Origin of the sequence: Xanthomonas sp. CFBP 8445, assembly GCF_025666235.1 — a bacterium.
Lineage (GTDB): Bacteria > Pseudomonadota > Gammaproteobacteria > Xanthomonadales > Xanthomonadaceae > Xanthomonas_A > Xanthomonas_A indica.
This window is the reverse complement of record NZ_CP102594.1, coordinates 829,759-885,138: the sequence shown is the minus strand read 5'-3', so window position 1 is coordinate 885,138 and position 55,380 is coordinate 829,759. Positions and strand designations below refer to the sequence as shown.

The 55,380-nt window shown below is 67.7% G+C and carries 53 protein-coding genes, 1 tRNA gene and 1 pseudogene (2 of these 55 cut by a window edge); 31 read left to right on the top strand and 24 right to left on the bottom strand.

Annotated features, from left to right (window positions below; all coding sequences use genetic code 11):
- Window positions 1-108: the 3' end of a manganese catalase family protein gene (locus tag NUG21_RS03870; RefSeq protein ID WP_019795901.1), read on the top strand. It extends 795 nt beyond the left edge of the window; 108 of the gene's 903 nt are visible here — the last part of the coding sequence; its start codon lies off the left edge, out of view; its stop codon occupies window positions 106-108.
- 443 nt (window positions 109-551) lie between these two features.
- Here the strand turns inward: NUG21_RS03870 and NUG21_RS03865 are convergent, their stop codons facing one another.
- From NUG21_RS03865 to NUG21_RS03855, 3 genes and pseudogenes are all read right to left on the bottom strand, one after another.
- Window positions 552-1,193, bottom strand: a complete 642-nt coding sequence (locus NUG21_RS03865) for a DUF6766 family protein (RefSeq protein WP_160945514.1) — start codon at window positions 1,191-1,193, stop codon at window positions 552-554.
- Between the two features lie 567 nt (window positions 1,194-1,760).
- Window positions 1,761-3,857: pseudogene (locus NUG21_RS03860) on the bottom strand (methyl-accepting chemotaxis protein); the annotation flags it as partial.
- 120 nt (window positions 3,858-3,977) lie between these two features.
- Window positions 3,978-4,781: a YiiX/YebB-like N1pC/P60 family cysteine hydrolase gene (locus NUG21_RS03855; protein ID WP_263392336.1), complete on the bottom strand. Its 804-nt coding sequence runs from the start codon at window positions 4,779-4,781 to the stop codon at window positions 3,978-3,980.
- A gap of 210 nt (window positions 4,782-4,991) precedes the next feature.
- Here NUG21_RS03855 and NUG21_RS03850 point away from each other — a divergent pair, with 210 nt between their 5' ends.
- Window positions 4,992-5,267 carry a hypothetical protein gene (locus NUG21_RS03850; protein ID WP_242081943.1) on the top strand — a complete coding sequence of 92 codons (276 nt, stop codon included), beginning with the start codon at window positions 4,992-4,994 and terminating at the stop codon, window positions 5,265-5,267.
- 67 nt (window positions 5,268-5,334) lie between these two features.
- On the opposite strand, the gene NUG21_RS03845 is transcribed toward NUG21_RS03850, so the two are convergent.
- Window positions 5,335-5,805, bottom strand: a complete 471-nt coding sequence (locus NUG21_RS03845) for a hypothetical protein (RefSeq protein WP_160945518.1) — start codon at window positions 5,803-5,805, stop codon at window positions 5,335-5,337.
- 398 nt (window positions 5,806-6,203) lie between these two features.
- Here NUG21_RS03845 and NUG21_RS03840 point away from each other — a divergent pair, with 398 nt between their 5' ends.
- The 8 genes from NUG21_RS03840 to NUG21_RS03805 all read left to right on the top strand — a co-directional run bounded on the left by NUG21_RS03840 (window position 6,204) and on the right by NUG21_RS03805 (window position 16,956).
- On the top strand, window positions 6,204-7,055 hold the full coding sequence (locus NUG21_RS03840) for an IclR family transcriptional regulator (protein ID WP_242081942.1): 852 nt from the start codon (window positions 6,204-6,206) through the stop codon (window positions 7,053-7,055).
- A gap of 104 nt (window positions 7,056-7,159) precedes the next feature.
- Window positions 7,160-8,566 (top strand): MFS transporter, encoded by a 1,407-nt coding sequence (locus NUG21_RS03835; protein WP_263392335.1) that lies wholly within the window; start codon window positions 7,160-7,162, stop codon window positions 8,564-8,566.
- A 108-nt stretch (window positions 8,567-8,674) separates the two neighbouring features.
- Window positions 8,675-9,604, top strand: coding sequence for a dihydrodipicolinate synthase family protein (locus NUG21_RS03830; protein ID WP_242081940.1), 930 nt, complete (start codon window positions 8,675-8,677; stop codon window positions 9,602-9,604).
- Window positions 9,605-9,876: 272 nt separating this feature from the next.
- Window positions 9,877-11,178, top strand: a complete 1,302-nt coding sequence (locus tag NUG21_RS03825) for a carbohydrate porin (RefSeq protein WP_263392334.1) — start codon at window positions 9,877-9,879, stop codon at window positions 11,176-11,178.
- 217 nt (window positions 11,179-11,395) lie between these two features.
- Window positions 11,396-12,106, top strand: coding sequence for a TetR/AcrR family transcriptional regulator (locus NUG21_RS03820; protein ID WP_263392333.1), 711 nt, complete (start codon window positions 11,396-11,398; stop codon window positions 12,104-12,106).
- Window positions 12,103-15,276, top strand: coding sequence for a bifunctional cytochrome P450/NADPH--P450 reductase (locus NUG21_RS03815; RefSeq protein ID WP_263392332.1), 3,174 nt, complete (start codon window positions 12,103-12,105; stop codon window positions 15,274-15,276). The genes NUG21_RS03820 and NUG21_RS03815 overlap by 4 nt, the downstream gene beginning before the upstream one ends.
- A 195-nt stretch (window positions 15,277-15,471) precedes the next feature.
- Window positions 15,472-16,461, top strand: a complete 990-nt coding sequence (locus NUG21_RS03810; RefSeq protein WP_263392331.1) for an MBL fold metallo-hydrolase — start codon at window positions 15,472-15,474, stop codon at window positions 16,459-16,461.
- 255 nt (window positions 16,462-16,716) lie between these two features.
- The gene (locus NUG21_RS03805; RefSeq protein WP_263392330.1) at window positions 16,717-16,956 is read left to right on the top strand and encodes a DUF1653 domain-containing protein; all 240 of its coding nucleotides are present in this window, start codon (window positions 16,717-16,719) and stop codon (window positions 16,954-16,956) included.
- 41 nt (window positions 16,957-16,997) lie between these two features.
- Here the strand turns inward: NUG21_RS03805 and NUG21_RS03800 are convergent, their stop codons facing one another.
- The gene (locus NUG21_RS03800; RefSeq protein WP_019796750.1) at window positions 16,998-17,153 is read right to left on the bottom strand and encodes a hypothetical protein; all 156 of its coding nucleotides are present in this window, start codon (window positions 17,151-17,153) and stop codon (window positions 16,998-17,000) included.
- Between the two features lie 422 nt (window positions 17,154-17,575).
- Between NUG21_RS03800 and NUG21_RS03795 the strand changes: the two genes are divergently transcribed.
- Window positions 17,576-18,169 carry a TetR/AcrR family transcriptional regulator gene (locus NUG21_RS03795; RefSeq protein ID WP_263392329.1) on the top strand — a complete coding sequence of 198 codons (594 nt, stop codon included), beginning with the start codon at window positions 17,576-17,578 and terminating at the stop codon, window positions 18,167-18,169.
- A gap of 44 nt (window positions 18,170-18,213) precedes the next feature.
- Entirely contained in the window at window positions 18,214-18,840 is a 627-nt protein-coding gene (locus NUG21_RS03790) for a cytochrome b (protein WP_160945528.1), read from the top strand.
- Here the strand turns inward: NUG21_RS03790 and NUG21_RS03785 are convergent.
- A complete protein-coding gene (locus NUG21_RS03785) occupies window positions 18,837-19,940 on the bottom strand; it encodes an ATP-binding protein (protein ID WP_263392328.1) in 1,104 nt (367 codons plus the stop codon). The genes NUG21_RS03790 and NUG21_RS03785 overlap by 4 nt on opposite strands.
- Window positions 19,937-20,665: a response regulator gene (locus tag NUG21_RS03780; protein WP_263392327.1), complete on the bottom strand. Its 729-nt coding sequence runs from the start codon at window positions 20,663-20,665 to the stop codon at window positions 19,937-19,939. The genes NUG21_RS03785 and NUG21_RS03780 overlap by 4 nt, the downstream gene beginning before the upstream one ends.
- A 152-nt stretch (window positions 20,666-20,817) precedes the next feature.
- Here NUG21_RS03780 and NUG21_RS03775 point away from each other — a divergent pair, with 152 nt between their 5' ends.
- Window positions 20,818-21,966 (top strand): efflux RND transporter periplasmic adaptor subunit, encoded by a 1,149-nt coding sequence (locus NUG21_RS03775; protein ID WP_263392326.1) that lies wholly within the window; start codon window positions 20,818-20,820, stop codon window positions 21,964-21,966.
- A gap of 15 nt (window positions 21,967-21,981) precedes the next feature.
- Window positions 21,982-25,113 carry a multidrug efflux RND transporter permease subunit gene (locus NUG21_RS03770; protein WP_263392325.1) on the top strand — a complete coding sequence of 1,044 codons (3,132 nt, stop codon included), beginning with the start codon at window positions 21,982-21,984 and terminating at the stop codon, window positions 25,111-25,113.
- A 158-nt stretch (window positions 25,114-25,271) separates the two neighbouring features.
- Here NUG21_RS03770 and map read toward each other — a convergent pair whose 3' ends face one another.
- Both map and NUG21_RS03760 read right to left on the bottom strand, forming a co-directional pair.
- Window positions 25,272-26,048, bottom strand: coding sequence for a type I methionyl aminopeptidase (gene map, locus NUG21_RS03765; protein WP_263392323.1), 777 nt, complete (start codon window positions 26,046-26,048; stop codon window positions 25,272-25,274).
- On the bottom strand, window positions 26,045-26,257 hold the full coding sequence (locus tag NUG21_RS03760; protein WP_010340731.1) for a ParD-like family protein: 213 nt from the start codon (window positions 26,255-26,257) through the stop codon (window positions 26,045-26,047). Before NUG21_RS03760 ends, map begins: the two co-directional genes overlap by 4 nt.
- Before the next feature lie 455 nt (window positions 26,258-26,712).
- On the opposite strand from NUG21_RS03760, the gene NUG21_RS03755 reads away from it, so the two are divergent.
- On the top strand, window positions 26,713-27,795 hold the full coding sequence (locus NUG21_RS03755) for a macro domain-containing protein (RefSeq protein WP_019797250.1): 1,083 nt from the start codon (window positions 26,713-26,715) through the stop codon (window positions 27,793-27,795).
- A gap of 158 nt (window positions 27,796-27,953) precedes the next feature.
- On the opposite strand, the gene NUG21_RS03750 is transcribed toward NUG21_RS03755, so the two are convergent.
- From NUG21_RS03750 to NUG21_RS03725, 6 genes are all read right to left on the bottom strand, one after another.
- Entirely contained in the window at window positions 27,954-29,258 is a 1,305-nt protein-coding gene (locus NUG21_RS03750; protein WP_263392322.1) for a PQQ-dependent sugar dehydrogenase, read from the bottom strand.
- On the bottom strand, window positions 29,251-29,694 hold the full coding sequence (locus NUG21_RS03745; RefSeq protein ID WP_019798479.1) for a DUF2231 domain-containing protein: 444 nt from the start codon (window positions 29,692-29,694) through the stop codon (window positions 29,251-29,253). The genes NUG21_RS03750 and NUG21_RS03745 overlap by 8 nt, the downstream gene beginning before the upstream one ends.
- 185 nt (window positions 29,695-29,879) lie before the next feature.
- Window positions 29,880-31,049: a LacI family DNA-binding transcriptional regulator gene (locus NUG21_RS03740; protein WP_263392321.1), complete on the bottom strand. Its 1,170-nt coding sequence runs from the start codon at window positions 31,047-31,049 to the stop codon at window positions 29,880-29,882.
- A gap of 75 nt (window positions 31,050-31,124) precedes the next feature.
- The gene (locus tag NUG21_RS03735) at window positions 31,125-33,569 is read right to left on the bottom strand and encodes a GH92 family glycosyl hydrolase (protein ID WP_263392320.1); all 2,445 of its coding nucleotides are present in this window, start codon (window positions 33,567-33,569) and stop codon (window positions 31,125-31,127) included.
- Window positions 33,570-33,709: 140 nt separating this feature from the next.
- Window positions 33,710-36,811: a TonB-dependent receptor gene (locus NUG21_RS03730; protein ID WP_263392319.1), complete on the bottom strand. Its 3,102-nt coding sequence runs from the start codon at window positions 36,809-36,811 to the stop codon at window positions 33,710-33,712.
- 294 nt (window positions 36,812-37,105) lie between these two features.
- Window positions 37,106-40,258, bottom strand: a complete 3,153-nt coding sequence (locus tag NUG21_RS03725; RefSeq protein ID WP_263393026.1) for a GH92 family glycosyl hydrolase — start codon at window positions 40,256-40,258, stop codon at window positions 37,106-37,108.
- Between the two features lie 731 nt (window positions 40,259-40,989).
- Here NUG21_RS03725 and NUG21_RS03720 point away from each other — a divergent pair.
- Complete coding sequence (locus NUG21_RS03720) at window positions 40,990-41,397, top strand: hypothetical protein (protein WP_263392318.1); 408 nt, start codon at window positions 40,990-40,992, stop codon at window positions 41,395-41,397.
- 63 nt (window positions 41,398-41,460) lie between these two features.
- Window positions 41,461-41,874, top strand: coding sequence for a hypothetical protein (locus NUG21_RS03715; protein ID WP_263392317.1), 414 nt, complete (start codon window positions 41,461-41,463; stop codon window positions 41,872-41,874).
- Window positions 41,875-42,331: 457 nt separating this feature from the next.
- Here the strand turns inward: NUG21_RS03715 and NUG21_RS03710 are convergent, their stop codons facing one another.
- From NUG21_RS03710 to NUG21_RS03690, 5 genes are all read right to left on the bottom strand, one after another.
- The gene (locus NUG21_RS03710) at window positions 42,332-42,718 is read right to left on the bottom strand and encodes a zinc-binding dehydrogenase (protein ID WP_263392316.1); all 387 of its coding nucleotides are present in this window, start codon (window positions 42,716-42,718) and stop codon (window positions 42,332-42,334) included.
- Between the two features lie 282 nt (window positions 42,719-43,000).
- Window positions 43,001-44,335, bottom strand: coding sequence for a P-loop NTPase family protein (locus tag NUG21_RS03705; RefSeq protein WP_263392315.1), 1,335 nt, complete (start codon window positions 44,333-44,335; stop codon window positions 43,001-43,003).
- Window positions 44,336-44,605: 270 nt separating this feature from the next.
- A tRNA-Ile gene (locus tag NUG21_RS03700) sits at window positions 44,606-44,681 on the bottom strand.
- Between the two features lie 10 nt (window positions 44,682-44,691).
- Window positions 44,692-45,855, bottom strand: a complete 1,164-nt coding sequence (locus tag NUG21_RS03695; protein ID WP_019796844.1) for a tyrosine-type recombinase/integrase — start codon at window positions 45,853-45,855, stop codon at window positions 44,692-44,694.
- Window positions 45,852-46,100 carry an Arc family DNA-binding protein gene (locus NUG21_RS03690; protein ID WP_263392314.1) on the bottom strand — a complete coding sequence of 83 codons (249 nt, stop codon included), beginning with the start codon at window positions 46,098-46,100 and terminating at the stop codon, window positions 45,852-45,854. Before NUG21_RS03690 ends, NUG21_RS03695 begins: the two co-directional genes overlap by 4 nt.
- A 102-nt stretch (window positions 46,101-46,202) precedes the next feature.
- On the opposite strand from NUG21_RS03690, the gene NUG21_RS03685 reads away from it, so the two are divergent.
- The 5 genes from NUG21_RS03685 to NUG21_RS03665 all read left to right on the top strand — a co-directional run bounded on the left by NUG21_RS03685 (window position 46,203) and on the right by NUG21_RS03665 (window position 47,936).
- A complete protein-coding gene (locus tag NUG21_RS03685; protein WP_263392313.1) occupies window positions 46,203-46,421 on the top strand; it encodes a helix-turn-helix transcriptional regulator in 219 nt (72 codons plus the stop codon).
- Window positions 46,422-46,498: 77 nt separating this feature from the next.
- Window positions 46,499-46,717, top strand: a complete 219-nt coding sequence (locus NUG21_RS03680) for a hypothetical protein (RefSeq protein WP_019796846.1) — start codon at window positions 46,499-46,501, stop codon at window positions 46,715-46,717.
- A gap of 74 nt (window positions 46,718-46,791) precedes the next feature.
- Window positions 46,792-47,313, top strand: a complete 522-nt coding sequence (locus tag NUG21_RS03675; RefSeq protein WP_263392312.1) for a hypothetical protein — start codon at window positions 46,792-46,794, stop codon at window positions 47,311-47,313.
- 49 nt (window positions 47,314-47,362) lie between these two features.
- On the top strand, window positions 47,363-47,581 hold the full coding sequence (locus tag NUG21_RS03670) for a hypothetical protein (RefSeq protein ID WP_019796132.1): 219 nt from the start codon (window positions 47,363-47,365) through the stop codon (window positions 47,579-47,581).
- A 13-nt stretch (window positions 47,582-47,594) separates the two neighbouring features.
- Window positions 47,595-47,936: a helix-turn-helix domain-containing protein gene (locus NUG21_RS03665; RefSeq protein WP_019796131.1), complete on the top strand. Its 342-nt coding sequence runs from the start codon at window positions 47,595-47,597 to the stop codon at window positions 47,934-47,936.
- Window positions 47,937-48,153: 217 nt separating this feature from the next.
- Here the strand turns inward: NUG21_RS03665 and NUG21_RS03660 are convergent, their stop codons facing one another.
- Window positions 48,154-48,468, bottom strand: coding sequence for a hypothetical protein (locus NUG21_RS03660; RefSeq protein ID WP_263392311.1), 315 nt, complete (start codon window positions 48,466-48,468; stop codon window positions 48,154-48,156).
- Window positions 48,469-48,626: 158 nt separating this feature from the next.
- Between NUG21_RS03660 and NUG21_RS03655 the strand changes: the two genes are divergently transcribed.
- The 8 genes from NUG21_RS03655 to NUG21_RS03620 all read left to right on the top strand — a co-directional run bounded on the left by NUG21_RS03655 (window position 48,627) and on the right by NUG21_RS03620 (window position 53,273).
- A complete protein-coding gene (locus NUG21_RS03655) occupies window positions 48,627-49,184 on the top strand; it encodes a hypothetical protein (RefSeq protein ID WP_019796129.1) in 558 nt (185 codons plus the stop codon).
- Between the two features lie 33 nt (window positions 49,185-49,217).
- Window positions 49,218-49,682: a hypothetical protein gene (locus NUG21_RS03650; RefSeq protein ID WP_263392310.1), complete on the top strand. Its 465-nt coding sequence runs from the start codon at window positions 49,218-49,220 to the stop codon at window positions 49,680-49,682.
- Window positions 49,672-49,992: a hypothetical protein gene (locus NUG21_RS03645; protein WP_263392309.1), complete on the top strand. Its 321-nt coding sequence runs from the start codon at window positions 49,672-49,674 to the stop codon at window positions 49,990-49,992. The genes NUG21_RS03650 and NUG21_RS03645 overlap by 11 nt, the downstream gene beginning before the upstream one ends.
- Before the next feature lie 14 nt (window positions 49,993-50,006).
- Window positions 50,007-50,447, top strand: a complete 441-nt coding sequence (locus NUG21_RS03640; RefSeq protein ID WP_019796126.1) for a hypothetical protein — start codon at window positions 50,007-50,009, stop codon at window positions 50,445-50,447.
- Window positions 50,448-50,450: 3 nt separating this feature from the next.
- Window positions 50,451-51,275, top strand: coding sequence for a DUF2213 domain-containing protein (locus NUG21_RS03635; RefSeq protein WP_019796125.1), 825 nt, complete (start codon window positions 50,451-50,453; stop codon window positions 51,273-51,275).
- Between the two features lie 27 nt (window positions 51,276-51,302).
- Window positions 51,303-51,962: a hypothetical protein gene (locus NUG21_RS03630; RefSeq protein WP_019796124.1), complete on the top strand. Its 660-nt coding sequence runs from the start codon at window positions 51,303-51,305 to the stop codon at window positions 51,960-51,962.
- Window positions 51,959-52,201 (top strand): hypothetical protein, encoded by a 243-nt coding sequence (locus NUG21_RS03625; RefSeq protein WP_019796123.1) that lies wholly within the window; start codon window positions 51,959-51,961, stop codon window positions 52,199-52,201. Before NUG21_RS03630 ends, NUG21_RS03625 begins: the two co-directional genes overlap by 4 nt.
- 466 nt (window positions 52,202-52,667) lie before the next feature.
- Window positions 52,668-53,273 (top strand): tail assembly protein, encoded by a 606-nt coding sequence (locus NUG21_RS03620; RefSeq protein WP_263392308.1) that lies wholly within the window; start codon window positions 52,668-52,670, stop codon window positions 53,271-53,273.
- Window positions 53,274-53,309: 36 nt separating this feature from the next.
- Here the strand turns inward: NUG21_RS03620 and NUG21_RS03615 are convergent, their stop codons facing one another.
- Window positions 53,310-53,930 carry a hypothetical protein gene (locus tag NUG21_RS03615; protein WP_019796121.1) on the bottom strand — a complete coding sequence of 207 codons (621 nt, stop codon included), beginning with the start codon at window positions 53,928-53,930 and terminating at the stop codon, window positions 53,310-53,312.
- Between the two features lie 68 nt (window positions 53,931-53,998).
- Complete coding sequence (locus NUG21_RS03610) at window positions 53,999-54,211, bottom strand: DUF4224 domain-containing protein (protein WP_019796120.1); 213 nt, start codon at window positions 54,209-54,211, stop codon at window positions 53,999-54,001.
- Window positions 54,212-54,850: 639 nt separating this feature from the next.
- Between NUG21_RS03610 and NUG21_RS03605 the strand changes: the two genes are divergently transcribed.
- Window positions 54,851-55,081: a helix-turn-helix transcriptional regulator gene (locus NUG21_RS03605; RefSeq protein ID WP_019796118.1), complete on the top strand. Its 231-nt coding sequence runs from the start codon at window positions 54,851-54,853 to the stop codon at window positions 55,079-55,081.
- Between the two features lie 179 nt (window positions 55,082-55,260).
- Here the strand turns inward: NUG21_RS03605 and NUG21_RS03600 are convergent, their stop codons facing one another.
- Window positions 55,261-55,380: the 3' portion of a DUF3800 domain-containing protein gene (locus tag NUG21_RS03600; RefSeq protein WP_263392307.1), read on the bottom strand. The gene runs 663 nt beyond the window's last position; only the last 120 of its 783 coding nucleotides appear in the window; its start codon lies beyond the right edge, outside the window; it ends in the stop codon at window positions 55,261-55,263.

The window sequence follows — 55,380 nt, the reverse complement described above, 5'->3', positions numbered from 1 at the left end:
GCACTCGCGGCGCGCACGCTGTCGCAACCGGACAGCGACCCGACCACCGGTGCCGACCTGGGTGCCGGCCCCGGCGCCGGCTCGACCAAGGGCAGCGTGGCGCGCTAGCGCGCGATCCCACCGTCACATCCAGGCCGACGACACGCCGCGGTGCAGTTGCATCGCGGCGTGTGCGTGTCTGGCGATGCGCGCCAGAGGCCGCACGGCGCGACCGAATCGGCGAAGACACACGGCGGGTTGTCGCATTGCCCAAGCGCTAAGGGCCGCGCACGCATTCCAAGGTGGGTCTGCCGGCCGCCGCGGGCTCCTGCACTGTCGCGCTGTGCTTACCCCTGCCCCGCCATACGCGCGCTAGCGGCACGCCGGCCCAGAAAGCGCGCGCGCTTCGCAAGGCCGGCCGCGAGCTTGCTGGCTCGGCCATGGATCTCGCACTGCGGTGCAAGGCCAGGCCAGGATCTCGGCGGATCCGGCAGGGCCATCGGCAAACGCCACAACGCAGGGATGGCGGGTCAACATCGTCCCCGCCAGCACGTGCGCCGCGCTGCACTCGATCAATCGCCGGTCTGCCGATGCGGCGCATGCACCGGCTTGGATTGCGGGGAATCCTTCTGCCGCAGCCAGATGGTCAATACCACCAGCGCGAACACAGCCAGGAACTCGCTTTGCCAGTTCTGCATCGACTCGAACCAGAACTGCGCGCCAGTGACGTGCTCCCAGAAGGACGGCGGCGGCCGCTGTTGCATCGCCTGCTCCGCCACTTCGTGGCGCCAACTGCCCAACGCATGCAGTACGAAGCTGAGCAGGAACAGGGCGCCGAAGGCCAGCGCCAGCGAACGCTCGTACAGCGCCAACCAGATACCGCCTGCGCGTACAGGCCACGGCACCGGACCGGCCGCGACGGTGTCATCCTCCTCCGCCGTCGACAGCGGCCGCGACTCGGCCGAGCCCCACTGGCGCAGCTTCACCGTCAACACCACGTACATGCCCATCTGCAGGAACTCGCTCTCCCAGTTCTCGAACAGCGCGCCGATGAAATGTCCGCTGTGCAGGTACTGCCACATCGGCAATGCCGCCAGCCCCTGCTGGCGCAGCTCCTCGTTGTAGGCCTGGTGACCGCTGAGCGCCTGGCCGGCCATGAACAGCAAGCTCAGCGCCAGCAACACGATCGACAGGCTGTTGCGTTTCCAGAACATGCAGTGGGCTCTCCTCCACGCGCCACCGTGCGGGCGCGCCGTCGCTGCGACCATAGGCAGCGACGAGCAAAGAGCGGATGAAGAAGCTGGGGTGACACCCCTTGCCTGCCAGGCGCTGCCCCCACGTGTCTGGGCGGCTTCAGCCGCGATCGGGCTTTCCCGCGCATTCGGTCGCGGCTGAAGCCGCTCCTACGACAACGCCTCCGCCAGCGGAGGCGACATCGGTCTCTTCGACAGCTTGCGCTGTCCCGAAGCGGTCACCTTTTGAGCGATTGCCAGCCTGCGCGAACTGCAGGATGTCATCGCGCGTTCGCCAACCCCCTGGAGGTCACAAGGGCGAGACGCTCCGGCGTGGCGGCAGAGGCCACCACGCCGCCCGGCTCAGAACTCTTCCCACTCCGCGCTGTCCGCCGGCACGCCCTGGATCGGGCGTGGCTTGGCCGCCGGCTGCCGCACGGGGGCCGCCGGCTTGGGCCTGGAGGCGGCAACGGCGGCACGCACCGGCGGCCTGGCCGGCTGCGGCTTCGCCGCTCGGGCCGGTGCCGCGCTGACGGCGGCGCCACCGGCGAGGCGGAACACCGCCACCGCGCGCGCCAGCTCCGCCGCCTGGTCCTCCATGCTCTTGGCCGCCGCGCTGGCCTCTTCCACCAGTGCCGCGTTCTGCTGGGTGCTCTCGTCCAGCTGCATCACCGTCTTGCTGACCTGGTCGATGCCCGCGCTCTGCTCGGCGCTGGCCGCGGAGATCTCGGCCATGATGTCGGTGACCCGCTTCACCGAGGCGACCACCTCGGCCATGGTGGTACCGGCACGGTTGACCAGGGTCGAGCCCTGCTCCACTTCCTGCACCGAGTCGGAGATCAGGGTCTTGATCTCCTTGGCCGCGGCCGCCGAGCGCTGCGCCAGCGAGCGCACTTCCGAGGCCACGACCGCGAAGCCGCGGCCCTGCTCGCCGGCGCGCGCGGCTTCCACCGCGGCGTTGAGCGCCAGGATGTTGGTCTGGAACGCGATGCCGTCGATCACGCCGATGATGTCGGCGATGCGCGCCGAGGCGGCGCTGATCGAGGCCATGGTGGTCACCACCTCCTCCACCGCGCGGCCGCCGTTCTCGGCCACCTCGCCAGTGCTCAGCACCAACTGGTTGGCCTGGCGCGCGCTGTCGGCGTTCTGCTTGACCGTGGAGGTCAGTTCTTCCATCGAGGCGGCGGTTTCTTCCAGGCTGGCCGCCTGCTGCTCGGTGCGCACCGACAGGTCGCTGTTGCCGCTGGCGATCTCGCTGGCGGCGGTGTTGATCGAGCCGACCGCGCGCTGGATGCCCTGCACGATGCCGGTCAGTTGCTCGGCGGTGCGGTTGGCGGCGTCGGCGAGCTTGCCGAACGCGCCTTCGTAGCGCACGTCCACGCGCTGCGACAGGTCGCCATCGGCGATCGCGCCCATGATCCGGCCGACGTCGGCCAGGCCGCTGTCGGCCTGGCGCATCAGCCGGTTCAGCGCTTCCACCATTTCCTTGAACGCGAACTCGTAGCGCGCCTCGTCGCCCCGCGCGCTGAAGTCGCCGCGGGCGGCCGCATCGGCCAGGCGCGCGATGTCGCCGTTGACCGCCGACAGGTTGGCCTTGACCACATCCAGCGCCTCGTGCAGCGCGGCGCGCTGCCCCGGCAGCCGGCGCATGTCGCGGCGCAGATCGCCGCGGCCGTACTCGTCCATGATCGCCATCGCCTCGACGATCGCGTCCAGGTGTTCGAACAGGGCGGTGTTCATGCCATGCGCCAAGGTACCGTAGTCGCCAGGGAAGTCCTCCGGCATGCGGTGGCTGATGTCCTCGCCCTGCTGCAGCCGCACCAGGGTCTGCATCTCGCCGTTGAAGCGCTGCAGCTGGGTCTGCATCTGCTGCATGCTGGCCATCAGCTGCCCGGTCTCGTCGCGCGACTCCACCTTGATCGGATTGTCGAAGCGGCCCGAGGCGATCGCCTCGGCGGTCCGCGTGGCGCCGCGCAACGGCGTGACGATGGCACCGGCGATCAGCCAGCACAGGCCCACCACCAGCGCCACCAGGCCGGCGCCGATCACGGTCAGCACCTTGGTGAACCCCATCGCCTCGGCCTGGATGTCTTCGGCGTATACGCCCATCACCAGCACCCAGTTCCATTGCGGGTACAGCGCGGCGTAGCTGATCTTCGGCAGTTGCACCGACTTGCCAGGCTTGGGCGCGGTGTAATAGCTGAAGCCGTCGCCACTGCGCACCGCGGTCTGGATGTCGCGGTAGACGTACTCGCCGGCATCGCTCTTGTAGCCGCTCATGTCGGTGCCGACCGCGCGCTTGGGATGCATGACGATGCGCATCTGCGGATCGGCGATGAAAAAGTAGTCCACGCCGCCGTTGGTCTTCATGTCGGCGAGCGCGCCCTTGGCCGCCGCCTGCGCCTGCGCCTCGGTCATCTCGCCGCGCTTGGCCAGGTTGGCGTAGTGCTGCATCACGCTCAGGCCCATGTCGACCTGGGTCTTCACGGTCTGCTTACGCGCGTCGATCAGGTTGAGATATTGCAGGCGTGCCGCCGCGACCGCCAGCAGCACCACACCGAGCGCGATCAACGTACACAGCACGACGAACTTGCGTGCCATGGGCAGGTTGGCGATATGGCGGCGAAGGAACTGGATGGGATTCATGGTGTCAGGAAAAACCCTAAAAACGGACTCTGGTATCGGCCCGCAGGCAGGCGAACTTGAACCGCCGCGGGTTGAACAAGATGAACGGGCAGCACAGTTCTACGTTGGAGACGCTCCCCGTCAGGCCATCGCCGCATCGAGCGGCGTCGCGGCCGCACGCGGCGCGGCAGCGGGCGGCTCCCACACCAGGCGGTGGAAGTCGAAGCCCTGCTGCAGCCGCGGCTTGACCACGTTGAAGTACGGCGACACGTCGAAATCGCGCGGCAACGTGAGGCTGTGATGGCGCGGGTGCAGGATCTCCGCGTCCTCCTCGGCGTCGGCGCCCACCGGCGCCGCCTGGTCGATCCCCGGCAGGATCGGATAGCGGATCGCGCCGAAGGCCTGCGCCAGCAGCGTCGAACAGATCGCCCGGGTCGGCTCGCCGCTGCCCAGTTCGAGGAAGCGGCGCTTCACCGACGACGGCAGCGGCGGCGTGCGGACCAGGTAGCGCGCCAGATCGAAGATGTTCTTCAGGTCGTAGCTGTTGCCGACCCGCGAGACCATGTACTCCACCACGGTCTCGATCTCCTGCGCGCTCAACCCGACCGGGCGGCAGATGCGCGTATGCAGGTCGGCGAACTCGCTCAATCCCACCAGGCGCACGCCGACGTTGATGTCGACATCGCAGAACAACGGCGCCTCCTCGCCGGGAACCCCGGCCACGTGGTCGCCGATGTACAGCGCCGCGTGCGACCAGGTGGACTGGCTCAGATACTTGATGGCGGTGGAGAAACGGCTGTTGCCCTCGACCAGCAGCACGTCGCCCTTGCGCAGCGTGCCGCGCAGCAGTTGCGGCGGGCTGGTCGGCAGCTGCGAACCGTGGCGGCGCGGCTTGGACAGAAACTTGGCCAGGTGGCGGCCCAGCAAACGTGGCAAGGACAGCATGCGCGTTCCCCCGAGGGACGGCCGCTTCGGCGAAACGGCTCCGCTATCTTCAATGGCGGCCCTGCCTGGGAATTCTTGAGTCGGCCAGCCTCGCCACAGCCTGGGCGTGCATGTGGATCGCCTCGTCCCGCACAGCATCGCGATGCCGCCGCAGTGCGTTAGGATGCCCGCTTGCCCGGCACCGCGCCAAGACCAGGATCAAGGACGACGATGATCGCAATAGCGCTGACGACGATTGGCATCGGTTTCGTCATCGGAGTGCTTTTCGGCGCACGGCATCTGTTCTGGATCGTGCCGGCCGCACTTGCGTGCCTGTTCGTCTGGGTGCGGCGTGCCGGTGCCGAGGCGCACAACCCTGAGCATGCGGGCTGGATATTTGGCCTGGCCTTGATCGCATTACCTGTGTTGGGGGTGCTGGCTTCGGTCGGGTGGCTCGCTGGTCACCTGCTGCGCCTGCAGATTCTGCGGCGAATCGAGAGCAGATGAGCAGCAGCATGCGCCGGACCACTGGCACCGCATTCTGGTTGCCGTGGCGGACACCGGCACAAGAAGGTCAAGGCCGCCGCAGCACCGACAACTCCATCATCTCGGCCGAGTTCCGATTCAGATAGATCACGTACGTGCGGTTGCCGCCCGCGTGCACCTCGAGGCTGTCGCCAGGCATGAGCCCGGCTTTCTCGACCACCGGGCCGCCACGTGGCGCCGCACGCAGATGCGCCGTCGCAGCGTCCGTACTGGGCGTCAGATTGGACACGGTCAAGGCGCCGTTCCAGATCGCGCGGCTCTCGCCCGGCAGCAGCGTCATGAGCGCCGATGACGCAGCCGCTTCCGACTTGCATGCCGCGGCCTGCGCCTCGGCCAGTTGCCGCTGCAGCGGCTTGACCTCCACGTACTGCACGAAGCCGTAGGTCGCGCCGATCACCACCAGCACCGCCGACACCTCGGCAGCGGTGCGCTTGAACGAGAGTCCTTGCCACCATGTCTGCGCCGGCGGGGGCGGCGCCTGTCGGGTCGTTCGGGCCATGCATCACGGTATCGGTGCCGCCACTGCGGTGTCTGCCAGCACGGCTGACAGCGCCGCATCCGGCCGCGTTCGTCTACCTGGCGCGACAGCAACGACGCCGCGTACCTCGCGACAGGCGCCACCTCGAGGTGCTGGTGTGGCGCGACATGGCGCCGCGCTTACGCAACTCCAGCACGCGGCGCCCTGGCTTTCCGGGATCTTCGAATCAGAGAGCGGCGCCTGGTAGTGAGCACCGCCCACGCGGCATGTTGCGCCGCAACTTGACGCATTGCGCGTCCAGGCAGACTCTGGGCATGAATTTACGAAATAATTTTCGCAATCCGAAATTCACTTGTCAAGCGACATCCCCGGGCAGGTCGAGCAAGCTGACGATTCCCCCGGGCCTCCAGGAACTGCAGATGGTCAAGACGATTTCCCAGCGCGCGGCCAACCCCGCACCCGACGACGGCGACGACGCCGGGGACAAGAAGCTGCGCAGTACCGTGCAGTCGCTGGCCAAGGGCTTTCGCGTGCTCGAGGCGTTCTCGTCCGAACACGAAGAACTGTCGCTGAGCCAGATCGCGGCCCTGGCCAGGCTCGATCCCGGCACCACCTTCCGCATGCTCAACACCCTGGTCGAGCTGGGCTACGTGCACCGCGTGCCGGAGAGCCGCCGGTTCCGCCTGACCCTGAAGGTGCTCGACCTCGGCTTCCATGCCATCGCCCGCCGCGACCTGCGCAGCGTGGTGCGGCCGCTGCTGCGCACGCTGGTCAGCGACGTCAACGAGGCGGCCAGCTTCGCGGTCCTGCAGGGCCCCGACGTGCTCTATATCGAACGCGTCCGCGCCGGCATCACCCGCCTGGGCGTGGACATCCGCATCGGCACCACGGTGCCCAGCACCCGCACCGCGATCGGCCTGGCGATGCTGGCGCACCTGGCACCGGCGGAAGTGGCGCGCGTGACCGGCGTGGACGTGCAGGCCCAGACTCCGGAGATCGCCACGATGCGGCGCACCTTCGACTGCATCCGCCGCGACCGCTACGTGATCCTGGATTCGATGCTGACCGAAGGCCTGCGCGTGCTGGCGGTGCCGGTCCTGGATGCGGACGACTATCCGCTCGGCGCGATCAGCGTCGCCGCGCCGTCGGTGCGTACCAGCCATGCCGAACTGCTCGACACCGCCCTCCAGCCCACGCTGCTGGCCGCCAAGGACATCGCCTTCGCGATCCAGGCCAGCGGGAGTGTTGCCGTGACCGCCCCCAGCACCTGATCCGCCCGGGCCGTCGCCCGGCCCTCCCTGTCCGTCTCGCCTCGTGGACGCTTCGGCGTCCGCGCCGGGGTCCCCTTGTCCTGCGAAAGGCAGCCACGATGCTCATGCCCACCACAGCCGCCGCCACCTCCACCACCACCAGCGCCCGCGCGCCGTCCATCGCCGAGGCGCAGGCGGAGATCGGCGCACGTCTCGAACGCCTGCCGATCACCCGCAAGGTGTGGTGGGCGCGCAACATCGTCGGCGCCGCCACCTTCTTCGACGGCTACACGGTGATCGCCATCGCCTACGCGATGCCGGTGCTGACCAAGGAATGGCAGCTGTCGCCGGCGCAGATCGGCATGATCCTGTCGGCCGGCTACCTGGGCCAACTGCTGGGCTCGGTGTTCTTCGGCTGGCTGGCCGAACGCATCGGCCGCCTGCACGTGCTGCTGTTCACCATCCTGCTGTTCGTGTCGATGGACGTGGCCTGCCTGTTCGCCGGCAGCGCCGCGGCGATGATCGCGTTCCGCTTCGTCCAGGGCATCGGCACCGGCGGCGAGGTGCCGGTGGCCAGCGCCTACATCAACGAACTGATCGGTTCGAAGAAGCGCGGGCGCTTCTTCCTGCTGTACGAAGTGATGTTCCTGCTGGGCCTGGTCGCCGCGGGCGGCATCGGCTACTTCCTGGTGCCGGCCTACGGCTGGAAGGCGATGTTCATGGTCGGGCTGATCCCGGCGGCAATCATGATTCCGCTGCGTTTCTTCATGTTCGAATCGCCGCGCTGGCTGGCGGCCAAGGGCCGCTACGCCAAGGCCGATGCCATCGTGACCGAGCTCGAGCGCAGCGCCGAGCGCCGCCACGGCCCCTTGCCGACGCCGGTGTTCGACCGCACCGCGCTGCCCAAGGCGCAGCGCTCGGACTGGCGCGAGCTGTTCGGCAGCGTCTATCGCAAGCGCACCCTGGTGATCTGGAGCCTGTGGTTCTGCTCCTATCTGGTGGCCAACGGCATCATCACCTGGCTGCCGACGCTGTACCGCACCCACTTCGGGCTGTCGCTGCAGCAGAGCATCGCCTATGGCTTCTTCACTTCGCTGGCCGGCGTCGCCGCCGCGGTGGCGTGCGCCCTGTCGATCGACCAGGTCGGGCGCAAGCGCTGGTACGGGCTGGCGTTCGTGGCCGGCGGCGTGCCGCTGCTGGCGCTGGCGGCGCTCGGTGGCACCTCGGCGCCGCAGGTGCTGGTGTTCGCGGCGCTGGGCTATGCCGCGGTGCAGACCATCACCTTCTCGCTGTACCTGTACTCGGCCGAACTCTACCCCACCCGCATCCGCGCCATCGGCACCGGACTGGGCAGCGCCTGGCTACGCCTGGGTTCGGCCTGCGGGCCGCTGCTGGTCGGCGCGGTCATCGCCGGACTCGGCATCCGCTACGTGTTCGCGGCCTTCGCCGCCGTGCTGCTGGCCGGTGCCGCGGTGACCTGGCGCTTCGCCCTGGAAACCAAGGGCAAGTCGCTGGAGCAGCTGTCCCCCTGAGCGCATCGCCGGCACCGCCGCCGGCGCATCGCGCATCGCCTCCGTACCACCCCATCGGACCCCGCGTTCGATTCCATCCCCCGTTGATCCAAAGAAGAGGAAATCCGCATGAGCCACATCGACCTGAAAGGCCTGGTCCCCGCCCCGGTCACCCCGTTCACCCGCGACGGCGCCGTCGACTATCCCGCGATCAAGCGCATCGGCGCCTGGCTCGGCGGCATTGAAGGCGTCAAGGGCCTGACCGTGCTCGGCCACGCCGGCGAAGGCACCTTCCTGGAACGCGACGAACAGGCCAAGGTGATCACCGCGTTCCGCGACGCCGTCGACGGCCGCATCCCGATCATCGCGGGCATCACCCTGGAAGGCACCCGCGTCGCCGCCGACGAGGCCAAGCGCGCAGTCGCCGCCGGCGCGTCCGCGGGCCTCATCTATCCGTCGCACGGCTGGCTGCGCTTCGGCTATCAGAAGGGCGCGCCGCAGGACCGTTACAAGGCCATCCACGAGGCCAGCGGACTGCCGATGATCCTGTTCCAGTACCCGGACGCGACCAAGGCCACCTACGACCTGGAGACGCTGCTGGAGATCGCCGCGCTGCCCGGCGTGGTCGCGATGAAGAACGGCGTGCGCAACATGAAGCGCTGGGACACAGAAATCCCGGTGTTCCGCAAGGAGCGCCCGCACGTGCCGGTGCTGACCTGCCACGACGAGTATCTGCTGCACACCATGTTCGACGTGGATGGCGCACTGGTGGGCTATGGCTGCATCGCCCCGGAACCGCTGCTGGAGATGATCGCCGCCGGCAAGGCCAAGGATTACGCCAAGGCGCGCGCACTGCACGACCGCCTGCTGCCGGTGACCAAGAGCGTCTATCACCGCGGCTCGCACATGGAAGGTTCGGTGGCGCTGAAGTGGGCGCTGGTCGCGCGCGGCCTGCTCGACCACGCCACCGTGCGTTCGCCGCTGCTGCCGCTGGCCGAGGGCGCCGACAAGGAGATCGCCGCGGCGATGGCGGCCGCCGGGCTCGGCAAGGTGGCCTGACCCGTCGGGTCGATCACTAGGGCCGCGTGCACGCGCGGCCCTGCTCGCAGCGGCAGCCGGCGCGTCCGCGCCGTGCCTGCCGCCTGCGTTGCATGTCGTTGTTGCGTCACCCCCTGCTGCCAATAGGCGCCGCTGTCGACGGTGAGCCCAAGGCGCCGCGCTGCTTTCTTGTCGTTGCGTGACCGCAAGGTCCGCCATCCCGCGTCCTACCGGTCCGGACACGCACGCATGCGCGTGCCCGGTGCATCCCTTCGTCCGTGGAATCCGCTCCCATGTCGCGCCCCCTGTCGCTGCTCGCATCGGCCGCACTGACGGCCGTCGCCCTTCCCGCCTCCGCCGTCGCCGCCGACACCGGGCAGTGGCTGGACGACCACGGCATCGCGCCGCGCCTGGTCTGGTCCAACGACTATGCGCGCAACGTCAACGGCGGCCTGTCGCGCGGCGATCGCAACGCCGGCGGCGTGGTCGCCGGCGCGGATCTGGATCTGCAACGCCTGTTCGGCATTCCGGGCGCCACGCTGCACGCCACCGGCGCCTGGTACTACGGCGACAGCCTGTCGCAGCGGCAGATCGGCAACGGCGTCAAGGTGCAGGGCTACTGGTATCCGCAGCAGCAGGCGCAACTGGCGCAACTGACCTGGGAACAGACCTTCGCCGACGGGCGCTGGCAACTGGTCGCGGGGCGCATGAACACCACCTGGCAGTTCGCGCGCAGCCGCTACGGCTGCCGCTTCGTCGGCGCCTCGGACTGTCCGTTCCAGTTGAGCCAGGCCGACGGCGGCTTCGTCGGCTTTCCCTACGTGAACTGGGGCGCGAAGCTGCGCTACAAGCCCGACGCCACCTACGTGTCGGTGGGCGCGTTCGAACTGAACCCGCAGCGCAAGAACACCCATGGCCTGGACTGGAGCACCGCCGACAGCAACGGCGTGCTGGGCACGCTCGAGGTCGGCTACGAACCCGATCCCGCCCGCGGCAAGGGCGCGCCGCGCTACGTGGCCGGCCTCTGGTACAACTCGGCCGACTACAGCGATCTGCGCTACAACCAGGCCGGCGGCCTGCGCGGGTTGGTCGGCGGCCCCGCGCGCCTGTACGACGGCGGGCGCTGGGGCGCGTACGCGCTCGGCGAGCGCGCGCTGTACCGGCCGCAGGGCATGGCGAGCAAGCGCATGCTGGTCGCCTTCGGCAACATCGCCGCACCGTTCGATGCGCACCAGGTCTACGACCTGCAGGTTACCGCCGGGCTGTACTACAGCGGCCCGTTCGCTTCGCGGCCGGGCGACGGACTCGGCATCGTCGCCAACTACTACCGGTTCAGCGCCGACCAGCAGGGTTACATGAACGATGTGCTGCGCAAGCGCGGCGCGGCGCCGGACATCGCGCGCAACGAAGTCATGGTCGAACTCAACTACAGTTATCGCATCGCCCAGTCGCCGCTGTTCCTGGTGCCGAACGTGCAGTACATCGTCAACCCCGACATCCTGGGCAATCCCGCCGCACGCCGCGCGCCGGACAACGCACTGGTGATCGGCTTGCGGGTGATGCTCAACATCGGCGGTCTGGGCACGCCGAAGTAAGGCGGCGCGTGCGGCCCGCCGGCACTGGCGGCCGCGACACGCGCTCGCCGCGCGACAAGGCGCCAGCACGGCACCTCGCCTTGTCGCCGCGTCGGCACCGCCGTGCGCTCGCGTCCCGCGCGAGAACTCCCCCGGGCGCAAATGCCTGCTGAACGACGCCGGCGAAGCCACGCGCAAGTTCATAAATGTACAGCTGGACATTTTTATCTTCGCCAGCATGACCAGGACGACGTCCCACCGCCCTCGCCCGCGCGGCCGCCCGACCAAGGATCAGCCCGACGGCCGCCAGGCCCTGCTGTCGGCCGCGTCCGCCGCCTTTGCCCGGCACGGGTTCGACGGCGCCGACATCCGCACCATCGCGGCCGCCGCCGGGGTCAGCCCGAACCTGGTGCGCGTGCATTTCGGCAGCAAGGCCGCGCTGTGGGACGCCTGCGTGGAGCAGTTCGCGCAGGCACTGCAGCCGCGGCTTGCGGCGATGGCGCAGTTGACCGCAGACCACGCGCGCGCCCTGCCGGCGCGGCTGGCGGATGCGATCCTGCTCATGGCCACCTTCTACGAGACCCATCCGGCGGTGCGCGACTTCGTCGCGCGGGTAGTCTCCGAACGTCCCGAACGCGCCGCGGTGGTCACCGAGCAGTTGCTGCGCCCGGCCTACGCGGCCGGCCATGCGCTGATCCTTGCCGGCATCCGCGCCGGCATCGTGAAGGCGACACATCCCGCACTGTTCTTCGTATTGCTCAACAGCATGCTGAGCCAGCCGCCGGAGTTCCCGCAGCTGCTGGCACGGCTGGCCCCGGAAATCGGCGCCGACGCCGCGCGGACGCGGCTGGTCGAGACCGTGCTCGCCACCCTGCTGCATCCCCCGCATCCCGGCACCGGTCCCGCACCGATCGCCCCATCGCACTTTCCCCAGGAAGGCGCCCCATGACGCAGGCCATCCCGCAACCGCGTTCGCTGCCGCTGCTCGGCAATTTCCACCATCTCGATGCGGATGCACCGGTGCAGAGCCTGATGCGGCTGGCCCAGGTGCATGGCCCGATCTTTCGCCTGCACAGCGGCCCGCTGTCGCTGACCGTGCTGAGCGGACAGGAGCTGGTAGACGAGGTCTGCGACGAAACCCGCTTCGCGAAGAAGCTGCACCGTCCGCTGCAGGCCTTGCGCGACCTCGGCGGCGACGGCCTGTTCACCGCCTACAACGACGAACCCAACTGGGCCAAGGCACACCGGCTGCTGATGCCCGCGTTCGGTCCGATCGGCGTGCGTTCGATGTTCGGGCGCATGGAGGACATCGCCGAACAGATGCTGCAGCGCTGGGAGCGGTTCGGCCCGGACGCGGTGATCGACGTGGCCGACAACATGACCCGGCTGACCCTCGACACGATCGCGCTATGCGCGTTCGACTACCGCTTCAACAGCTTCTACCAGAACGAGATGCATCCCTTCGTCGCGGCGATGGTGGGCGCCTTGGCCGAAGCCGGCACGCGCGCGCGGCGGCCGGATCTCGCCAATCGCCTGTTGGCCCCGGGCCGGCGCCGCTACGAAGCCGACCTGGCGATGATCCGCGGCGTCGCCGAGACCTTGATCGCCGAGCGCAGGGCCGACCCCGCCGCGGCCTCGCGCGAGGACCTGCTCAACCTGATGCTGTACGGCCGCGACCAGGCGACCGGCGATGCGCTGTCGGACGAGAACATCCGCTATCAGTTGGTGACCTTCCTGATCGCCGGCCACGAGACGACCAGCGGCCTGCTGTCGTTCGCGCTGTACCTGCTGCTGCGCCATCCAGCGGCGATGGCGCGTGCGCGCCAGGCGGTGGACGCCGCGCTGGGCACGCAGCCGCCGCAGGTCGAGGACCTGGCCAGGCTGCGCTACATCGAACAGATCCTGCAGGAAACCCTGCGGCTGTGGCCGACCGCACCGGCATTCGCGGTCGCGGCGCGCACCGCGACCACGCTGGCCGGCCGCTACGCGGTGACGCCGCAGGACACGCTGCTCGTGCTCATTCCCACCCTGCATCGGGATCCGACGGTGTGGGAGGCGCCGGAGGCGTTCCGCCCGGAGCGCTTCGCGCCCGATGCGGCCGAGCGGCTCCCGCCCAATGCCTGGAAACCGTTCGGCAACGGCGCCCGCGCCTGCATCGGGCGCGGCTTCGCCATGCAGGAAGCGCAGTTGGTGCTGACGATGATCCTGCAACGTTTCGACCTGGACCTGGTCGATCCGACTTACCAGCTCAAGGTCGCGGAAACCCTGACCCTGAAGCCGGACGGCTTGCGCATCCGCGCGCGTCGCCGCACCGATGTCGCGGTGCGCGCGCGCAGCGCGCTACCGACGGCGCCGCAGAAACCGCTGGCGCCGACGCCGACGCCGGCCCCTGCCGGCACCGCGTCGGGCACGCCGCTGCTGGTGCTGTATGGCGGCAATTCCGGCTCGTGCGAAGCCTTCGCGCAGCGCATCGGCGGCGATGCGGCCGCGCAAGGGTACGCGCCGGTGGTCGCGCCGCTGGACGAGCATGTCGGGCGCCTGCCGCGCGACGGCGCGGTGGTCGTGGTCACCTCCTCCTACGAAGGCCAGCCGCCGGACAACGCACGCCGCTTCGTGGACTGGATCGAATCCCTGGCGGCCGGCGAACTGTCCGGGGTGCGCTACGCCGTGTTCGGATCGGGCAACCGGCAATGGGCACGCACCTACCAGGCGATTCCGAAACGGGTCGATGCCGCGCTGGAAGCGGCAGGCGCCACGCGTTTCAGGCCTCGCGGCGAAACCGACGCCGGTGGCGATTTCTTCGGCGGCTTCGATGCCTGGTACGCAGGACTGTGGGCGGACCTGGGCCAGGCACTGGGAAAGACGGCGCTGGAGCAGACAGCGCACGCGCTGCAGGTCGACATCGTCCCCTCCGCACGGCTCGGTGCGTTGCGGCTGACCGAGCTCGACCAGGGGCACATCGTCGACAATCGCGAGCTGGTCGACATGTCCGCACCGTTCGCGCGCTCCAAGCGGCATATCGAGATCGCCTTGCCGGACGGCATGCGCTACCGCACCGGCGACTATCTCGCGGTGCTGCCGCGCAACCCCGCAGCGCAGGTCGAGCGCGTGCTGCGGCGCTTCGGCCTGGCCAGCGATACCCAGGTGGTCATCGGCCAGCGTCCCGGCAGCGCATCCAGCCTGCCCAGCGGTTATCCGGTGCCGCTGGCGCAGGTGCTCACCGACTACGTGGAACTGGCGCAACCGGCCACGCGCGCACAGGTCGCGCAGCTGGCGGCCGCCACGCGCTGCCCACCCGAGCGCGAGGCGCTGGAAACCCTGGCCACCGAGCCGGCCTATACTGAGGAGGTGCTTGCCAGGAAAACCAGCCTGCTCGATCTGCTGGAGCGCTTCCCCGCCTGCGACCTGGCACTGGGCGCGTTCCTCGGCGCACTTCCGGCCATGCGCGCGCGCCAGTACTCCATTTCGTCCTCGCCGCTGCGCGACCCGGCGCAGTGTTCGCTGACCGTGGCCGTGCTCGACGCCCCGGCGCTGTCGGGCATGGGGCGGCGCCGCGGCGTGGCCTCCACCTATCTGGCCGACCTCGACGCAGGGGCGCTGGTGTCGGTCGCAGTGCGGCCGTCGCAGGCGAGCTTCCATCCACCGGACGATCCGGCCACGCCGATCATCCTGGTCTGTGCCGGCAGCGGCATCGCGCCATTCCATGGCTTCCTGCAGGAGCGTGCGCTCCAGAAGGCCGGCGGCCGCGACGTCGGCGAGGCCGTGCTGTTCTTCGGCATCGACCATCCCGACGTCGACTACCTGTACAAGGACGAACTGCGCCGCTGGCAGGACATGGGCGTGGTCGATGTGCGCCTGGCCTGCTCGCAAGCGCCGCAGGACGGCGTCGCCTATGTCCAGCACCGCATGTGGCAGGACCGCGCGCGCGTGTCGGCGCTGTTCCAGCAAGGCGCCACCGTGTACGTCTGCGGCGATGGCGAACACATGGCGCCGGCGGTGCGCGACACCTTCGTGCGCATCTATCGCGACAGCATGGGCGTCAGCGCCGACGCGGCCAATGCCTGGGCCGATCGGATGGAACGCGAACATGGCCGCTACGTGGCGGACATCTTCTCGTGATGGCGGCGACCCGACGGCATCGGGGCGCTGCGCGACCTGCGTCGCCGCCCGATGCGCAGCGCCATTAGAATCCACTCTGCAGCAGATCCGTGCCGGATAGCGTTCCACCTTGCATCGAGGCAGACGCAGGTGCGAGCTTGCGCCGCTGGCGCGTCACCCTCCCTTCCCCGCTTGCATCACCTGGATCGCGCCTCAATGGCCAACCCCTACTACCGTGGCCCCGTCAGCGACCATTTCGACGGCGTGCGCTTCTTCAACCCCGGCCAGCCCACCATCGACAACGCGCTGGGCAAGGTCCTGCGCTGGAAAGCCGCCAGGGGCGCGGTGCGCTGGCCCGCGCAGGTCCCGGTGGTGCCCGCCGTGCCTGCGCCGCGGCACGACGGCCTGCGCATCACCATGGTCGGCCACGCCACGCTGCTGATCCAGGCCGCCGGCCTCAACCTGCTCACCGATCCGGTGTGGTCGCAGCGCGCCAGTCCTTCGCAGATCGCCGGGCCCAAGCGGGTGACGGCACCGGGCATCCGCTTCACGGACCTGCCGCCCATCGATGCGGTGCTGTTGAGCCACAACCACTACGACCACTTCGACCTGGCGACCTTGCGCACGCTGCACGACGCGCACCAGCCGCTGTTCGTGATGCCGCTGGGCAACGACGTCCTGTTGCGCAAGCGTGTCCCCGATGCGCGCATCGCGACCGGCGACTGGCACGACCGGCTGCCGCTCGGCGACGCCGCGACGGCGACGCTGACCCGCGCCAACCATTGGTCCAGCCGCGGCATCGCCGACCGCAGGATGGCGCTGTGGTCCGGCTTCTTCATCGAGACCGCGCGGGGATCGGTGTGGTTCGCGGGCGACACCGGCTACGGCGATGGCGCCATCTTCCGCGAGATCCGCGACCGCCACGGCGCGCCCGACGTGGCATTGATCCCGATCGGCGCCTACGCGCCGCGCTGGTTCATGGCGCCGCAGCACATCGACCCGACCGAAGCGGTGCGGATCTTCCAGGACACCGGCGCGCGGCGCGCGCTCGGCATCCATTGGGGCACCTTCCAGCTCACCGACGAAGGCCGTGAGGAGCCCCGCGAGGCGCTGTCCGCCGCACTGCACCTGGCAGGCCTCGCCGCCGCCGACTTCGTCGCCGCCGAGCCTGGGCAGGCCTTCGACTTCGCCGATCCGGCGCCCTGACACGCCGAAGTGAAGCGTGCGGCGACGATGGACGGGTGCCTCTCAGACGTCGGTACCAGAGATTCCACCGTAGGAGCGGCTTCAGCCGCGACGGGCATTCCTAGGAATGCTCGTCGCGGCTGAAGCCGCTCCTACGAGACGCGTTCCGTCGTGACGATGCGCGAGCCGCCGCGGTTGGCGGTCGGGCATTGCGAAGTAAGAGAGCGCGCAGGCGCAGACGGCTACACTCGCGCTCCCGCCCACCAGGACACCGTCATGCGCGACCTCAGCCCCCTGCCTTCCATCGCCCTGGGCCGCTACCGCCACTTCAAGGGCGGCGAGTACGAGGTGCTGGGCGTGGTCCGCAGCAGCGAGACGCTGGAACCGCTGGTGCTGTATCGGCCGCTGTACGGCGAAGGCGCGATGTGGGTGCGACCGTATCCCATGTTCGTCGAGCAGGTGGAGGTCGATGGCGTGCGCCGCCCGCGCTTCGCACCGATCGACGCGGACGCCTGAGCCGCGCGGGCGATGGCCGCCGCCTTGCCTGACGCGGCGCGCTAGCGCTTGGACGCGCTGTCCACGTCGCTCTTGGTGGCGGCGTGATCCTGCGCGGGGCGGTTGCGGTTCTTCTTGGCGCGGGTCACCAGATACAGCATCGCAGCGATGAGCAGGACGAACAGTCCGGCGACCCAGGGCATCAGCGTGGTGTCCATTCGACACTCCAGTTCGGTTGTGCAGTGGCTACCAGAGCACAGGCGCAGTGAAGGCCTTGGCTAGCGCACGTCGCGCAGCGCCATCTGCGCAGCGCATGCGCATGACGAGCGACTTTCATCGATCGTTCCTGGCCCGGCTCGTCGGCGTCGTTTGGACGGGCGCAGAGACACGCCCCGCATCACGTGAACTTGCAACCGATGACTCCAGACGCGTGGCCAGGGCGCTATCGATGCCTGGGACGCCGGGCAGGGGCATTCGCGAGGAGCGCGGCAAACCACGTGTGCGGGGTGCCTTCGTGATGCCAAGGCGTGCCGGCTGCCACCACCCAAGCGGCCCTGCACCGCCTCGACCCCAATCAATGCATTGACATACGCCCTGTACGCAAATAACGTACGCGACGTATGTGAATGAGATCCCCTCAATGCACCAGCGCCGCAGCCGCCGCGAGATGATCGAGACCACCCGCGCCAGCCTGCTGGCCGCGGCACGGCAGGCATTCGCCACGCAGGGCTTCGCGCATACCTCGATGGACGTGTTGACCGCCGAGGCCGGCCTCACCCGCGGCGCGCTGTACCACCACTTCGGCAGCAAGGACGGCCTGCTCATCGCGGTCATCGAGCAGATCGAGGCCGAGGTGGGCCTGCGCCTGCAGGCGGTCTCCGACGCCGCGCCCACACCGTGGGACGGCTTCCGCCGCCGCTGCCGCACCTACCTGGAGCTGGCGCTGGAGCCGGAAATCCGCCGGATCATCCTGCAGGACGCGCGCGCAGTGTTCGGCGACGTGCCGCCGGCGGCGCAGTCGGTGGGCATCGCCGCGCTGCAGGCGGCGCTGCAGGCCTTGATCGCCGCCGGCACGGTGGCACCGCTGCATGCCGGGGTGATGGCTCGCATGCTCTACGGCGCGATCACCGAGGCGGCGTTCTGGATCGCCGAGCCGGATGCCGACCTGCACGCGCGACTGGCCGATGCGCTGGCCGCGCTGGACCGGCTGCTCGACAGCCTGCGCACGCGCTGATCCCGCAGCGCTCCCCGTTTCGCCACCCGCCCAGGATCACGCATATGCACTGGCGCAACACCGCACAGCGCTTCGGCGCCCTCGCCAAGCTGTTCCACTGGACCACCGCCGCCGCCTTCATCGGCGCGTATGCAGTGGTGTACTACGTCATCTGGTTCATGGACGACACCTCGGACGCCTCCCTGCCGGTGCTCAACCTGCACTGGGTGCTGGGCCTGCTGGTCGGATTCCTGGTGCTGCCACGACTCCTGTGGCGCTGGCTCGACGTGCAGCCGGAGGATCCACCAGGTTCGGCGCTGGAGCACCGGCTCGCGCATCTGGCGCACTGGGGTCTGTACGCACTGCTGATCGTGATGCCGCTGACCGGCTATATCGGCACCGGTGCGCCGACCGACCTCGGCCTGTTCCGCATTCCCGGCTTCAACGAGACCGCGCTGTTCGCCTGGATCAGCCGCACCTGGCAACTGAGCTGGGAGGCGTTCGAAGCGCCAATCGACGTGGTGCACCACTTCATCGGCAAATGGATCGCGTGGGGAGTGGTGCTGCTGCACGTAGCCGCCGCACTGTTCCATCACTGGGTACGGCGCGACGAGGTGCTGACCCGCATGCTGCCGTGGCGCGTGGCGCGTGTCCGTGGTGATGTGACGCCGCCTGAGGCAACGCGCGCCTAGCGTCGCTCCGGGACCTGCGCCGCGCGGGCCACGGCCGCCCCCGATGCCAAGGGCCAGCGCACCTCGAACCGCGTCCCGCTGCCGGCGGGCAGGCACAGCGCATCGCCGCCATGCGCTACCGCAATCGCCTTGACCACCGCCAGGCCCAGGCCGCTGCCGCCGCTCTTGCGCGAGCGCGACGGATCGCCGCGGCGGAAGGCATCGAATACGCGCGCGGCGATCTCCGGCGCGATGCCGGGGCCGGTGTCTTCCACGTACAGCACGCACTGGCCCGCCTGCGCCTGCACACCGACCCGCAGGGGGCCCGGCTCGGCGTAGTGCTGCGCGTTCTCCAGCAACGCCATCAGCGCCTGGCGGATGCGCACCGCATCGCACAGCACCGGCGTGTGCAGCGCCAGCGAGGATTCCAGTACCAATCCGCGCGCGGCCAGGCTGGCGGCGAACGCATGCAGCACCGCCGCCACTTCCTGGGCCAGGTCGGCCGGCGCCTGCTGCAACTCCAGGTGCCCGCTGTCGGTGAGGCTGAGCACGCGCAGGTCCTCGATCAGCCGGTTCAGGCCTTCGACCTGCCGCAACAGGCTCTCGAACGCCGCCACGTCCGGCTCGAACACGCCCTCGGCCAGGCCCTGCAGGCGTCCGCGCAGGATCGTCACCGGCGTGCGCAGTTCGTGGGCGACGGCGGCATTCCAGAACGCACGTTCGCGGGTCATCGCCTGCAGGCGATCGGCCATGGCGTTGAAGTCGCGCACCAGTTGCGCGGTCTCGCCCAGCGCATGGGCGTCCATGCTCGCGCGCGCATGCAGATTGCCCTGGGCGACTTCGCGCAGGCTGTGCGCCACCGAGTTCAACGGGGTCAGGATGCGCCGCGACAGCCGCACCGCCACCGCCACCGCGATCGCCACGGCCAGCGCTGCGGTGGCGCCCATCCACATCATTTCGACGTGCGACGGCACCCACGTGTCGGAGATGCTGTCCGGCTGGTAGGCCACCGCCAGCGCATAGAACACGTAGGAGCCGACCACCGACAGCAGGATGATCCACAGCGCCAGCGCCCCCAGCGACAGGATGACCTGGCGGCGCAGCCCGGGGGCGCGGTTCATGTGCCGGACCCGAAGCGGTAGCCGACGCCGCGCACGCTGGCCGGCGTGCCCTGCACGCCCAGCACCTCCAGTTTCTTGCGCAGCTTGCTGATGTGGCTGTCGATGGTGCGTTCCTGGGTGTCGCCTTCCGGCAGGCAGGCGTCGAGCAACTCGGCGCGGCTGAACACCCGCTTCGGCGCGCGCATCAGCCGCACCAGCAGCTTGAACTCGGTGAGCGTGAGGTCCAGCGTGTGCCGGGCCTCGCCCACGCGCACGCTGGCCTCGTGCTGGTCCAGGTCGATGTGGAAGGCGCCCACGCGCAGGCTGCGCGCCTCCTCGCCGCCATTGCCGCGGATGCGCCGCAGCACCGCCTGCACCCGCGCCACCACCTCGGCCGGGTTGAACGGCTTGACCACGTAGTCGTCCGCACCCAGGCGCAGGCCCATCAGCTTGTCGATGTCCTGGTCCAGCGCGGTGAGCATGATCACCGGCGTTTCGCCGCGGTGGCGCAGTTCGGCCAGCACCTTCCAGCCGTCCACCGCCGGCAGTTGCACGTCCAGCAGGATCAGGTCCGGGTCCAGCGCCAGGTGCAGGTCCAGCGCGGCGCGGCCATCGGCGGCGTGGGCGCTGCGCAGCCCGCTGCGCGCCAGGTAGGCGCTGAGGATCTCGGCGATCTCGTTCTCGTCTTCGGCGATCAGGACCAGTGGCGCGGACCCGGGCGCGGCGGCCGGAGAGGAAACGGACATGGCGTGGCGGCGGAAACACGTCGGCCCGAACGGGCGGATCTCCATCATATCTCCACACAGCATCGAACGCCGCGCAACCCGCGGCCGCGACCATGCGCGGCTTTGGCGTCCGCCGCATCCGCGGGGGCAGCGACGAGGCACGACGTATGGGCATGCGGCAACAGGGACGGACTCTGGGCATCGGTGGGGCGCTGGCGTTGGTCCTGTCCGGCTGCGGTGGCGGCACGCAACCGCAGCCGGAGGCCACACCGGTACCGGTGACCGCGGTGACCCTGCAGCCGACCCCGATGACGGTGAGCGTGGACCTGCCCGGGCGCGTGGCCGCGGTGCGCAGCGCGCAGATCCGCCCGCAGGTCGGTGGCATCGTGCAGCGCCGCTTCTTCGAGCAGGGCGCCGACGTGCGCCGCGGCGATGCGCTGTTCCAGATCAATCCGGCGCCGTTCAAGGCCGAGGTGGACACCGCCGCGGCGGCACTGCATCGCGCCCAGGCCGCGCAGATCCTGGCCGACGTGCAGCACGCACGGCTGCAGCGCCTGCTGGAGTCGGGCCTGGTCAGCCGGCAGATGTACGACGACGTCGCCTCGCAGCGCACGCAAGCCGCCGCCGCGGTGGCCGAGGCGCAGGCGACGCTGGCGCGGCGACGGCTGGACCTGGCCTTCGCCCGGGTCGATGCGCCGATCGGCGGCCGCATCGACCAGGCGCTGCTCACCGAGGGCGCGCTGGTCTCGCCAAATGACAGCGCGCCGATGGCGGTGATCCAGCAGATCGACCAGGTCTACGTCGACGTGCGTCAGTCCGCCGCCGATCTGGACCCGCTGGATCCGGCCGCGCGCGCGCAGGCGGCCGCCGGCGATGGTCTGCCGGCGCAGATCCTCGACCGCAGCGGCATGCCCTCGGGGGTGAGCGGGCGCGTGCTGTTCTCCGGCATCAACGTCGATGCCGGCACCGGCGACGTGCTGCTGCGCATCCTCGTCGACAATCCGCAGCGGCGCCTGCTGCCAGGCATGTACGTGCGGGCCAGAGTGCCGCGCGCCCATTACGCACAGGCGCTGCGCGTGCCGCAGCAGGCGATCACCCATGTCGGCAAGCGTGCGCAGGTATGGGTGCTGGACGCCAATGCGCGCGTGCGCAGCGCGACGGTGGAGTTGGGCGAACTGGTGCAGGGGCACTACCGCGTCGTCGCCGGCCTGCAGGCCGGGCAGCAGGTGGTGGTCGAAGGCATCGACCGCCTCAGCACCGGCGCGCGGGTGGACGCACGCGCATGGCAGCCGCCGGCGGTCGCCACCGCAGCCGCGGACTGAGTCGGGGACGCCGTCATGCCACAGTTTTTCATCGAGCGCCCGGTCTTCGCCTGGGTGATCGCCTTGTTCATCGTGTTGTTCGGCACCCTGGCCATCGGCCAGTTGCCGGTGGCGCGCTATCCCTCGGTGGCGCCGCCGTCGGTGTCGCTGACCGCGTCCTACCCCGGCGCCACGCCGCAGACCCTCAACGACTCGGTGGTGAGCCTGGTCGAGCGCGAGCTGTCGGGGGTCAAGAACCTGCTGTATTTCGAGTCCACGGTGGATACCTCGGGCAGCGCGCAGATCACCGCCACCTTCAAGCCCGGCACCAATGCAGAACTGGCGCAGGTGGACGTGCAGAACCGCATCAAGGCGGTGGAACCGCGCCTGCCGCAGGCGGTGCGGCAGAACGGCCTGCAGGTGGAATCGGCCGCCTCCGGCTTCCTGATGCTGGTCGGCCTAACCTCGCCGGACGGGCGCTACGACGAAGTGGCGCTCAACGACTATCTGGCGCGCAACATCGTGCAGGAACTGCGGCGCATCGACGGCGTCGGCCGCGTGCAGCTGTTCGGCGCCGAGCAGGCCATGCGCGTCTGGGTGGACCCGGACAAGCTCATCGCCTACGGCCTGACCATGACCGAACTGGCACAGGCGATCGAACAGCAGAATGCGCAGATCGCCCCCGGCCGCCTCGGCGACGAGCCCGCCGTGCGCGGGCAACGCCTGAGCGTGCCGCTGACCGTGGCCGGGCAACTGACCACGCCCGCGCAGTTCGCCGCCATCGTGCTGCGCGCCGGCAACGACGGCGCGCGGGTGACCCTGGGCGACGTGGCGCGGGTGGAACTGGGCGCGCAGTCCTACGGCTTCTCCAACCGCGAGAACGGCGCCGCCGCCACCAGTGCGGCGATCCAGCTCTCGCCCGGCGCCAATGCGGTACGCACCGCGCAGGCGGTGAAGGAACGCCTGGCGGAACTGGCCGCGAGCATGCCGGCCGGCATGACCTATTCGATCCCGTTCGACACCGCGCCGTTCGTGAAGCTCTCGATCAAGCAGGTGCTCAAGACCCTGCTCGAAGCGATGGTGCTGGTGTTCCTGGTGATGTACCTGTTCCTGCAGAACGTACGCTACACGCTGATCCCGGCCATCGTCGCGCCGATCGCGCTGCTGGGCACCTTCGCGGTGATGCTGCTGGCCGGCTTCTCGATCAACGTGCTGACCATGTTCGGCATGGTGCTGGCGATCGGCATCATCGTCGACGACGCAATCGTGGTGGTGGAGAACGTCGAACGGATCATGGCCAGCGAAGGCCTGCCGCCGCGGGAGGCGACGACCAAGGCGATGCGCGAGATCACCGGCGCGGTGGTCGGCATCACCCTGGTGCTGACCGCGGTGTTCATCCCCATGGCCTTTGCCAGCGGGTCGGTGGGCGTGATCTACCAGCAGTTCACCCTGGCGATGGCGGTGTCGATCCTGTTCTCGGCGTTCCTGGCGCTGACCCTGACCCCGGCGCTGTGCGCCACCCTGCTGCGCCCGGTCGCGCCCGGCCATCACGCCAAGCGCGGTGTCTTCGGCGCGTTCAACCGTGGCTTCGAGCGCCTGGCGGGCGGCTACGCCACGCGCGTGACCTGGCTGCTGCGACGCGGCGGGCGGGTGATGGCGGTGTTCGCGGCGCTGTGCGTGGCGCTGGTCCTGGCGATGCGCATGCTGCCCTCGGCGTTCCTGCCGGAAGAGGACCAGGGCTACTTCATGACCTCGATCCAGTTGCCCACCGGCGCCACCAGCGAACGGACGCTGGACGTGGTCGAGGCGTTCGAGCGCCATGTCGCCACGCGCCCGGCACTGGCCTCCAACCTGGTGATCCTGGGTTTCAGCTTCTCCGGCTCGGGCACCAACGCGGCCATGGCCTTCACCATGCTCAAGGACTGGGACCAGCGCCACGGCGCCAGCGCGCGCGACGAAGCCGAGCGCGCGCAGCAGGCGATGGCGACCTTGCCCGAAGGCACGGTGATGAGCCTGCTCCCGCCGGCCATCGACGAGCTCGGTACTTCTTCCGGCTTCACCGTGTACCTGCAGGACCGCGGCAACCGCGGCGAGGCGGCACTGCTGGCCGCGCAGGCGCAACTGCTGGACCTGGCCGCGCGCAGCGACGTGGTCAGCGATGTCTATGCCGACGGCCTGCCGCCGGGCAAGAGCATCCACCTGGAGATCGACCGCCAGCAGGCCGAGGCCATGGGCCTGTCGTTCGCCGCGGTCAGCAACACGTTGTCGGCGGCGATGGGCTCGCTGTACGTCAACGATTTCCCCAATGCCGGGCGCATGCAGCAGGTGATCCTGCAGGCCGACGCCGCATCGCGCATGCAACTGGACGACGTGCTCGACCTGCGCGTGCGCAGCGACGGCGGCGGCATGGTGCCGCTGCGCGAAGTGGTACGCGCCAGTTGGACCGACGCCCCGCAACAGTTGATGCGCTTCCAGGGCTTCCCGGCCGTGCGTATCGCCGGCGGTGCCGCGCCGGGCATGTCCAGTGGCGCGGCCATGGCCGAGATGGAACGGCTGGCCGCGCAACTGCCGCCCGGCTTCGCGGTGGCCTGGACCGGGCAATCGCTGCAGGAGTGGCAGTCCGCCGCGCAGGCGCCGCTGCTGATGCTGCTGTCGGCGCTGGTGGTGTTCCTGGTGCTGGCGGCGCTGTACGAGAGCTGGTCGATTCCGCTGTCGGTGCTGCTGGTGGTGCCGCTGGGGCTGCTCGGCGCGGTGGCCGCGGTCATGCTGCGCGACCTGCCCAACGACGTGTTCTTCAAGGTGGGCCTGATCACCATCATCGGCCTGTCGGCGAAGAACGCCATCCTCATCGTCGAGTTCGCCAGGCAACTGCACCGCGACGGCCAGGGCCTGGTGGAGGCCGCGACCAACGCCGCGCGCCTGCGCCTGCGCCCGATCCTGATGACCTCGCTGGCCTTCGCCCTGGGCGTGGTGCCGCTGATGCTGGCCAGCGGCGCCAGCGCCGAGACCCAGCACGCCATCGGCACCGGCGTGTTCGGCGGCATGGTCAGCGGCACCGTGCTGGCGATCTTCTTCGTGCCGGCGTTCTTCGTCTGCGTCGTGGGGCTGCAGGAGCGGGTGGCGCGCTGGCGTGCGCGGCGCCGCGGCGGTGCGTCAGTCGAGAACTAAACCGGCATGTCCATGCGTCGAGCCAACGCGCCGCTGGCGCTGCCGCCCCTCTCCGTAGGAGCGGCTTCAGCCGCGACGCGACCAAGCATGACGAGAAGGTCGTCTCTCATCGTTGCGCAGCATCGTTCGCATCCACACCACAGCGCCGATCGCCGCCCTCACCCCACCCGGCACACCGGCACTTCGCCCGGCCGCAAGGTCAGCACCCGTACGCCGCTGGCGGTCACCGCCACGGTGTGCTCGAACTGTGCCGATAGCTTGCCGTCGCGCGTGTGCACCGGCCATTGCTCGGGCAGCGAGCGGATCGCCGCGCGCCCCTGGTTGAGCATCGGCTCGATGGTGAACACCATGCCCTCGCGCAGCTCCAGGCCGGTGCCAGCATGACCGTAGTGCAGAATCTGCGGTTCCTCGTGCATGGCGCGGCCGATGCCATGCCCGCAGTACTCCTTCACCACGGTGTAGCCCTGCGTGCGCGCATGCCGCGCGATGGCGTGGCCGATGTCGCCCAGTCGCGCGCCCGGACGCACTGCGGCGATGCCCTTCCACATCGCCTGGTAGGCTGCCTGCACCAGCCGCCGCGCCGGATAGGCCACTTCCCCCACCAGGTAGGTGGTGCTGGAGTCGGCGATATAGCCGTGCTTCTCCAGCGTGATGTCCAGATTGACGATCTGCCCATCGCGCAGCACATCGTCGGCCGACGGCACACCGTGGCAGACCACGTCGTCGATGGAAGCATTGAGCACGAACGGGAACCCGTACTGGCCCTTGCTCGCCGGCCGTGCGCCCAGTTCGTCCACGATCATCCGTTCGACCAGATCGTTGAGTTCCAGGGTGCTGCGGCCCAGCAGCGACATCCCGTCCAGCCGGGCGAACACTTGCGCCAGCAGGCGCCCGGACTCCGCCAGCAGCGCCAGCTCGTCCGGCCGCTTGATCACGTCCGCCCCGGCGTCACCGCCTGCGGCCGCACCCCCGCCGCGCGCAGCTCGCGCGCCACGATGTCCTGGAACGACAGCTCCGGATTCATCTCGCACAGCATGCCGACCTTGATCCAGAAGTTGGCCTGCGCGTTGATCGACCGGCTGGTCACCGTGCAGGCGCGGCGCAACTGATCGTGCAGGTCGTCGTCGATGTTGACGATGCCCATGAGTGGGCTCCCAAAATGGAGGATATATGGATCGTATACGATTCATATGTGGCCAGCAAGCCGCCCACGTTGTTGTTCTGCCCAGATCAGCCGCGACGAGGCATCGCCGGTAACCCGTCGCGGCTGACGCCGCTCCTACGACCGAGGCTCGTTGCCATCGATGGGAGGCCTTGCGTCGGCGATCGCATGCAACCCGCACCGTCCCCACTGGGTCGCCAATCTCAAGACATGAGACGCTGCTGCCGCATGCTCGCGCGCTCCCCGCTGCTGCCATGGCCGCCTTTTCGCTGCAGGACGCTGTTTGCGCACGTGCGCTGACGCGTCATCACCGCGGCCACGCCGGCCCGTCCTGGGCCAGGCCATGCACGGCACCCACCGCACCCGCGGCGCGTGCTGCCCGTCGCGGGCGACCGGTCGGCGCTGGCTCGGGGATTTCTCCATCGACGGATCGCAGCATGTTCAAGGCACGTATCGGCGACCTGTTCGCCAGCCACGCCCAGGTCTACGCGAATGCGGTCAATTGCGCCGGCATCATGGGCAAGGGCATCGCGCAGGAATTCAAGCGGCGCTACCCGGCCATGTTCGAAGACTACGCGGCGCGCTGCCGGGAGGGCCGCGTGCGTATCGGCGAACCGTACCTCTATCAGGATGCCAGCGGCATCCGCATTCTCAATTTCCCGACCAAGCGCCATTGGCGCGCGCCGTCGCGGCTCGAGGACATCGCCGCAGGGCTGGACTACCTCGCCGCGCGTCTGCGCGAATGGGACGTGCGCAGTCTTGCCCTGCCGCCGCTGGGGTGCGGCAACGGCGGCCTGGCCTGGGGCGAGGTGGGTCCGCTGATCTACCGCAGACTCGCGCACCTGTCGGTCGACATCGAGGTCTATGCGCCCTACGGCACGCCGCTGGCGCAGCTCGAGCCCGCCTTCCTGTCGCAGCCGGCGTATGGGTCGGCCGAAAGCAGCGGCACGCGGGTCGCGCCCCAGCCAGGCTGGATCGCGATCATGGAAGTGCTGCGGCGGCTGCAGGCCCGGCCGGAGGCGCGGCCGATCGGGCGTACGCTGTTCCAGAAGCTCTGCTGGGCCATGACCGAACTGGGCGTGCCGACCGGGCTAGCGTTCGGCAATGCCGGCCGCGGACCGCGCCAGGGCGATGTCCGGTCCATCCTGACCGACTTGGCCAACCGCAACTGGCTGCACGAGCAGCCGCAGGGACGCACCATGGCGCTGCGCGCCTCGCCCCAGTACGACAGGGAGCATGCCCGGTTCGCCAAAACATATGCATCCTACGAAGCGGAAATCGCCAAGGCCGTGAACCTGTTCGCCCGGATCAGGAACACCGACCAGGCCGAAGACCTCATGACGGTGTTCCAGGCCGCACGCCATCTCCAGGCGGCGCATCGTGGACAGCTGCACGACGCACAGCAACTCCTTGCCCATCTGCGTGACGCACAGGCGATTGGGGAATCTGAAGAAGCCCAGCGTGCGGCGGCCGCGATGATCGACACGCTGCTGGCGCTGGATTGGATCCGCTTGCGCTGAGCGTGGCGCTGCGATGGCGCGCCACCGCGCAGGTGTTGCAGCACGAACCTCCGCAATGCGACACCGCGGCACGACGTCATGGCCGGCGCCCGTGCAGCCCGCTGCATCGCGTGCAGGCGCCGCCGCTCACGTGCAGGTGAGCGGCGTCACGCGATCGGTCAGAAACGCACGCGCCAGACGCTGTTGCCGACGTCGTCGGCAATCAGCAGCGCGCCGTCCTTGTCCTGCGCCAGGCCGACCGGGGCGCCGAACAGCTGCGACTCGTCCTGCGAGTGGAAGCCGCTGACCACGGTCTGCGGCGGGCCGACCGGCCGGCCCTGCCGGAACGGCACGTACACCACCTGGTAGCCGCTGAGCGGCGAGCGGTTCCAGCTGCCGTGCTCGGCCACGAACGCACCTTCGCGGTACTTCGCCGGCAGCGTATCGCCACGGGAGAACCACAGGCCGAGCGCGGCCACATGCGAGCCCAGCGCGTAGTCCGGCCTGATCGCCTTGGCCACCAGATCCGGGCGCTGATCCTTGACCCGCACATCCACGTTCTGTCCGTAGTAGCTGTACGGCCAGCCGTAGAAGCCGCCGTCCTGCACCGAGGTCAGGTAGTCGGGCACCAGGTCGGCGCCGATCTCGTCGCGCTCGTTGGCGATCGCCCACAGCTTGCCGGTGCGCGGCTCCCACTGCAGCCCGGTCGGATTGCGGATGCCCGAGGCGAAGATGCGGCTGCTGGCCGAGGCGACGTCCACTTCCAGGATGGCTGCACGGCGGTACTCCACGTCCAGCCCGTTCTCGCCGATGTTGCTGTTGGAGCCCACGCCGACGTACAGCTTGCGTCCGTCGGGGCTGGCCAGCAGTGCCTTGGTCCAATGGTGCTCGATCGTGCCGGGGAGATCGGCGAACAGCGTGCCGGGCGCGGTGATCTCGGTCTGGCCCGCGACGTAGGGGAACTTCATGATGTTGTCGGTGTTGGCGACATACAGCGCATCGCCGATCAGCTGCACCCCGAACGGCGAGTGCAGCCCCTTCAGGAACGCATGCTGCTCCCATCGGCCGTCCGCGGTCCTGCGCAGCAGGGTGATGCGATTGCCGCCCTTGGCGCTCTTGCCGGAGCGGCTCTGGACCAGCCCCGCGATCAGTTGCTTGGGCGTGGTGACCGGTTCCATCCCCGGCGAATTGGCTTCCACCACTAGCACGTCGTCGTTGGGCAGCACGTACAGCTGGCGCGGATGTTTCAAGCCTCCGGCGATCTTCTCGATCTTCAGGCCCGCCGCCACCGTGGGCGCCTGCCCCTCCTTCCAGCCCACCCCCTCGGGAACCTGCATCGGCGGCAGCAGGAAGTTGCGCGGCTGCGGCAGCGGCGGCGCGTTGCCCGCCTGTTGGGTCGGCTCGATCGAAGCCTTGCCGCTGCAGGCGGCCAAGGCCACCGCGCAGCTCAGCGCGAAGACGGACAGGCACAGGCGCTTAGCCATGGGCGTAGCCCTCGCGTGGCATGGTGCGGATGGCAATGAGCACATGCCCGATCGCCAACAGCGCCACCGTGGCGATCGAGAGCCAGAGCCCTGCCGGGACCACCGCATACGCATCGCGGCTGTGCACGAAGGAATTGAAAACGGCGGCGACGACGGCGAGCAGGTTCAGCCAGAAGTCGAGCCGTTCCACCGGCAGCACCGAGCGCCGCGAGGTGATCCAGACCTGCACCAGGTTGATCAGGCGCGGCACGATGGCGATGACCAGCCCGATCGCGATCAGCCAGGCAGCCGCCTTGGTCCACAGGATCACCCCGCTGCGGACGTAGACGATGTCGAAGATCAATGCGGCGACGAAGCAGCCGAACGGAATGGGATTGAGCAAGCCGTAGATGGCGTTGGCCACCACGGAACGGCGCGGTGCAGTCTGCAGAGGCATGAGACGGCTCTCGACGAAAGGAAGAAGGGGGCGAAGCGCTCGCTCACCACGAACCCGCGGAACATGCCGCTGTGAGGGTGAGACCCACTATCTGCCCGCCCCTGTCTAGAGGGCGTCGCGATGGCACTGCACACAATGACTTGCCATCCCGCATGGCTGCCGCGGTCGCAGCCGCGTTCGCCGCGCTAGGTGCGTGCGGGCGCGACCGGCGCTCCGCTGCTCTCGCGCACCGACAGGCTCACCGGCACGATCGTCCTGCGCGGCGCTACGGCGGCGTCCAGCCGCCCCAGCACCAATTGCGCCGCCTGGCGACCGCGGGCGCGCGGCTGCGCGGCGAGCGTGGTCAGCGCGGGCGTGCTCACCGCGGCCTCGGGGATGTCGTCGAAACCGGTGATCGCGAAGTCCCGGCCAGGGCGGATGCCGCGCGCGAGCAGGCCCAGCATCAGCCCGAGTGCGACGGTGTCGTTGTAGCAGACCGCCGCAGTGGGCGGCGCGTCGTGGACGAACAATTCGCCATGGCGTGCCGCCGCCTCCAGGCGATTGGGCGCCGACTCGATCAGCCAGGCCGGGTCGACCGGCAGCTTGGCCTGCCGCATCGCCTGGGCATGGCCGGCGCGACGCTGCCGGCAGGAACTGGAGTCGGCATGGCCGCCGTAGAAGGCGATGCGGCGGTGGCCGAGCGCGATCAGGTGCTCGGTGGCCAGTTGCGCGCCGCGCTGGTTATCCAGGCCGAGGAAACTCCAGTCGTCGGCGCCGGCGAGTTCGCGGTTGAACAGCAGCACGTTCGCGCTTGCACCCAGCACGGTGTGCAGTTCCGCAGCGTCGCTGCCCTCGGCCGGCGACAGGATCACGCCGGCCGGGGTGTGTTCCATCAGCGAGGCCAGCACGGCCTGCTGCCGCGTGGGCGATTCGCCGGTGCTGCCGAGCAGGGTCACGTAGCCCTGCTCGCCCAGCGCCTCGTCCACACCGGCGGCGAATTCGGCGAAGAACGGATTGGCCAGGTCGTTGATGACCAGGGCCACGCAGGTCGAGGTGCGCCGACGCAGATTCGCGGCGCCACGGTTGTAGACGTAGCGCTGCCGCTTCAGCTCCGCTTCCACCCGCGCACGGGTGTCGGCATGCACCAACGGACTACCGCGCAGCACCAGCGACACGGTGGCGCGCGAGACCCCGACCGCATCGGCGATGTCGGTGACAGTCACCACCCGCTGGCGATCGCGCGCGGTGGCGGCCGGCGCGGTCTTTTTGGCCTTGGCGGCCGGCTTCGTCGTGCCCGGTGCCGCCTTGCGCGAGGCGGTCTTGGCGGCCTTGGCACCGCCTGCGGATGCGGTTCGAGATGGACGCTTCTGGCGCATCGGATCGATTCCTTTCGGACGAGGCGCCCAGCCTAAACCATCGGCTGCGCGCCCCTGCCGCGAGACGGCGCGGACTCAGTGCCAGCGCAGGCTGGCGGTGGTGTTCGGCGCCGCGCACGGCGACACCGGCAGGTCCTGCGGCTGCGTGCCCCACCCCTGCGGCTGCGGCGCATCGCGCAGGTCGAAGCGCAGGCGGCCGCCCTGGCGCAACTGCGCCCAGTCCAGCCACACCGGCGCGTGCGCACGGCCATCCAGCGACACGCCCCCGACATAGCGCAGCTTGCCGTCGCCGGCCTGCGGCGCCTCGATGCGCAGCGTGCGACCTGGCGCCACGTCCAGTTCGACGCGCGAGAAACGCGGCGCGTGCAGCAGGAACTGCCCGGTGCCCGGCACCGCCGGATACAGGCCCATGACGCTGAACAGGTACCACGCCGACATCGTGCCCAGGTCGTCGTTGCCGGTGACGCCGTTCGGCGCATTGGTGAACAGCGTCTGCGCCGCATGCAGCACGGTGCTGGTCTTCCACGGCTGGCCGATCAGCGTGTACATCCACGGCGCATGCAGGTCGGGTTCGTTGTTGGGGTTGTAGCGGAACTGGGCGTAGTAGCTGTACGGCCCCACCACCCATTCCTTGCGCGCAGCGCCGGCCGGATCGGCCAGCAGCGCGTCGTAGGCGAAGAACGCGTCCAGGCGTCGCCCGGTCTGCTCGGGCCCGTGCATCGCCTCCACCAGGCCCGGCACGTCCTGCTGCGCCAGCCACTGGTACTGCCAGGCCGTGCCTTCGTGGAAGCCATGCTGCGAGCGCGGATCGTAATGGCCATCCGACGGCGTGTACCACGCACCGTCCTCGGTGCGCGGCCGCGGGAAACCGGTGAAGCCGGTGTCCGTGTCGCGCACCGACGGATCCCAGATCGACCGCCAGTTGCGCCCTCGCCGGTTCAGCACCGCCGCGTCCTCGGCATGGCCCAGCGCGCCGGCCATGGCCGACAGCGAACAATCGGCCAGTGCGTACTCCAGCGTCGCCGAGCCGCCATGGTGCGGGTCGACGTCCATGCCCTTGGACGGGAACGCGCGGTCGTACTCCACGAACCCCTGCGCCAGGTAGTTGGCATTGCCGGAGCGCCCGGCATGCCGCGAGTTCAACGGCGGCATCTCGAAGGCGTTGCGGCGCAGCGCAGCGTAGGCCTCGGCCTCGCGCCCTTGCAGCGCGCCGAAGCGCCACAGGTCGACCAGGAACGGCGTGACCGGATCGCCGGTCATCACGTTGCTCTCGAAGTTGGCATAACCCCAGCGCGGCAGCCAGCCGCCTTGTGCATTGATGGCCAGGATCGAGCGCGCGATGTCGGCGGCGCGCTGCGGCCGCAACAGCGCCAGCAACTGGTTCTGCGAGCGGTAGGTGTCCCACAGCGAGAAGAACTCGTGGTAGGTCCAGCCATCGGCATGGTGGATGCCGTCGTCGTAGCCGCGGTAGCGGCCATCGGCATCGCTGCCGGTGAGCGGCTGCAGCAGCGCGTGGTACAGCGCCGTGTAGAACACCACGCGGTCGTCGCCGCTGCCGCCGTGCACGCGTACGCTGGCCAGTTCCTTGTCCCACGCCTGCTGCGCGCGGGCGCGCATGGCGTCGAAGCCGAGCAGGCGGCCGTTGGCCATGCCCTCGCTGCGCAGGTTGTTGCGCGCGCCCTCGGCATCCACGTGCGAGATCGCCGAGATGGCGGTGACTGAGCGGCCCTTGCCCAGGTCGAAGGTGAGCCACGCGCCGCTCGGCTTGCCCTCGCCCTCCATGCCGTGGCGCGATCCCGGCACGCCGCCGGCCTCGCCCCAGGTACCGAAGGCCTTGAACGGGCGATCGAACTCCAGGCGGAACCAGGTGGTGTACTGGTGGCCGCCGCAGAAGCTCTGCGTCACCAGCTTGCCTTCCACCACGCGATCGCCGACCACGGTCAAGGTGCTGCCGGTGACCGTGTGGCGGGCGTTGGCCTGGCCGATGTTGACCAGCACATGGCCGTCGCCCGAGGTGGAAAACGTATAGCGCTCGGCCGCGGCGCGGGTCAGCGCGGTGGCCTCGGCATCGATGCCGCCGTAATCGGTCAGCCGCACCTTGTAATAGCCGGCCTGGCCGCGCTCGCCGTCGTGCTGGTAGCGCGCACCGTAGCGGGTGTGGTCGAAGGCCCTCGGATCGCCCGTATCGAAATCACCGCCGGGACCGATGCGCCCGGTCACCGGCAGCACCGAGACCTGCCCGCCCTGTTCCCAACAGCCGGCGCCGGACAGGAAGGAATGGCCGAAGCCGCGGATCTGCGGATCGTCGTAGCGCCAGCCGGCGTAGTGCGCGCCGATCGGGCTGACCTGGATCATCCCGAACGGGGCCGACGCGCCGGGAAAGGTATTGCCGTCGTCCTTGCTGCCGATGAAGGTGTTGACCTCGGCACTGAGCCGCGGCGCGGCGGCCAGTGCCGGCGTGGTCAGGAGCAAGGACAGGGCGAGTGTGCGCAGCAGGGAAGGCAGCGGGGAAGACGTCATGCGATGGGTCCTGTGGTGAACGACCGCGACAGGCGCGACGGCGCGATCGTGGACGACGAAAGCAGCGGCCCGACCGTCGCCGGGCCCCTCGCGCCCATGCCGTCCGCGGTGCGGCAGGCATGGGCACGACACGTTGCAGCTTAGAACTTGTAGGTCAGCCCCAGGTACGCCAGCCGCCCGGCGTAGCCCCCGGTGTAGAAGCGCGCCCGGGTGTCGTCGCCCAGGTGCTGGCGCGATTCCTGCTTGGTCAGGTTCAGTACCGACGCGGTGAGGCTGAGTGCCGGGGTGATGTTGTATGCCGCGTTGACATCGATCTGGTAGTACGGCTCTTCGTACACGTTCAGCCCGTTGACCAGGCCTTGCACCAGCTCGCCGCGGCGGTTGTACGAGGCGCGCAGCAGCAGGCGGTCGGTCTCGTAGAACACGGTGAGGTTGGTCTGGTTCTTGGCGCTGCCGGGCATGGAGGTCTTGCCGACCTCGGTGCCGTCCTCCAGCCGCACCGCCGCCTTGCTGGCGTCGTTGTAGGTGTAGTTGAACTGCACGCCGAGGCCGGACGGCAGCGTGTGCTGCGCATACAGCTCCACGCCCTGCGACACCGCATCCTGGCCGCCGGCCTTGGTGCTGTAGTTCTGCACCGTGATCGTCTGGCCGTTGATCAGCATGTTGACGTCGCTGACCACGTCGACCGAGAAGTTCTCCACGTTCTTGCGGAACAGCCCCACGCCCGCCACCGAGCCCGGCAGGAAGTACCACTCCAGCCCCAGGTCGAACTGGGTGGCCTTGTACGGCTCCAGGTTCTTGTTGCTGCCCGAGCCGTACCAGCCCTGCTCGCTGGCGCCGCCAGTCAGGCGCCGGTCGGCGACGTACTCGGGGCTGTAGTACTCCAGGCTGCCGGGCGCGGCGATGGCGTTGTAGCTGGGCCGCGCGATGACCTTCGACGCCGCCGCGCGCAGCAGCAGGTTCTCGGTCAGGTCGTAGGCCAGGTTGAAGCTCGGCAGCACGTCGGTGTAGTTGCGGTCCAGCGCACTCACCACGAACGACTCGGTGCGCTGTTCGGTGTCCGACAGCCGCCAATAGCCCTCGGTGCCGCAGTAGGTATCGGCCGGCGCGCCGGCGGGCATGGCGGCGCCCTGCTGGCAGGCCAGCGGGTTGCCGTCGGCACCATCGAAGAAGTAATCGTTGTAGGCGGTCACCTTGTCGGTGGAATCGGCATGCTGGCCGGTGCGCGCCACCCGCACGCCGACGTTGCCGCGCAGGCGCTCGGTGTGGAAGTTGAGCTGCAGGTAGGTCGAATAGATCTTCTCGTCGACGTTGTAGACGAAGTTGTCTTCGTTGCGGGTCTGCATCGCGCCGTAGGTGTTGTTCAAATAGCCGATGTAACCCGGGAAGTTGATCGCCGGGAACGCGCTGGACCTGACCCCACCGGCCAGGTTGTCCAGCGGGAACAGCAGATCCGGCGAGAACTGCGTGGCCAGCGCGTTGCAGCGCCCGTTCCAGTAGCGGTTGTTGTAGTCGCTCGGGTCTGTGCCCGGGCACACCCAATAGTTGTTGCCGGTGTTGCGGTGGATGCCGCCGTCGCGGCGCTTGAGGCCGAACTGCAGCGAGTCGAAGAACTCGCCGTCGATGTGCCAGGTGGTATCGATCTGCGCGTATTGCTGCTGGTTGGTGTTGCGGGTCCAGGACGAGCCGGTCGAGCCAAGGTCGACCTGCAGGATGCCGTCGCGCAGGTTCTGCATCAGCTCCGGCGAAAACGTCATCGACGGCGTGCCGGTCAGATCCCAGGCACTGGCGAAATTGCCATTGCTCCAGCTGCCGTCGGCGTTCTGGCGGCGCGGCTTGATCGGCAGGGAGAACTGCAGCTCCGGCCCACCCTTGGCCCAGGTGCGACCGGCCTTGAACGACACGTCCACTTTCTCGCCACGCCATTCGCCACCCAGGTCCACCGTCTGCGACAGCGACTTCTCGATGTTGTAGCTGCCGGTGATCTGCGGCGTCGGCACCGTACAGTCGTCCGAACCCCAGCCGCCCGGCGGCAGACCAGCCGCGGCGGCCTGGGCCTCGCTGCAGTAATAGGCCTTGCCCGGATGCAGGCTGTAGTTGGCGCCGGTGACGATGGTGCCGCTGGGATCGAACTGCAGCCCGTCGAGCAGGCGGCCGCCGCGCCAGTTCCCGTCGCCGTAATAGCGGGCGATGTTCCACTCGGGGATCTTGATGGTGTTGGTCTGCGAGTTCTGCGACAGGTCGAAGCGGAAGTAGTTCGCGGTCAGGGTCAGGTCGTCGGTGGGCTTGAACTGGAAGGTCAGCTGGCCGCCCTTGCGCTCGCGCTCCTCCTGCTTGACGTCCAGGCTGACCGAGGTCGGCATCATGAAGCGGGTGTAGTACCGGCCGTTCTGGTCCCAGAAGCCGGTGCCGCCCCACCAGTTGGCATTGAAGTCCGACGGATTGCCGTTCACGTCGACCGCCGGACCGCCTTCGTCGCGGCCGTACCACTGCCAGCTCTCGGTGCTGGCGTTGAGCGTGCGCGCAGTGCGCTTCTGCTGCGTATAGCCGACGAACACGCCGAAGCGGTTGTCCTGGTCGTGCCACGAGTACGAGCCGGAGAACTGGCCGTCGGTCTTCTTGCTGCTGTCCGACCACACGCCCTCGGCAGAGAGGAAGCCGGAATTTGGCTCCAGCTCCAGCGGGCGCCGCGTCTGCAGGATCACCGTGCCGCCGATGCCGCCTTCGTCGATGCGCGCTTCCGGCGTCTTGTACAGCTCGGCGCTGCCCAGCAGGTTCGACGGCAGCAGCGTGTAGTTGAACGAACGCGTCGGGTCGCCATTGGATTCGGCGGTGGCGATGTAGTTGCCGTTCAATTCGGTCAGCACCAGCTCCGAGGACAGGCCGCGCACGCTGACGTTCTTGCCCTCGCCGCCATCGCGGGTGATGACCACGCCGGGCACGCGCTGCAGCGCATCGGCCACGTTCTTGTCGGGGAACTTGCCCACATCCTCGGCGGTGATCACATCGACCACGGCATTGGCGTTGCGCTTCTGCTCCAGGCTCTTCTCGATCGCGTAGCGGTAGCCGGTCACCGTCACCGCGTCCAGGTCGGTGGCCTTGACCTCGGCCTGCCCTTTGGGGGCCGGCGTGCCGTCGGCCTGCTGGGCGAAGGCGGTGGTGGAGGCGGCGCTGGCGAGCAGCGCGATGGCGATACCCGCAGACAAGGCGCTGCGGTTGCGTGCGGATGGCATGCAGTTCATTTCAATCATCCTCTCCCAAAGATTGATCGGCTGCGGCGGGTTTCTATCGATCCAACGATCGGGCAAGAACTCCGCGCGATGTGACACGAAAACGTCCGGCGCCGTTGCGGCGAGCCGGTCTTGCGGTCCTTCCCCCTCTGTCCTGCACAACTGAATTGGATCGTTCTAATGCAGTGGAAAACCTAAGTACCACAGCCTTCCCTGCAACGCATGCTGCCGCGCAACAGGTCTAGGGCGTGGGGTGTCGTCTGCATCGTGGGCGCAGCGATGCGCATGCGCCACGTTGCGGCCGCCTCACGGCACGGCCTTCCGTGTCGCTGGCTGCAGCAGTTCGATCTCGGCGAGCGAAACGGCTTCGCCCGCGTCGATGCGCAGCCGATAGGCGCTGTAGGCGCCGGGCTTGGCGATGCGGAACGGCCGCAATTGCCGCGCCCAGGCGAAGCGCTGTTCGCGCCGCTGGTCCAGCGTGGTCCACGCGCCGTCGCCGTTGCGCGCTTCCAGCGTCCACGCCAGGCCAGACAAGGCAGCGTCGCCACTGGTCAGCGTGTAGTGCGTGGCGCGCTGCGGCGTCGCGAAGCGCAGATCGACGCTGGCACCGGCCGGCAGCGGCAGCGCCGTCGCCGCATCGTCGTCGATCAAGGCCGCGGCCTTGGGCTGCCCTTGCAACGACACCGCCACGGCCTGCGACGCCAGATCCTCCAGCCCACGCGGCGCGTTGCCCGGCGGCGTCAGCGACGGCGGCAGCGCATCGGCACCGCTGCCCCAGCGCGAGGGCGTCGCGCCCATCACGAACTCCAGCGTGGCGCCGTCGGCGATGTCCTGGTGGCGCAGCCAGGCCTTGTTCCAAGGCTTGCCGTTGAGCGTGAGCGACTGCACGTACACGTTGCGCGCACTGTTGTTGCGCGCGATCACCACCAACTTGCGGCCGTTGCCGAGGTCTACCTCGGCGCGCGGGAACGCCGGCGAGCCGATCACGTACTCCGGCGCGCCCATCCGCAGCGGATACAGCCCGAGCATGGCGAACAGGTACCACGCCGACATTTCGCCGTTGTCCTCGTCGCCCGGATAGCCCTGGCCGATCTCGCTGCCCAGGTACAGCCGACGCAGCACCTCGCGGGTGAGACGCTGGGTCTTCCACGGCTGCCGCGCCGCCACGTACATCCACGGCAGATGGTGCGAGGGCTGGTTGCTGTGCGCGTACATGCCCATGCGCACGTCGCGTGCCTCGGTCATCTCGTGGATGACGCCGCGGTAGCTGCCGGCAAAGCGCTTGTCCGCGGTCTCGGCCGTGGCGAAGAGCTCGTCCAAGCGCGCGGCCATGGCGTCCTCGCCGCCCAGCAGCGTGGCCAGGCCGGTGGCGTCGTGCGGCGTGGTGAAGGCGAAGGTCCAGGCATTGGCCTCGGTGTAGTCGCCGCCCCACACGCGCGGATCGAACTTGGACGCAGCGGTGCTCCACTGGCCGGCCGGCGTGCGCCCACGGAAGAAGCGGGTCGCCGGATCGAACAGGTACACATAATCGGTCGCGCGTGCCTGGAAGTACTCGACTTCCTCGCGGTAGCGCTGCGCCTGCTGCTCATCCTGTTCCTGATCCGCCAGCGCCTGCGCCATCTGCGCCAGGCCGAAATCGTTGAGCGCGCCCTCCAGCGTCCACGACAGCCCCTCGTGCACGTCGTTGGCCGCGTAGCCGCGATACATCGAACGCGCCAGGCCCTTGCGGCCCACATTCGACACCGGCGGCACCACCGTGGCATTGCGCAGCGCCGCCGCGTAGGCCTCGTGCGGATCGAACCCGCGCACGCCCTTCAGCCAGGCATCGGCGAACGCCACATCGGAACTGGTGCCGACCATCAGGTCCGCATAACCCGGCGAGGACCAGCGCGCCACCCAGCCGCCGTCGCGGTACTGCTGCAGGAAGCCGTCGATCATCGCCCCGGCCTGCTCCGGCGCGAACAGCGCATACGCCGGCCAACTGGTGCGGAAGGTGTCCCAGAAGCCGTTGTTGACGTAGACCATGCCCGGCAGGATCGGCGCCGCGGTGCGTTCGGCATCGCCGCCCGTGTTGTCCTTGGACCAACTGTTCTGGTCGGCATGCCGCCAATCGGGATGTGCCGCATCGCCGACATTCTCGTGGGCGATGTTGGGGTACAGGAACAGCCGGTACAGATTGGAGTACACCGTGACCCGCTGGTCGTGGCTGGCGCCTTGCACCTGCACCCGGCGCAGTAGCGCGTCCCACGCGTCCTGCGCGCGCGACTGCACCACCTCGAAGCCGGCGTCGCCGATCTCCTGCTGCAGATTGCGCTGCGCCTGCTCCACCGAGATCAGCGAGGTGGCGATGCGCATCACCACCATGCGGTCCGCGCCAGGCGCGAACTTCACATAGCCGGTCGGCCGGCCCGTGGCGATCTTGCCACTGGCGGTCCACGGGCGGTCGAAGCGCGCATAGACGAACAACCGCGTGGCGCCGTTGGACAGCCCGCTGCGCGTGTCCGAGTAGCCGCGCAGGGTCTGCGTCGCCGCATCCAGGGTCAGCCCACCGCGCGCGTCGACATTGTCGAACAGCAGATTGGCGTCGCCGCCCTCGGGGAAGCGGAAGCGGAAGATCGCGGCCCGCTCGCTCGGCGCCAACTCGGCGCGGATCCCGTTGTCGAAATCCACCCGGTACAGATGCGGGCGCGCCTCCTCGTGGTCGTGGCTGAACGACAATGCGCGCTTGCTGCGATCCGCCTCCGGCACCCCGCGCGTGGACGAGGGCATCACCTGGAAGGTCTGGCGATCGCCCATCCACGGACTGGGCTCGTGGCTGATCGATAGCGCCTGCAGCCGCGGCCGGTTGTCGTCGCCGTTCTGCTCGTTCCAGCGGTACAGCCAGCTCAGCGTCCCCGCATCGGTCGCCGGCACCCAAAAATTGAAGCCATGCGGCATCGCCGTGGCCGGGATGTTGTTGCCGCGCGAGAACGTGCCGTTGGACTGCGTGCCGCGCGTGGTCACCACCTCGTCGCTGGGACGCCGCGCCGCCTGCGGCCCAGGTTCACTGCGCACCGCGACATCGTCGATCCAGCCCGTCGCCACCTTGCCGGCGCCAGGCTGCACCTGCAGCTCGATCGCGCGGATGCGCTTGCCGCGCAAGGCCGCCACCTCACCCAACCGCACCTGCTTGAGCGCCCACTGCTGCGGATACAGCGTCTTCGACGCCGCCTGCCCCGCCGCACTGACCGGCGCACCGTGCTGGTCTTCCGCGCCCAACTCGGACAAGCGGCGCCCGTCGTCGAACAGCAGGTCCACCACCACGCCGGTCGACGCCACCGTATCGCCGTCGACGATTTCCGGCAGCACCATCCACGACAGCACCGTGTCAGGCTCCACCGGCAGATCCACCGCGAACAGCTGTGCACGCCCGGCCGCAGTGGCGCGATAGTGCAGCGCATGCAGCCCGGTGTAGCCCATGCCGGCCTTGGCCGCGTAGGGCTGCTCGGGGCCCTTGCCGATGGCGACGCTCACGCCTGTTTTGTCGGACTGCGCCGCCGACGCTGGCGCAGCTTCGCCGCGCTCGAACGAGGACGCAAAGTCGGCATCGGCCGCACATGCCGCGCCAATTCCCGCGCACAGCAACGCCGACGCAGCGACGAACCCGAACCACCGGCGCGAAGACTCAGACGGATGCGCGAAGCGCGGACGGATTGGCATGGCAGGCTCCCCAACTCTCTCGGTCGGTTGTGTCGCGACGCGTGGCGCCACGCACCTCCGATAGCAACGGCGCACAGTGAAGGCGCGCAACGTGGACCGGATCGCCCCGGGGGTCGCCGCTCGAGTCGGCCTCTAACCAGGCTTCACGACCGCAGATGCATGCGGACCAGAGAGCAGGCGTCAGCAAACTCGTCGCACGCGATCCCTATCCGCCGTCTCCCCCAAGGATGCGCTGCATCAACGGCTTTGGATCGATCCAACCGAGCTAGAAGTAACACGCCTTTCGGCGAGTTGCATGCTGCTGCGCAACAGTTCGCCTGCGGATCGACACGCGATCCAGCGTCGCTGGTTCAGGTCGAATACGAAGAGGCATGACGCTGAATCGCCACGCGACGGGGAGCGATCGAAGGCGATAGAGCGCCCTGCCTGACTGACGATCAACGGCTACACTGGCAAGCGCTGGATCGCTCCACACACACAGGGGGTTTCAAATGAAAATGGCCACACTCGCAATTTTGGCTGGACTGCTGGCAACGTCGAGCGCACTCGCCGGGACACGCTGCACAACCGACGCGTTCGGCGTGAAGACATGCACCGGCGACGACGGAAGCACGACGCGCACCACGACAGACGCTTACGGCACCACCACGACCCGTGATAACCAGGGCAACGAGACGCGCTGCACTACCGACGCTTACGGCACCAAGGCGTGCCAGGGCAGCGACGGAAGCTTGACGCGCACCACGACAGACGCCTACGGCACGAGCACGACCCTCGACACCCAGGGCAACCAGACGCGCTGCACCACGGACGCGTTCGGCGTCAAGACGTGCAACGATGGCAAGGGCAACATGACACGCTGCACGACCGATGCCTATCGCGTTGAGACTTGCCGGTAGGCGACCTGACAGCGCCTACAATCGTCAGCGTTAGACCGCTCCACACACTCAGGGGGTTTCAAAATGAAAATGGCCACACTCGCACTTTTGACTGGACTGCTGGCAACGTCGAGCGCACTTGCCGACACACGCTGCTCGACGGACTCGTATGGCAACAAAACCTGCCGCGGCGACGATGGAAGCGTCACGCGCACCTCGTCAGACTCCTACGGCAATACCACAACCCGTGACGACCGGGGCAACGTGGTTCGCTGCTCTTCGGACTCGTACGGCAATAAAACCTGCCGCGGCGACGACGGAAGCGTGACGCGCAGCAGCACAGACTCTTACGGCAATACCACGACCCGTGACGACCGGGGCAACACGATTCGCTGCTCCACTGACTCGTACGGCAACAAAACCTGCCGCGGCGACGACGGAAGCGTCAGTCGCACCAGCACAGACTCCTACGGCAATACCACGACCCGTAACGATTAGGGCAACGTGGTTCGCGGCGCGACGGACTCCTTCGACAACACGACGTCGCGCGACGACAAGGGCAACACAATGCGCTGCAGTACCGACAGTTTTGGCATTGCCACTTGCCGACAAGCGGCCTGACGCAGCATTCAAGCCCACGCCGCGCTGCGGCGCGGCTTGATCCGGCAACATTCTTCCACGCAACGGCCAGTTGCGCCGAGCATCTTCTTTGATCGGCGCTTGGCGACGGCGTGCGTTGCGTGTCGGAAGCTTGCGAAATCCGGCCTCAGGGAAACACGGGGCAGAGCACATCTATCACTCCATAGGGCTTGGACGTTGCCGGTGGTGCTTGATGCAAGCAAGTGCACGCCGCCCCTGTTTGCCCCAGACGCGCTGCGATGACCGGCTCGGCGGTCGACGCATCGCCGAGCCGCGGAGCCATTCGATGCCGTCGGCAACGCCGCGATCCACGGCCTCACTCGACCGTCATCACGATCTTGCCCTGGATGTGACCCTGCTCCGCGCGTTCGTGCGCCTGCCGTGCCTGCGACAAGGCGAAGGTGCTGTCGATGGCCACGCGCACCGTGCCGGCGTCCAGCAGTGCCGCGAGTTCGCCGAGTTGCGCGCCGCTGGAGCGCACCTGGGTGGTGGACACCGTCACGCCCAGCGCCGCCGCCGCATCGTGCCCATCGAAGCCGAGCGGAAAGATCGGGAGCAGTGCGCCGCCGCGCTTGAGCGTGCGCAGGAACCTGCTGGCACCGGCGCCGCCGACGGCGTCCACCACCAGGTCCACGTCGTGCAACACATCCTCCGGCGCCGTCTTGGTGTAGTCGATGAAGGTCTCGGCGCCCAACCCGCGCACGAACGCCTCATGCTTGCCGGACGCGTGATCAAGTCGTGGTCCTGCGCGATCAGGAGCTGCCACGCCATCAGCAACGACATTGGCGCACCTGCGGCCTGACCCCAATATCGGAAAACCTGGTGTGTAAAAGCTAGACGCCACAACTTCTGCCCCCATCATGAGCCGATTGGCCCTCCTTGCGGTAGCAACTGAGCACGAATTGCGTGCGTGCTTCTACAACCGGCTTTTTCCAGGGCCTTATGTCAACGCACCTGAAAACTACAGTGAAGATGCGTGCAACCGTCAATCAACAGGCGCGTTCCTTTGCGCGGCACTTATGTCCGGGTCTGGGTGAGGGATTTCCGCCATCACGTCAGCCGGAACACAGTTATCTATAAAGAAATACAGTGTGGAATCCACTACCTTCACCCGGCGAGAACCGGGATCAAAATCGAACAACGGCGGCTTAATTTTCGCGTCAGCCTGGAGTTTGGACAAACGCTGGAGCATTCCCGTCACATCGGAGGTTCGCACGTTCTCAGGATGGGTGTGGATGGCGCGAATATGCTCCTGCAGCGTTTTACGTTCGATCCCGTCACGCAGCTCTGCGTAAGAACGATTAACGAGCACTAAAACGACATAATAGGGCAAAAATAGAGCTGCCGTTTCCTCAGTAGCTCTACGCGAACGAGAACCGGCGGCGATGGCCTCCAGGCTACGCACATGACGGCTGGAATATTCGGCGACTTTTGCAGTAATCGCCTCACTCAGGAGCTCATCACGCTCTACATGTAACTGGCGTAATGACGTCTCCATAACTCCGGCCAGCTCACAGAGCTTCTTTAAAAGCTCCTGAACCACACCAATAGAACCGTGGGCTTCATTGAAGATGCGCTGCTTCAAAGCCGGACTAATCTTCACATTTAGCGCAGCCTCCCCTTTCAGCGCGACCCTCTCGAAGTCCCCATCATCCCAAGGCTCAACAGGAACTTCTGCAACACGATCTTGTAGATCACCATTATATTGAACCAACCTATTTCTTTCGCGCCAAACTCCTAGAATTACAAATCTAATTCCCATTTCTTCGAATGTACGCAGATCAAAGGCCAATTGATTTTGCGCTTCATCAGAAAGGTAATGGAAATTTTCAAGTACGTGGTATTTTTTTCGCGATCCGATCTTGATCAGCAACTCGCCCACATCCTGACCATTTGCAAGATTGAATTCAACAGTTGTCCGTAGCTCGTTTTCATTCCGGCCGGCACTTACACCTCCGGCTGTCTCCGCCTCTCCTCCTCCAAACAACGGGATCATCGCTTTAAAGCGGGCCGAAATTGACGTTGTAACTTCTCGCGACTGTTCCACGGACCGCTCGGTAACGATCTCAACGCCCTGCTGGCGCAGTAGCGAACGGTAGATGTCCTCTACACTCATCGTGGGGCCGCAATGCACTGTGATCCGGTCGTCCGGTGCAACATGTCGCTGAAGTAGACTTGTCTTCCCTTGCTTCGAAGATCCATAGATCACAATTTGACGCGATCCGGCTAAAGCCTCTTGCAGAGCAGTATCCACGGCATTGCGCTCGATATAACTTTCAACTTGGTCTCTGGCGACGCCGAACACTTCGTGGAGTTGCATAGAAGCCTCATGGTTTCAAAGGAGTCGACCCATCGTACCCTGGCGACAGCCTTTATGCAGCTTTTAAAGAACGGAGGGTAGTTGCACTTCTAACACCTTGCTTCTTTCAAGAGCAAAAAACATCTAATTGCTTTGAAGATAAGCTCGTAGCCGTCATGGCAAAATCCCCAACGGATTGGCGAGAGTCATCCCTGTTGAAGAATGGGGTCAGGTTCACTTCTAACGCCCACTCTTTCAAGGGCAGACAATATCAAGCTATCTCCATGCGTGTGGTGGGCCCACCAGGATTCGAACCTGGAACCAAAGGATTATGAGTCCTCTGCTCTAACCGTTGAGCTATAGGCCCTGAAGGAGTTTCAGGCGGTTTTGCGCGATCGCCGTTGCAATTTCGGTGTAACCCTGCGGCTGGTGAGCCGGCTCTCGAGGGCATCCATCGCGTCCCGCATCGAAGCCGCGTGAGTGTACCTTTCGGCCATAGCGCGTGTCTTCCATCCGCCCATCATCTGGATCGTGGCCGCGTCGAGGCCGGCGTGCGCTGCGTTCGTCGCAGCGGTGTGGCGCATCGTGTGCGGCGTGACGTGCTTGCTGATGCCGGCGCGCTCGACGCACCGGGCGAAGATGGCATTCATCTGGTAGACCCTGCCCGACTTCGCGCGCGGCGACGCGAACAGGAACGCCTCCGGCTCCATGCCGGCGATCACCTCGCCCAGATAGTCGGCCAGCACCTGCGGCATCGCCTGCTCGCGCCGGCCGGCCTTGTCGTGGCGGATCCAGAGGATGCGACGTTCCACGTCGACGTCGGCCGCGCGCAGGTTGAGCGCCGCACTGTGCCTCAGGCCCGTGTAGAGCGTCACCATCACGAACAGGTGCGCCAAGTCCGACTGATCGTTCGCTGCAGCCTTCAGCAGGCGCTGCGACTCCGCGGGCGTCAGGTACACCAGCTTGCCCTCTGGCTCGGCCTGGCGCGCAAGCAGCGGCACCGCGGCCAGGAGCTTGCGCCGGCGCATCGTGTTGAGCATGTGCAGCAGCGCCGATCGCTCCCGGTTGATCGTTGCCGGGCTCGCGCCTTCGGTCTTGCGCTTGGCGACGTAGGCCATCCAGTCGTCATCGGTAAGGCGCGCGGCCTGCTTCTGGCCCAGGTGCGGCACCAGGTGCTGCTGGAATCGCATCCTCTTCGCCACCAGGTCGCGCCCATCGTGCTTGGCCAGATACGCCAGGTAGTCGTCCGCAGCCTGGGAAATGCTCAGAGCGCGCGTCTGGCGGCTACCCGCTACCCCATGTGCGGCGGACCGCTTGGCGGCCTTCAGCGCGCTCACAACGTCCTCGGCCTGCGTGCGGGTGTAGCCCTCCGATTCCAGGCCGACGACTTGGTGGTGCCGCCGGCGGTTGACCATCACGTTGACCGACCACCGGCCGTCCCCGCTGCTGGTGCGCGTGTAGGTGATGCCGTGCTCGCTCAACGACTGGCCAGGCTGCAGGCCGCGCATGCCGGCGCGCGTCAGCTTGGCGAATGCCGTCATGGCTTCTCCTTGCCCAACCTCGCAGGTAAATCGAGCGAATCAATCAATTCCTGCAACTCCTCGATTTTCTTGACCGACACCCTGACCAGAGCCTCGAGGCCGGCGGCATCGATGTCCTCATACCGGCGCAGGCGATGAACGATTTCAGCCGTGACTGAGCGTCCATTTTCCTCAGCAGCCTTCTCCAGCTGCGCCTTGAGGTCCGCAGGAAGGCGGATTTTGAAGTGGGGATCATTTACGGCCATGCGCAAAGCATGGCCCATAGTGGGCCTTGACTGCAATGACCCACTGTGGGACATTGCCCGCAGGTGGCCCATAGTGGGCCATTGCAAAAAGGGGCAGTAACCATGAACGAAACGTCTCCGAATGCCGCGCGCCTCAAGGGCCCGGATGCCGCGAGGCACCTGGGAATCAGCGTCAGCACGTTGGAAAAAATGAGGGTCGAAGGCCGCGGCCCGCGCTACGTGAAGATCGGCGGTCGCGTGTTCTACCGCCGCGCGGATCTCGACGCCTACATCGAGGGGTCCGTCGTCGAGACGACCGACAGCCGTGCCCTCGCGGGCTGAAAGGAAGCGGCCCGCCCGGTTCCCTCCGGAACGAGCCGCGGAAGCCACCCCGAACCCTGACAAGGAACGAACTGACCATGCAAAGCATAGAGCTCGCTCAGCCAACCACGATACGTGCGCCGCGCGCTCGTTCGAACACCCAATCGCGGGAGCAACTCGCCGCGGCAATCTCGGCCCGATTCGACGCCCAGCGGGCCGCCCTGGCAGCCAAGTACGCCGAGCCGCTGCAGGCATTGCAGAGCGCGCGTGCGCTGGCAGCCAAGTTGACCAGCAACCCGATCAGCACCAGCAAATGAAAACGGCCCGAGCGCGCCAACGCTCGAGCCGTGTGCCAAGCAATCCATCATCGACCAAGAATCAGGAGAAGAACATGGCGACCAACAGCGTACCCGAAACCCTCGCCTTCGGGTTGACCATCAGCCAACTGGAACAACTGCGGCTGCAGGCCCGGACCGCGACCTCGGTCCTCGACATTTTCACAACCAATGGACTGGACGACATCTCTCCCGACAGCGTGCGCATGCTGGGCGGAATGGCCTTTCAGGCTGCCTACGCCGTCCGCGATGCCGTGGACGCGATCAGCGCCCAGCACCTTGACCAGCATCCCGGACACCTCGGGCATGACGACGAGCGGGCGATGCACGCCGCACCAAGTTGGGAGGCTGCGCCTGCCTGGGCGAATTTCCTCGCTATGGACGCCGATGGCAAATGGTGCTGGTACGAGAACCGCCCCTATCAGGACAACCACGCGAGTGATCAGGACTACGGCATGTGGGACACCGAGGAAGGCCGGCGCCAGGCCGCCATTACCGTGCATGGCTGGCAGGATTCACTGCAGCAGAAGCCGGCGGCGATGGAGGCGGTCCCAGCTGTGCCGAGGGCGGCAGCGTGATGACGGATACATCGCCAGAAGCGCGAGCGACCTCAATGGAGAACACACCATGATCTACCGCCCACTGCGCTGCCTCACAGCGCGCCAACTGCGCGACGTGCCGCGCGCCCAGGTCGAGCGCTGGCTGGCCAGCACGAAGGCCGCGGAGAGCGCCCTGGACACGCTCATCGGCATGGGGTGCACAGCACCCCAGTACGCCAACGATCGCGCGGTGTGCGAGCACAACCGGCGGCTGCTGACCAAGCAGTTGTCGCGCGTGGCCGCCTGATCAAGGAAAGGCGATGCCCCATGAGCCTTTCAACCTGCTGGCGCGCTACCAACTCATCGAGAGAGCCCTCCAAGACCCCCGCCTAAGCAAGGGCGACTGTGCGGTGCTCAGCGTGATCCTCAGCCATCTAGACCCCGATGGCGAAGCATGGCCAGGCATGGCGCGCATCTGCAGCATGGCGAGGATCCAGAAGCGCTCCGCCATCCGCAGCGTTCAACGCCTCGAAGAGACGGGATACCTCAAAGTGGACAGAACAACCGGCCGCTCCAACACCTACCTGGTGGCCCAGTTCAACTCAGCCACTGGTGACGCCAGTGTCACCAGTTCTGATGACGAGATGGACGTCGACTGGTGACATGCATGTCACTAGTAGTGCGAGACGCACTGGTGCCGTCGGCGTCACCACCCGGTGACACACGCGTCACCCACCGGTGTCCCTGGTGTCACCAGACCGGTGACGCAGGTGTCACCCGAACTTGATTTAAGAACTTGATTTAGGAACTCGATCCATGAAGGAGGGGTCAACACCACGCAAAATCAGTGCAATCGCATTGCGTTCGCATGCTGCTACGTCAATGACCCTCACGCTTCAGTTCATCCCGAAGAAAGCGCACGGTGCCTTTCCTGGGGTCAACGCTTCTCCGGCAATTCGCGAAGTCGGTGCCAGCGCGGACCGTCGCTGCCTCGGTGGAGTAGTCGGCCCCGTAGACGTCGGTGATGCAGTTGAGCTGCTGCTTCGCCAGCTTGGCCTGCATCCAGGTGAACCCATAGTAGGAGGTCGGGATGCCAAACACCGCGCTGGCGATCCAAAGCAGGATGCGGTACTTCAGCGGTATGTCCATGCCGATCCGTATCGGCGCGCCGCCAATTTTCTTGATCCAGGCCATGAACTGGCCTACCACCGTCGACCTCGGCATCCCTGGAGCACCTGGCAAGGGTTTTACCGCCAAGTGCGCGTGCGCACGCGAGGAGCTCGCCAGAAGGCTAGCAGGTGTTTTGCAGACGTTTCTGCAGGCATCGCGCACGCGCGCGCGAGGAGATCGACATGATCGACCCTGAGAAGCTGAGCACGTTCAACCTCGGCGATCCCGAGGACCGGGCGCGGTTTGACCGCATCCACACGCCGCGCCCCGGCGACCTGCTGTCGTCTCCGCTTCGGCGGACGCTCGACGAACTACTGGCCGGCTGGAACCAGCCTGCCGAGGTGATCCAGCAGAGGCGCGACGAGGTCGAGCGCAGCCTCGCGCACATGGACGCCATCGAGGAGCAGGCCGGCGGCGCGCCGGCGGCCCTGCGCCACCCGCTGATGGCCGTGGCCATGGTCCAGGCATCCGCCGCGGTGCAGATACTCGCCCGGGAGCCATGCGTTCAGGCCTACAAGGACGCCAGCAGCGCGCGCGCCGCCGGCGGCAGAGCGCGCCACACGGATGCGCCAGATTGGCATGCCCGCGCGATTGCGGTCGCCCTGGACCTCCGAGCCTCTGGAATCGCCGATCGCGAGCTGGTGGGCATGGTGGCGCGGCGGGTTGGCAAATCGGACGATGCCGTGCGCAAGGTGCTGCAGAACGCGGGCGTGCTGCCGAAAAAACGCCGTGTCAGCTGAGCAGGCGCGGTTTTCGTCCGGTTCAATGCCGGCATGGACACCGCAACCACCGAGCCCAACACCCGCAAAAACGGCGCCGATACGGCATCTCGCGACAACCGCGGGCGCTTCGGACCTGGCAACCCCGGCCGCCGCCGCGGCGCGCGCAACAAGAGCACCCTGGCCGCCCTGGCCTTGCTGGACAAGGATTCGAAGCGGCTGACGCAGAAGGCCATCGACATGGCGCTCGCTGGCGATGCCGCGGCGATGCGCCTCTGCCTCGAGCGAATCGCGCCTCCCACGCGGGAGCGCGTGATCCAGGTCGACCTGCCGATCCCGGAGAGCCCGGCGGACGTGCCGGCCACGATGCGCGCGATCCTGTCCGCCGCGGCCGAGGGCGCCATCACCGCCGGTGAGGCTGAGAAGCTGGGCCGATGCGTGGAGAGCTTCGCCCGGGCTCACGAACTGGCCGACTTCGACGCGCGCCTGCGCGCCCTGGAGGGCCAGCATGCGCGCTGACCGATCACGGCGACTGGCCGCCCTGGAGAACCGCCCAGCGCCGGCGCCGCTCTCACCTGCCGACTTGGCCTGCCATGCCGCCATGGAAGCGCTCTACGAGTCGCATGCATCCCGGGTCGAGCCGCGCGTGGTCGAGGCGCTCCAAAGCCTTCCGGCCGATGCATCCCTGCGGGACATCGCTGTTGCTTGGTGCGACTTCCTCGAAGCAGTGGGTCGCGTAGATCCAGAAGCCGAGGCCGAATTCGACCGGTTCATGGATCGGTACGTCGATGAAGAACCCCCGGCCGCGAAAAGCCGCCGCCGCAGCTAACCCAGGAGACAACCATGTTCAACCGCAAGCCCACCCGCACCGTCACCGTCGACGGCCAGCCCATCGAATGCAGCGAAGACAGCGCCACGGCGATCGAGCACCTGCAGCGCCAGCTGGCGGACACCGCAGCCGTGAACCAGCGCCTCCGTGCCGACCAGGCCGCCGTCGTCGGGGCCAAGGATGCGGAGATCGCCGCCCTCAAGGCCGAACTGGCGCAGCTGCAGGACAGCCGACCGAAGCCGGAGGACATCGACAGGCTCGTCGACGAGCGTGTGAAGCGCATGGCGGATTCGGCAGCCAGCGTGCAGCCGGCCACGGATAGCCGCGCGCCCAATCAGGATCCGGTAGCCCAAGCGCTGCGCGACGGCGCAGGCCGGCGCACCACTGTCCAGGACAACGGCTACGCCGAGTTCGTGGCAAACCTGGACTACCGCACCCGCAAGCAGGAGGGCTGAGCCATGCATGCCACTTTCACCGATCGCATCACCGTCGGTTCGACCCGCCGCACCGCGGACGGCTACCTCGTCGCCGACGCCAAGGTCGCGCGCACCGGCGTGCAGGAGTACCTGGGCAGCGAGCTGGGCCGGCCCGACATGCCCGTGGTGCGCGTCTACCGTCCGGCGGATGAGGTCTTCTCCGACTCCACCCTGCGCAGCTTCGCCCATCGGCCGATGACGCTGGAGCATCCGACCCAGGGGCATGTCGACGCCTCCAACTGGAAGGACCTGGCCATTGGCCACACCGGCGCCGAAGTGGTGCGCGATGGCGAGTTCGTCCGCGTGCCGCTGGTGCTGATGGACGCGGCGGCGATCAAGGCCTACGAGTCCGGTAAGCGCCAGCTCTCGATGGGCTACACCGCCGAGGTTCACTTCGAAGCAGGCACCACTCCGGATGGCCAGCACTACGACGCCGTGCAGCGGAAGATCGCGAACAACCACCTGGCGATGGTCGACACGGCGCGAGGCGGCCCGCAGTTGCACATCGACTCCGCGCCGAAGCACGCCACCCTGCAGCTGCTCGACGCCGCCGAATGGCGGAAGCGCCTGATGGACGATGCCGGCCACAGCAGCCTGCGCGAGGACGAACTGGACGTGCTCTCGCAGCAGCTGGCGGCGAATGCCGCAGTTGGGCAGCGCATGGTGGCGCAGGCGGCGAAGGACGCCGCGCAGGTGCGCACTCATGCCACCCAAGTGCAGCAGCAGGTGCGCGATGCCGGTGCCGGCCATGCCAACGACCAGGCCTATGCCCAGATGTGCGCCGGCCTCGACTATCGCACCCGCTGACACAGCCACCTGCATACCGGAGTTTTCATGTCCATCGTCGAAGAGATCCGCGCGGCAATGAGCCGCGATAACCCGCTGAGCGCGCAGGAGGTCAGCGGCATGCTGGCGAAACTGCAGCCCGAGCTCGTCCGCTGCAATGCCCGCTGGGAAGAGATCGCGATCGCCGGCCCGCGATCCGCGAACAACGGTCCGCTCTACCGAAAGCTGCTGATCAGCGGCAGCGTGGACGAGATCGCGAAGATGCAGCAGGAGTTCGATCGCCTATCGATCGAGCGGGACCGCATGCGGGCTATGCAGAACAGCCTCTCCCAGCTCCGCAACCTCGCGCTGCTCAGGGAGGCCGACGAAGGCCTGCCCGACCTGCAGAAGCTTCTGGTAGCCGCCATCGAAGGTGCAGAGGCGAAGCAGCGGGAGCTGGAAGCTTCGTTCGACGCTGTGGAGCAGCTGTACTTGGGAATCGCTCAGGCGCGCGGCCAGTTGAACGCCGCCGGCATCACGCCCAGGCCCGAGCAATGCGCTGCTGCTGCCACGATCGACAGGCTGGCGGTGCTGAGCCCGTTGTCGCGCGGCCAGCGCACGTCCATGCACCGCGATGCCAGCGTGCACAGCGGCAATATCGGGATCGTGCGCGTGGGGAGCGGAACCGAAGATGCTTCGCGCGGCCGCGCCGCGGAGTGGCAGGCATGAACCGCACAAAGCTGCTGCTGGATGCCCACCAGCTCGCGCCCGACGCGTTCTTCACCGACGACCAGACGGATCACGAGATCCGCCGTAGCTTGGTCCTCGCCTTCATGGGCCCTGATGTAGGTGTCGACCTCGACAGCGAAGACCAAGTGGCACGCATGTTCGAAGCCATGCTGCGCACTGGCGTGACGGTAGACGGCGGCGCACGCGGCAGCCGGCCGCAGGCGCAGCTGCTGCACTGAGCAACCGCGCGGGGAGTTGCTCCTCCGCGCCGGGCCAGCCGGGAGGTGCCCGCGACAACACCCGGCAACCGCTGCACTTGGGTTGAGTGTGAGGCGGTCGGATCCCGCTCCGGCGGGATCTCGTTCTCCAGGATCAATTTCAGAGGATGCGTGCAATGGCAGCGAAGCATGGGAGCGACATCGGCGGAGGCAGATGTGAGGTCGCACCAGACCTCCGTGCCGAAGTCGCCGCGGTGATGGCGGCATGCAGGACGATATGCCCGCGGCTGGCGATGCAGGCCGTAAGCAGGGATCCGGACGTGGCTCATTCGATCGGCGCCGCCATCTGCAGGGGCGAGCGGCTCATGATCGCGTTCGACGTCGATAGCCCAGATCCCCTAATGCGCGTCGTGAGCATCGGCGCAGACCAAGTTGCCACCCAGCATGTGGCTTTCGGGGCGATCGCCCCAAGCGAAAGGAGGAACTGATGATCGAGCAACCCAAGGTCAGGATCGTGCGCCTGTACGGCGCGCTGCGCGCGCGCTTCGGCAAGGAGTTTCGCCTCGCCGTGGCGTCGCCGGCCGAGGCCGTCCGCGCTCTTTCGGTGCAGCTTCCCGGCTTCCAGGCGTTCCTCATGGGCGCCAAGGACCGCGGCATGGCCTTCGCCGTCTTCGCCGGCCGGCGCAACCTGGGCGAGGACCAGCTCCACGACCCGCCCGGCGAGGACATGATCCGCATCGCGCCGGTGCTGCAGGGAGCGAAGCGCGGCGGCACACTGCAGGTCATAGTCGGCGCTGTGCTCATCGCTGCCGGCTACGCCCTCAGCACGCTTTCCGGTGGCTCCCTGGCGTGGATCGGCGTACCGCTCACCAATGCCGGCATCGCGATGGTGCTCGGCGGCGTGGTCCAGATGCTGTCTCCAACCCAGAAGGGCCTCGGCGCGCAGGACAGCCCGGCCAACAAGCCAAGCTATGCGTTCAACGGCCCGGTCAACATGCAGGCCCAGGGCAACCCGGTGCCGGTGGCCTACGGCGATACGTGGTGCGGCTCGGCCGTCATCAGCGGCGGCATCTTCGCAGAGGACCAGGCGTAGAGACGCCCCACGGGCGCGGAGGGATGCACGTAGAGGTCAGTCGGGATTTTCCACCTTGGCATAGCCGCGCTGGCCGCGTATAGAAACGTCGATGTCGATCAACTCGTTGTGCAGGTTGCGCAATCGATAGAGGTAGCCATCCAGGATGTCGTGGTCATCCGGATCATCGTCTTCCCCTGTTCTCGCTATGCAGGAGCTGTAGTCGGCAATACGCACTGCCATCTCGCGAACTTGCAGCCAGACGCCCAGATACTTCGCGTGCGGCAGTTCGTTGAGATGGAGTTCCCGCGCACCATCAGCTATGGACTGCCACTCCGCTTCATGGCCCCACATGCGCAGTCCATACCGTCCGGCTTTTGTGCTTGCCTGTTCCCGCAAGCTTTCAGCTTCCCCCAAGAGATACCTGCAAAAAATGAGGTACTGGTCGGCAGCATCCCTGCGCTTCTGGGCATCGAGCCACCGCGGCACAAATGCAGCGGCGACGATGGCGACCACCGACATCACAGCCTGGACCCATGCCGGCCAAGCCGGGTCCTTCATCCACATAGGGACGACGCCCCAGGATGGCCAGGTGAGCGCCGCAGTCAAGGCGAGGACCACCACGATCGCTAGCGCGTAGGGGACAAGGCTGAACTGTCGGATGCTGCGGTCCTTCATGGCATTCCTTGCTCCTGGCGTTTCGCCGGATTCTAGCGAACGCCGACCGAGCCACGGAGGTTGCGCTTCTAGGGAAGGGCCTTGTTCGGCTTCCAGGCCGGCAGCGGCGCAGGGGTGATCGGATCAGCGCCGATCGCGGCACGAAGCACGACCGGCCGACCGTTGTTGTCGATGTAGTGTCGGATGCCATTTCGCCGCAGGAACTCCAGCTGCTTTGCCCTGATCGGGGTACGCGTGAACTCCTGGATCTCATCGCGAGACAGACAAAGCCCCAGTTCCATTCCACACCTCAGCCGCATCGAGAACGATGCACCCATCCTGAGTGATCGATGCGATGACGGCAATGTGGCCGCGCTCATCCGCGCAACGATCTCGCCAGCCGCTTCTCCTCCCTGGTGGGCTGCACCTCTACCCTGGCTGCGGAACCTTTAGCGACCTCGCGGCGCAGCCTCGGCGCGTGAGCGCAGGCCCACCGCTCGACCGAGCGCATCGCCGCGCGCCTGCTACGAAAGTAGGCGTGTGGGCACGAGCCAGTGCTCTCTCGATGACGGTTCACGTTCGCGATCCAGATCCCACGGATCGCGGTCTGGCTCACGCCGGCGACGATCTTCCCGGCGCACCTGAGCCAGTCCTGCCCCCACCGGTTGGTGGGTTCCCATTCGATGTCGTCCGGCAGCGCCATACCCGCATGCTACGGCCGGCCGTCGCACCGGCCGAGACGGGCCGATGAAGGTTCCAGGATACCGGCCCGGCGCTGCTCAGGCGCCCGCGGGGTTGAGCTGCCTATGGCGCCCGCGTCCGGCATGGCTAGAATCGCCTGCCTGCCGGCGCCTGGGTATCAGCGATCGGCGCAACGTAGCATCAGGGAATTCCGACACCGATCTCAGCCAGCGAGCCGCCGCCGCGTCAGCATTGGCGCCATGAGCAATTCGACCGGTGCTGCTGATCACCCTTCCGGACCGCGCCCGCTGCGCTTCCTGCGCATTCGCGAGGTGCTGGCGCGCACCGGCCTATCGAAGTCCACCCTGTACGCCCGCGTCCGCGCCAGCGAGTTCCCGAAGCCTGTGCCGCTAGGTACCCTGTCGGCCTGGGTGGAATCGGAGGTCGAGGACTGGATGGAGGCTCGAATCGCTGAACGCGATGCTGGCTGAATGCACTGATTTTTTAAGGCTCCCTAACACAGCGGCGCCGGTCAGCACAGGCTGCTGTATCAGCAGCTAGTGAGATCACTAGGATGTATATTTACTCAGCAGGTATGCGCGGGATCAACCTCAGGTCGCCTCCGGGTGGCAGCGTCTAAGACGTGGGATCCTGAGGCCCGGGACCTGCCCTAATTCCAACCCGCCCCCTGCAGCCACTCGACTCCAGGGGGCGGTCCGTTTCGGATGATCTCAGCCGGCATCACCTTCACCCCGTAGCCAAAGCGCTGGCCGCGGTGAGAGTACACGAC

Excerpts from the sequence above, each read along its gene's own strand:
- NUG21_RS03665 (WP_019796131.1), top strand. The coding sequence starts at position 47,595 with ATGCCCCATGAGCCTTTCAACCTGCTGGCGCGCTACCAACTCATCGAG.
- NUG21_RS03620 (WP_263392308.1), top strand. The coding sequence starts at position 52,668 with ATGATCGAGCAACCCAAGGTCAGGATCGTGCGCCTGTACGGCGCGCTG.
- NUG21_RS03780 (WP_263392327.1), bottom strand. The coding sequence starts at position 20,665 with ATGTCCGTTTCCTCTCCGGCCGCCGCGCCCGGGTCCGCGCCACTGGTC.
- NUG21_RS03690 (WP_263392314.1), bottom strand. The coding sequence starts at position 46,100 with ATGGCCGTAAATGATCCCCACTTCAAAATCCGCCTTCCTGCGGACCTC.
- NUG21_RS03635 (WP_019796125.1), top strand. The coding sequence starts at position 50,451 with ATGCATGCCACTTTCACCGATCGCATCACCGTCGGTTCGACCCGCCGC.
- NUG21_RS03790 (WP_160945528.1), top strand. The coding sequence starts at position 18,214 with ATGCACTGGCGCAACACCGCACAGCGCTTCGGCGCCCTCGCCAAGCTG.
- NUG21_RS03840 (WP_242081942.1), top strand. The coding sequence starts at position 6,204 with ATGGTCAAGACGATTTCCCAGCGCGCGGCCAACCCCGCACCCGACGAC.
- NUG21_RS03685 (WP_263392313.1), top strand. The coding sequence starts at position 46,203 with ATGAACGAAACGTCTCCGAATGCCGCGCGCCTCAAGGGCCCGGATGCC.
- NUG21_RS03695 (WP_019796844.1), bottom strand. The coding sequence starts at position 45,855 with ATGACGGCATTCGCCAAGCTGACGCGCGCCGGCATGCGCGGCCTGCAG.
- NUG21_RS03680 (WP_019796846.1), top strand. The coding sequence starts at position 46,499 with ATGCAAAGCATAGAGCTCGCTCAGCCAACCACGATACGTGCGCCGCGC.
- NUG21_RS03835 (WP_263392335.1), top strand. The coding sequence starts at position 7,160 with ATGCCCACCACAGCCGCCGCCACCTCCACCACCACCAGCGCCCGCGCG.
- NUG21_RS03865 (WP_160945514.1), bottom strand. The coding sequence starts at position 1,193 with ATGTTCTGGAAACGCAACAGCCTGTCGATCGTGTTGCTGGCGCTGAGC.
- NUG21_RS03720 (WP_263392318.1), top strand. The coding sequence starts at position 40,990 with ATGAAAATGGCCACACTCGCAATTTTGGCTGGACTGCTGGCAACGTCG.
- NUG21_RS03675 (WP_263392312.1), top strand. The coding sequence starts at position 46,792 with ATGGCGACCAACAGCGTACCCGAAACCCTCGCCTTCGGGTTGACCATC.
- NUG21_RS03785 (WP_263392328.1), bottom strand. The coding sequence starts at position 19,940 with ATGAACCGCGCCCCCGGGCTGCGCCGCCAGGTCATCCTGTCGCTGGGG.
- NUG21_RS03745 (WP_019798479.1), bottom strand. The coding sequence starts at position 29,694 with ATGCCTCTGCAGACTGCACCGCGCCGTTCCGTGGTGGCCAACGCCATC.
- NUG21_RS03820 (WP_263392333.1), top strand. The coding sequence starts at position 11,396 with ATGACCAGGACGACGTCCCACCGCCCTCGCCCGCGCGGCCGCCCGACC.
- NUG21_RS03750 (WP_263392322.1), bottom strand. The coding sequence starts at position 29,258 with ATGGCTAAGCGCCTGTGCCTGTCCGTCTTCGCGCTGAGCTGCGCGGTG.
- NUG21_RS03845 (WP_160945518.1), bottom strand. The coding sequence starts at position 5,805 with ATGGCCCGAACGACCCGACAGGCGCCGCCCCCGCCGGCGCAGACATGG.
- NUG21_RS03725 (WP_263393026.1), bottom strand. The coding sequence starts at position 40,258 with ATGGGCTACACCGGGCTGCATGCGCTGCACTATCGCGCCACTGCGGCC.
- NUG21_RS03660 (WP_263392311.1), bottom strand. The coding sequence starts at position 48,468 with ATGGCCTGGATCAAGAAAATTGGCGGCGCGCCGATACGGATCGGCATG.
- NUG21_RS03850 (WP_242081943.1), top strand. The coding sequence starts at position 4,992 with ATGATCGCAATAGCGCTGACGACGATTGGCATCGGTTTCGTCATCGGA.
- NUG21_RS03615 (WP_019796121.1), bottom strand. The coding sequence starts at position 53,930 with ATGAAGGACCGCAGCATCCGACAGTTCAGCCTTGTCCCCTACGCGCTA.
- NUG21_RS03740 (WP_263392321.1), bottom strand. The coding sequence starts at position 31,049 with ATGCGCCAGAAGCGTCCATCTCGAACCGCATCCGCAGGCGGTGCCAAG.
- NUG21_RS03645 (WP_263392309.1), top strand. The coding sequence starts at position 49,672 with ATGCGCGCTGACCGATCACGGCGACTGGCCGCCCTGGAGAACCGCCCA.
- NUG21_RS03715 (WP_263392317.1), top strand. The coding sequence starts at position 41,461 with ATGAAAATGGCCACACTCGCACTTTTGACTGGACTGCTGGCAACGTCG.
- NUG21_RS03760 (WP_010340731.1), bottom strand. The coding sequence starts at position 26,257 with ATGGGCATCGTCAACATCGACGACGACCTGCACGATCAGTTGCGCCGC.
- NUG21_RS03655 (WP_019796129.1), top strand. The coding sequence starts at position 48,627 with ATGATCGACCCTGAGAAGCTGAGCACGTTCAACCTCGGCGATCCCGAG.
- NUG21_RS03625 (WP_019796123.1), top strand. The coding sequence starts at position 51,959 with ATGAACCGCACAAAGCTGCTGCTGGATGCCCACCAGCTCGCGCCCGAC.
- NUG21_RS03815 (WP_263392332.1), top strand. The coding sequence starts at position 12,103 with ATGACGCAGGCCATCCCGCAACCGCGTTCGCTGCCGCTGCTCGGCAAT.
- NUG21_RS03670 (WP_019796132.1), top strand. The coding sequence starts at position 47,363 with ATGATCTACCGCCCACTGCGCTGCCTCACAGCGCGCCAACTGCGCGAC.
- NUG21_RS03730 (WP_263392319.1), bottom strand. The coding sequence starts at position 36,811 with ATGAACTGCATGCCATCCGCACGCAACCGCAGCGCCTTGTCTGCGGGT.
- NUG21_RS03705 (WP_263392315.1), bottom strand. The coding sequence starts at position 44,335 with ATGCAACTCCACGAAGTGTTCGGCGTCGCCAGAGACCAAGTTGAAAGT.
- NUG21_RS03775 (WP_263392326.1), top strand. The coding sequence starts at position 20,818 with ATGCGGCAACAGGGACGGACTCTGGGCATCGGTGGGGCGCTGGCGTTG.
- NUG21_RS03810 (WP_263392331.1), top strand. The coding sequence starts at position 15,472 with ATGGCCAACCCCTACTACCGTGGCCCCGTCAGCGACCATTTCGACGGC.
- NUG21_RS03805 (WP_263392330.1), top strand. The coding sequence starts at position 16,717 with ATGCGCGACCTCAGCCCCCTGCCTTCCATCGCCCTGGGCCGCTACCGC.
- NUG21_RS03630 (WP_019796124.1), top strand. The coding sequence starts at position 51,303 with ATGTCCATCGTCGAAGAGATCCGCGCGGCAATGAGCCGCGATAACCCG.
- NUG21_RS03735 (WP_263392320.1), bottom strand. The coding sequence starts at position 33,569 with ATGACGTCTTCCCCGCTGCCTTCCCTGCTGCGCACACTCGCCCTGTCC.
- NUG21_RS03825 (WP_263392334.1), top strand. The coding sequence starts at position 9,877 with ATGTCGCGCCCCCTGTCGCTGCTCGCATCGGCCGCACTGACGGCCGTC.
- NUG21_RS03640 (WP_019796126.1), top strand. The coding sequence starts at position 50,007 with ATGTTCAACCGCAAGCCCACCCGCACCGTCACCGTCGACGGCCAGCCC.
- NUG21_RS03755 (WP_019797250.1), top strand. The coding sequence starts at position 26,713 with ATGTTCAAGGCACGTATCGGCGACCTGTTCGCCAGCCACGCCCAGGTC.
- NUG21_RS03770 (WP_263392325.1), top strand. The coding sequence starts at position 21,982 with ATGCCACAGTTTTTCATCGAGCGCCCGGTCTTCGCCTGGGTGATCGCC.
- NUG21_RS03650 (WP_263392310.1), top strand. The coding sequence starts at position 49,218 with ATGGACACCGCAACCACCGAGCCCAACACCCGCAAAAACGGCGCCGAT.
- NUG21_RS03800 (WP_019796750.1), bottom strand. The coding sequence starts at position 17,153 with ATGGACACCACGCTGATGCCCTGGGTCGCCGGACTGTTCGTCCTGCTC.
- NUG21_RS03795 (WP_263392329.1), top strand. The coding sequence starts at position 17,576 with ATGCACCAGCGCCGCAGCCGCCGCGAGATGATCGAGACCACCCGCGCC.
- NUG21_RS03855 (WP_263392336.1), bottom strand. The coding sequence starts at position 4,781 with ATGCTGTCCTTGCCACGTTTGCTGGGCCGCCACCTGGCCAAGTTTCTG.
- NUG21_RS03830 (WP_242081940.1), top strand. The coding sequence starts at position 8,675 with ATGAGCCACATCGACCTGAAAGGCCTGGTCCCCGCCCCGGTCACCCCG.
- NUG21_RS03610 (WP_019796120.1), bottom strand. The coding sequence starts at position 54,211 with ATGGAACTGGGGCTTTGTCTGTCTCGCGATGAGATCCAGGAGTTCACG.
- NUG21_RS03605 (WP_019796118.1), top strand. The coding sequence starts at position 54,851 with ATGAGCAATTCGACCGGTGCTGCTGATCACCCTTCCGGACCGCGCCCG.